The organism is Rhizobium sp. Leaf384, from assembly GCF_001424065.1.
In the GTDB taxonomy this organism is placed as follows: Bacteria; Pseudomonadota; Alphaproteobacteria; order Rhizobiales; family Rhizobiaceae; genus Ferranicluibacter.
In genome coordinates, this window is record NZ_LMQE01000011.1 from 1 (window position 1) to 57,363 (window position 57,363).

General features: G+C 60.1%; 51 protein-coding genes and 2 pseudogenes (1 of these 53 only partly in view). 17 read left to right on the forward strand and 36 right to left on the reverse strand.

The annotated features are described in order from the left end of the window. Window positions 1–281 precede the first annotated feature (281 nt). Window positions 282–1,214 (forward strand): annotated as a pseudogene (locus ASG25_RS22405) (IS30 family transposase). 41 nt (window positions 1,215–1,255) lie between these two features. Here ASG25_RS22405 and ASG25_RS21385 read toward each other — a convergent pair. After that, on the reverse strand, window positions 1,256–1,705 hold the full coding sequence (locus tag ASG25_RS21385; RefSeq protein WP_156379698.1) for a hypothetical protein: 450 nt from the start codon (window positions 1,703–1,705) through the stop codon (window positions 1,256–1,258). An 802-nt stretch (window positions 1,706–2,507) separates the two neighbouring features. On the opposite strand from ASG25_RS21385, the gene ASG25_RS22410 reads away from it, so the two are divergent. Further along, entirely contained in the window at window positions 2,508–3,527 is a 1,020-nt protein-coding gene (locus tag ASG25_RS22410; protein ID WP_082480490.1) for a DNA cytosine methyltransferase, read from the forward strand. 913 nt (window positions 3,528–4,440) lie between these two features. On the opposite strand, the gene dcm is transcribed toward ASG25_RS22410, so the two are convergent. The 11 genes from dcm to ASG25_RS21435 form a co-directional block, all read right to left on the reverse strand. After that, window positions 4,441–6,480, reverse strand: a complete 2,040-nt coding sequence (dcm, locus tag ASG25_RS21390) for a DNA (cytosine-5-)-methyltransferase (RefSeq protein WP_062479297.1) — start codon at window positions 6,478–6,480, stop codon at window positions 4,441–4,443. Window positions 6,481–6,765: 285 nt separating this feature from the next. Further along, complete coding sequence (locus ASG25_RS22935; protein ID WP_156379699.1) at window positions 6,766–7,203, reverse strand: hypothetical protein; 438 nt, start codon at window positions 7,201–7,203, stop codon at window positions 6,766–6,768. A 747-nt stretch (window positions 7,204–7,950) separates the two neighbouring features. After that, window positions 7,951–8,412, reverse strand: a complete 462-nt coding sequence (locus tag ASG25_RS21395) for a hypothetical protein (protein WP_062479300.1) — start codon at window positions 8,410–8,412, stop codon at window positions 7,951–7,953. After that, window positions 8,409–8,885, reverse strand: coding sequence for a hypothetical protein (locus ASG25_RS21400; protein WP_062479303.1), 477 nt, complete (start codon window positions 8,883–8,885; stop codon window positions 8,409–8,411). Before ASG25_RS21400 ends, ASG25_RS21395 begins: the two co-directional genes overlap by 4 nt. Continuing rightward, window positions 8,872–9,327, reverse strand: a complete 456-nt coding sequence (locus tag ASG25_RS21405) for a hypothetical protein (protein ID WP_156379700.1) — start codon at window positions 9,325–9,327, stop codon at window positions 8,872–8,874. Before ASG25_RS21405 ends, ASG25_RS21400 begins: the two co-directional genes overlap by 14 nt. Next, a complete protein-coding gene (locus tag ASG25_RS21410; protein WP_062479309.1) occupies window positions 9,324–9,773 on the reverse strand; it encodes a hypothetical protein in 450 nt (149 codons plus the stop codon). Before ASG25_RS21410 ends, ASG25_RS21405 begins: the two co-directional genes overlap by 4 nt. Then, the gene (locus ASG25_RS21415; protein WP_062479312.1) at window positions 9,770–10,336 is read right to left on the reverse strand and encodes a hypothetical protein; all 567 of its coding nucleotides are present in this window, start codon (window positions 10,334–10,336) and stop codon (window positions 9,770–9,772) included. The genes ASG25_RS21410 and ASG25_RS21415 overlap by 4 nt, the downstream gene beginning before the upstream one ends. 372 nt (window positions 10,337–10,708) lie before the next feature. Beyond that, entirely contained in the window at window positions 10,709–12,070 is a 1,362-nt protein-coding gene (locus tag ASG25_RS21420) for a hypothetical protein (protein ID WP_156379701.1), read from the reverse strand. An 828-nt stretch (window positions 12,071–12,898) separates the two neighbouring features. Continuing rightward, entirely contained in the window at window positions 12,899–13,768 is an 870-nt protein-coding gene (locus ASG25_RS21430) for a hypothetical protein (protein WP_062479320.1), read from the reverse strand. Between the two features lie 45 nt (window positions 13,769–13,813). After that, a complete protein-coding gene (locus tag ASG25_RS22940; RefSeq protein ID WP_156379702.1) occupies window positions 13,814–14,056 on the reverse strand; it encodes a hypothetical protein in 243 nt (80 codons plus the stop codon). Window positions 14,057–14,073: 17 nt separating this feature from the next. Beyond that, window positions 14,074–14,574 (reverse strand): hypothetical protein, encoded by a 501-nt coding sequence (locus ASG25_RS21435; RefSeq protein WP_156379703.1) that lies wholly within the window; start codon window positions 14,572–14,574, stop codon window positions 14,074–14,076. 765 nt (window positions 14,575–15,339) lie between these two features. On the opposite strand from ASG25_RS21435, the gene ASG25_RS21445 reads away from it, so the two are divergent. The 4 genes from ASG25_RS21445 (at window position 15,340) to ASG25_RS21460 (ending at window position 17,322) form a co-directional block, all read left to right on the forward strand. After that, window positions 15,340–15,609 (forward strand): hypothetical protein, encoded by a 270-nt coding sequence (locus ASG25_RS21445; RefSeq protein ID WP_062479329.1) that lies wholly within the window; start codon window positions 15,340–15,342, stop codon window positions 15,607–15,609. A gap of 296 nt (window positions 15,610–15,905) precedes the next feature. Beyond that, entirely contained in the window at window positions 15,906–16,238 is a 333-nt protein-coding gene (locus tag ASG25_RS21450) for a hypothetical protein (RefSeq protein ID WP_062479332.1), read from the forward strand. Between the two features lie 218 nt (window positions 16,239–16,456). Beyond that, window positions 16,457–16,816, forward strand: coding sequence for a hypothetical protein (locus ASG25_RS21455; RefSeq protein WP_062479335.1), 360 nt, complete (start codon window positions 16,457–16,459; stop codon window positions 16,814–16,816). Further along, a complete protein-coding gene (locus ASG25_RS21460; protein WP_156379704.1) occupies window positions 16,813–17,322 on the forward strand; it encodes a hypothetical protein in 510 nt (169 codons plus the stop codon). Before ASG25_RS21455 ends, ASG25_RS21460 begins: the two co-directional genes overlap by 4 nt. A gap of 292 nt (window positions 17,323–17,614) precedes the next feature. Here ASG25_RS21460 and ASG25_RS21465 read toward each other — a convergent pair whose 3' ends face one another. Then, window positions 17,615–17,854, reverse strand: coding sequence for a hypothetical protein (locus tag ASG25_RS21465; protein ID WP_156466919.1), 240 nt, complete (start codon window positions 17,852–17,854; stop codon window positions 17,615–17,617). 137 nt (window positions 17,855–17,991) lie between these two features. On the opposite strand from ASG25_RS21465, the gene ASG25_RS21470 reads away from it, so the two are divergent. Then, window positions 17,992–18,303 (forward strand): hypothetical protein, encoded by a 312-nt coding sequence (locus ASG25_RS21470; RefSeq protein ID WP_062479343.1) that lies wholly within the window; start codon window positions 17,992–17,994, stop codon window positions 18,301–18,303. 459 nt (window positions 18,304–18,762) lie between these two features. Here ASG25_RS21470 and ASG25_RS22945 read toward each other — a convergent pair whose 3' ends face one another. Together ASG25_RS22945 and ASG25_RS21485 are read right to left on the reverse strand one after the other, a co-directional pair. Continuing rightward, window positions 18,763–19,029, reverse strand: coding sequence for a hypothetical protein (locus ASG25_RS22945; RefSeq protein WP_062601013.1), 267 nt, complete (start codon window positions 19,027–19,029; stop codon window positions 18,763–18,765). A gap of 324 nt (window positions 19,030–19,353) precedes the next feature. Beyond that, window positions 19,354–19,566, reverse strand: coding sequence for a hypothetical protein (locus tag ASG25_RS21485; protein WP_062479352.1), 213 nt, complete (start codon window positions 19,564–19,566; stop codon window positions 19,354–19,356). Window positions 19,567–20,229: 663 nt separating this feature from the next. Between ASG25_RS21485 and ASG25_RS21490 the strand changes: the two genes are divergently transcribed. Further along, the gene (locus ASG25_RS21490; RefSeq protein ID WP_062479355.1) at window positions 20,230–20,784 is read left to right on the forward strand and encodes a hypothetical protein; all 555 of its coding nucleotides are present in this window, start codon (window positions 20,230–20,232) and stop codon (window positions 20,782–20,784) included. A gap of 155 nt (window positions 20,785–20,939) precedes the next feature. Here ASG25_RS21490 and ASG25_RS21495 read toward each other — a convergent pair whose 3' ends face one another. Both ASG25_RS21495 and ASG25_RS22415 read right to left on the reverse strand, forming a co-directional pair. Beyond that, a complete protein-coding gene (locus ASG25_RS21495) occupies window positions 20,940–21,263 on the reverse strand; it encodes a hypothetical protein (protein WP_062479358.1) in 324 nt (107 codons plus the stop codon). Window positions 21,264–22,062: 799 nt separating this feature from the next. Further along, window positions 22,063–22,350: a hypothetical protein gene (locus ASG25_RS22415; RefSeq protein ID WP_082480493.1), complete on the reverse strand. Its 288-nt coding sequence runs from the start codon at window positions 22,348–22,350 to the stop codon at window positions 22,063–22,065. A gap of 159 nt (window positions 22,351–22,509) precedes the next feature. On the opposite strand from ASG25_RS22415, the gene ASG25_RS22420 reads away from it, so the two are divergent. Continuing rightward, complete coding sequence (locus ASG25_RS22420) at window positions 22,510–22,866, forward strand: HNH endonuclease signature motif containing protein (RefSeq protein ID WP_082480496.1); 357 nt, start codon at window positions 22,510–22,512, stop codon at window positions 22,864–22,866. A gap of 95 nt (window positions 22,867–22,961) precedes the next feature. Here ASG25_RS22420 and ASG25_RS21500 read toward each other — a convergent pair whose 3' ends face one another. Genes ASG25_RS21500 through ASG25_RS21510 form a run of 3 tightly spaced genes read right to left on the reverse strand, consistent with a single transcriptional unit; the run spans window position 22,962 to window position 28,420 of the window. Next, window positions 22,962–26,225 (reverse strand): error-prone DNA polymerase, encoded by a 3,264-nt coding sequence (locus tag ASG25_RS21500; RefSeq protein WP_062479361.1) that lies wholly within the window; start codon window positions 26,223–26,225, stop codon window positions 22,962–22,964. A 10-nt stretch (window positions 26,226–26,235) separates the two neighbouring features. Then, a complete protein-coding gene (locus ASG25_RS21505; protein ID WP_062479363.1) occupies window positions 26,236–27,747 on the reverse strand; it encodes a DNA polymerase Y family protein in 1,512 nt (503 codons plus the stop codon). Then, window positions 27,668–28,420 carry an ImuA family protein gene (locus ASG25_RS21510; protein WP_062479366.1) on the reverse strand — a complete coding sequence of 251 codons (753 nt, stop codon included), beginning with the start codon at window positions 28,418–28,420 and terminating at the stop codon, window positions 27,668–27,670. The genes ASG25_RS21505 and ASG25_RS21510 overlap by 80 nt, the downstream gene beginning before the upstream one ends. A 330-nt stretch (window positions 28,421–28,750) precedes the next feature. Between ASG25_RS21510 and ASG25_RS21515 the strand changes: the two genes are divergently transcribed. Both ASG25_RS21515 and ASG25_RS22425 read left to right on the forward strand, forming a co-directional pair. Further along, entirely contained in the window at window positions 28,751–29,482 is a 732-nt protein-coding gene (locus ASG25_RS21515; protein WP_062479369.1) for an SOS response-associated peptidase, read from the forward strand. Between the two features lie 199 nt (window positions 29,483–29,681). Further along, entirely contained in the window at window positions 29,682–30,056 is a 375-nt protein-coding gene (locus tag ASG25_RS22425) for a GFA family protein (RefSeq protein WP_082480499.1), read from the forward strand. An 825-nt stretch (window positions 30,057–30,881) separates the two neighbouring features. On the opposite strand, the gene dhaL (ASG25_RS21520) is transcribed toward ASG25_RS22425, so the two are convergent. The 9 genes and pseudogenes from dhaL (ASG25_RS21520) to ASG25_RS23560 all read right to left on the reverse strand — a co-directional run. Continuing rightward, complete coding sequence (gene dhaL, locus ASG25_RS21520; protein WP_062479372.1) at window positions 30,882–31,532, reverse strand: dihydroxyacetone kinase subunit DhaL; 651 nt, start codon at window positions 31,530–31,532, stop codon at window positions 30,882–30,884. Window positions 31,533–31,542: 10 nt separating this feature from the next. Further along, window positions 31,543–32,535 carry a dihydroxyacetone kinase subunit DhaK gene (locus tag ASG25_RS21525; RefSeq protein WP_062479374.1) on the reverse strand — a complete coding sequence of 331 codons (993 nt, stop codon included), beginning with the start codon at window positions 32,533–32,535 and terminating at the stop codon, window positions 31,543–31,545. 88 nt (window positions 32,536–32,623) lie between these two features. Then, on the reverse strand, window positions 32,624–33,658 hold the full coding sequence (locus tag ASG25_RS21530) for an ABC transporter permease (RefSeq protein WP_062479377.1): 1,035 nt from the start codon (window positions 33,656–33,658) through the stop codon (window positions 32,624–32,626). A 1-nt stretch (window position 33,659) separates the two neighbouring features. Next, the gene (locus ASG25_RS21535; RefSeq protein WP_062479379.1) at window positions 33,660–35,249 is read right to left on the reverse strand and encodes a sugar ABC transporter ATP-binding protein; all 1,590 of its coding nucleotides are present in this window, start codon (window positions 35,247–35,249) and stop codon (window positions 33,660–33,662) included. Between the two features lie 77 nt (window positions 35,250–35,326). Continuing rightward, window positions 35,327–36,328 (reverse strand): autoinducer 2 ABC transporter substrate-binding protein, encoded by a 1,002-nt coding sequence (locus ASG25_RS21540; RefSeq protein ID WP_062479383.1) that lies wholly within the window; start codon window positions 36,326–36,328, stop codon window positions 35,327–35,329. Between the two features lie 78 nt (window positions 36,329–36,406). Beyond that, on the reverse strand, window positions 36,407–37,393 hold the full coding sequence (locus ASG25_RS21545) for an ABC transporter permease (RefSeq protein ID WP_062479385.1): 987 nt from the start codon (window positions 37,391–37,393) through the stop codon (window positions 36,407–36,409). Window positions 37,394–37,723: 330 nt separating this feature from the next. Continuing rightward, on the reverse strand, window positions 37,724–38,368 hold the full coding sequence (gene dhaL, locus ASG25_RS21550; protein WP_062479388.1) for a dihydroxyacetone kinase subunit DhaL: 645 nt from the start codon (window positions 38,366–38,368) through the stop codon (window positions 37,724–37,726). A 36-nt stretch (window positions 38,369–38,404) separates the two neighbouring features. Then, a complete protein-coding gene (locus ASG25_RS22430) occupies window positions 38,405–40,429 on the reverse strand; it encodes a bifunctional sugar-binding transcriptional regulator/dihydroxyacetone kinase subunit DhaK (RefSeq protein ID WP_244479481.1) in 2,025 nt (674 codons plus the stop codon). 261 nt (window positions 40,430–40,690) lie between these two features. Further along, a pseudogene (locus tag ASG25_RS23560) lies at window positions 40,691–40,828 on the reverse strand (ISNCY family transposase); the annotation flags it as partial. A 419-nt stretch (window positions 40,829–41,247) separates the two neighbouring features. Here ASG25_RS23560 and ASG25_RS21565 point away from each other — a divergent pair. From ASG25_RS21565 to ASG25_RS21575, 3 genes are read left to right on the forward strand one after another with little or no spacing between them, the layout of a single operon-like run. Next, on the forward strand, window positions 41,248–43,059 hold the full coding sequence (locus ASG25_RS21565; protein ID WP_200942858.1) for a YbhB/YbcL family Raf kinase inhibitor-like protein: 1,812 nt from the start codon (window positions 41,248–41,250) through the stop codon (window positions 43,057–43,059). Between the two features lie 37 nt (window positions 43,060–43,096). After that, window positions 43,097–44,212, forward strand: a complete 1,116-nt coding sequence (locus tag ASG25_RS21570; protein ID WP_200942861.1) for an alpha/beta hydrolase — start codon at window positions 43,097–43,099, stop codon at window positions 44,210–44,212. 19 nt (window positions 44,213–44,231) lie between these two features. Then, window positions 44,232–44,789: a DUF4142 domain-containing protein gene (locus tag ASG25_RS21575; protein WP_062479394.1), complete on the forward strand. Its 558-nt coding sequence runs from the start codon at window positions 44,232–44,234 to the stop codon at window positions 44,787–44,789. A 166-nt stretch (window positions 44,790–44,955) separates the two neighbouring features. Here ASG25_RS21575 and ASG25_RS21580 read toward each other — a convergent pair whose 3' ends face one another. Both ASG25_RS21580 and ASG25_RS21585 read right to left on the reverse strand, forming a co-directional pair. Further along, complete coding sequence (locus ASG25_RS21580) at window positions 44,956–46,821, reverse strand: ABC transporter ATP-binding protein (protein WP_062479442.1); 1,866 nt, start codon at window positions 46,819–46,821, stop codon at window positions 44,956–44,958. A 47-nt stretch (window positions 46,822–46,868) separates the two neighbouring features. After that, window positions 46,869–48,065, reverse strand: a complete 1,197-nt coding sequence (locus tag ASG25_RS21585) for an aminotransferase class V-fold PLP-dependent enzyme (protein ID WP_062479397.1) — start codon at window positions 48,063–48,065, stop codon at window positions 46,869–46,871. 130 nt (window positions 48,066–48,195) lie between these two features. On the opposite strand from ASG25_RS21585, the gene ASG25_RS21590 reads away from it, so the two are divergent. Continuing rightward, entirely contained in the window at window positions 48,196–49,026 is an 831-nt protein-coding gene (locus tag ASG25_RS21590; protein WP_062479447.1) for an IclR family transcriptional regulator, read from the forward strand. Here the strand turns inward: ASG25_RS21590 and ASG25_RS21595 are convergent. The 5 genes from ASG25_RS21595 to ASG25_RS21615 form a co-directional block, all read right to left on the reverse strand. Beyond that, window positions 49,016–49,513: a RidA family protein gene (locus tag ASG25_RS21595; RefSeq protein ID WP_062479400.1), complete on the reverse strand. Its 498-nt coding sequence runs from the start codon at window positions 49,511–49,513 to the stop codon at window positions 49,016–49,018. The genes ASG25_RS21590 and ASG25_RS21595 overlap by 11 nt on opposite strands. A 28-nt stretch (window positions 49,514–49,541) precedes the next feature. Continuing rightward, entirely contained in the window at window positions 49,542–50,774 is a 1,233-nt protein-coding gene (locus tag ASG25_RS21600; RefSeq protein ID WP_062479403.1) for an amidohydrolase/deacetylase family metallohydrolase, read from the reverse strand. Between the two features lies 1 nt (window position 50,775). Continuing rightward, on the reverse strand, window positions 50,776–51,648 hold the full coding sequence (locus ASG25_RS21605; RefSeq protein ID WP_062479406.1) for an ABC transporter permease: 873 nt from the start codon (window positions 51,646–51,648) through the stop codon (window positions 50,776–50,778). Next, the gene (locus tag ASG25_RS21610) at window positions 51,648–52,589 is read right to left on the reverse strand and encodes an ABC transporter permease (protein WP_062479409.1); all 942 of its coding nucleotides are present in this window, start codon (window positions 52,587–52,589) and stop codon (window positions 51,648–51,650) included. Before ASG25_RS21610 ends, ASG25_RS21605 begins: the two co-directional genes overlap by 1 nt. 149 nt (window positions 52,590–52,738) lie before the next feature. Then, complete coding sequence (locus ASG25_RS21615; protein ID WP_062479414.1) at window positions 52,739–54,265, reverse strand: ABC transporter substrate-binding protein; 1,527 nt, start codon at window positions 54,263–54,265, stop codon at window positions 52,739–52,741. Window positions 54,266–54,716: 451 nt separating this feature from the next. Between ASG25_RS21615 and ASG25_RS21620 the strand changes: the two genes are divergently transcribed. Together ASG25_RS21620 and ASG25_RS21625 are read left to right on the forward strand one after the other, a co-directional pair. Then, window positions 54,717–57,122, forward strand: a complete 2,406-nt coding sequence (locus tag ASG25_RS21620) for an FdhF/YdeP family oxidoreductase (protein ID WP_062479417.1) — start codon at window positions 54,717–54,719, stop codon at window positions 57,120–57,122. A gap of 67 nt (window positions 57,123–57,189) precedes the next feature. Then, a protein-coding gene (locus ASG25_RS21625) for a c-type cytochrome (protein WP_062479452.1) crosses the window boundary here: on the forward strand, window positions 57,190–57,363 show its beginning. 399 nt of this gene lie beyond the right edge of the window; only the first 174 of its 573 coding nucleotides appear in the window; it begins with the start codon at window positions 57,190–57,192; its stop codon lies beyond the right edge, outside the window.

A 57,363-nucleotide genomic window follows, 5' to 3' on the forward strand; every position in this document is an offset into this window, starting at 1 on the left:
CGTTCATCCAAACTCAAGTGCACAAAAGAGCGGGCCATTCCATCCTCCTGAAACCATGGCCATTATTGTCCTCGTTGCATTTGAAAATGGAATCTGCCCGGCCACATAAGTCGGGTCGGGTAATCTGAATTATGGAACTCCATAGTGTGGTCGGGTCGGTTCGAGAATGAACTGCGCCTTGCCATAGATAGCTGTAGCTTATTAGTTGCAAGGAACGATCCAGGAAGCGCACCTCCTCCCGGGTTGATACGGATGAATGGCGCAGGATTGCGCGACGGCGAATGGCCGGCATATGTGTCGAGGTCATTGCCGAGAAACTCGGACGGCATCGGTCGGCAATATTCCGCGAGCTCAGACTTAATTCGTTCGAGGATCAGCAAATGCCGGACCTCAACGGCTACGACTGCGTGACAGCGAATTCGATGACACGTGAGCAACGTGCTAACGACGTAAGCTCGCGCGGTTCTCGCATCTGCGTCAATCGGTTATCGACCACATCCTACATGGCTGGTCGCCGCAGCAGATTGCTGCCCGGATGCGACTGGAGCGGCACCCGATCTCGGTCAGACGTGAGACGATCTACAAGTTTGCATGCTCGGCCGACGGACATGCGATCAAACCGTGGCGACATCTGCCGGAGCATGGTGCCAGACGCCGGCTACGGCATGCCAGCAGCCGTCACGGCAGGCGTTTCAGCTCAGACGTCATCATTCTCAACCGGCCGGATGTCGTCGCTGGTACAAACAGTTCGGCATTGGGAATGCACCCCCATTCAGTTCCGTAAGAAGGACGGAAAGGCGAATGTGCCTCGGCTGGTCGAACGGGTCAGCCGATTTGCAGTCTTTCAGCGTAACAATGATCGGCAATCCAGCCCGGTGATGGACGGCCTGATTTGCGTGCCCCACCTAGCCCATCGTTCGATCACCTTCGACTGAGGCACCAAATTCACCGACCGGCCCTACCTGCAAGCCGCATCGGAATACAGACATGGTTCTGCGATCCGCAATAGCCCTGGCAGAAAGGCACTTTTCAAAACACAAACAGACGGGCGAGGAGATGGCTTTTGAGAGAGGTCAACCGCACTCGCTCAGCGAAGTGATCTCACCGTGATATGCCATCACTTGAACGCAACGCCACGCAATTGCCGCGGCTATAAAACTTCAGCAGAAGTCGTCCGCCAGAAACTCCTCGCCCAAATCAGGCGCGCCAGTTAGCTCCTGCGAGACCGCAAGTCGCCATGAACGCACGCGCCATGTTAGCGTAGTGCATCTTCCACCATCGTCTTCACTATAGCAGCATCCTCCTCGATCTCACTCAAAACATACTTCATCTTCCAGCTATTTAGCGCATAGCCGACGCCGTGCATTTGAATGACGACGCTAACCAACATCTGGATCGATGCGAGATATTTCAGAGCGCCGTTATCGCAAGCAGTCGCTAAATGGACATGACTGACATTTGCAGGAAACGAAAGAGCGAATTTGTACTCTCGCGTAGGACTCAGAGCTTTGGTCTTTGTCGTAGTCGTAATGCGGTGCTGCTCAACCGAGACTGCAAGCTCGCCCGCTTCGGTAGCCAGGGTTTCTGCCAATGGCTTCAACTCTGCAACAAAGCGCTTGAAACGAGACTGATTGTTTCGAAGGTAAGCATTGGCCAACGCTTCCCCGGCTTTCGGAGGGTGCATAGTAGATATAGTTGTTTTCATAACGATCCTGATCTTCGTTTCTGCTGTTGCTAAAGTTGGCCCGCTTTCGATATCGATATCGATATCGAAATCTGTTTAGGCACGTTCCGGCAAGGAGTGAGCTTAGAGCCGCCCATTAGGCTGTTGATTCAAACCGTGCCTCTATAGTCGCCTTGTGGCCCCAGTCGTCGATTTACACGGCAATAAATTTCGCTCCTGTGAGTTTGAGCCCTGCAAGCCTCGGCTCATGTGTTCGGCCCTTCCTCTTTAATTCGCGGCTAACGCAACGACCGTCGACAACTTATGCCGGCCGGCCGTTTGTCTTACGTAGTGCAACCCTGAGGCGCCTCACCTCACAATGGTGGCGTCTGCGCTGCAACAGCGCAAGACGTTTTCTCAGCTGGCAGAACTTTTTTTGAAAGGTCTAACAGACTGATGCTGCTTCGTAATTGTTGACAATGGCAATCGGCGTTCGGTCTGCGCTGCTGGATGCTGGTTAAGCATGTCGCGCTCTCTTGCGTCCTCACTGTCCTGTCTTGTTTCTGAGAGCACCCGCTTGACGGGTAGTCCGTTTGCTGACCCCATAGACGGATCGGCATGCGCTGGCTGTCAGAAATTTTGAGGATGACATGAGCTTGAAGGTCTTATCAACGTTTAGCGGAATCTCAGCAGCATCTGCCGCTTGGGGCGCGAAGGGGTACGATTTTGTAGGGTACTGCGAGCAGGCGGTGTTCCCTGCGCACCTGCTCAACTAGCGTCTTGGCGCAACACCGCCTCTGTATCTGCCACAAGGCGCGAGTTTGACCGCAGCAGATATTCAGCGATGAGCGATGGCAATGTCATCAACTTTGGCGACGTGACGCAGATTACTGATGCCGACCTTCTAAAACTCGGAATAGTCGACGTGCTTGAAGGCGGCTCTCCGTGCCAGAGTTTTTCCGTCGCGGGCTTGCGCGGGGGATTGATGGACGACCGCGGTAATCTCGCGCTCGCATTTGCTGACCTGGCGCTACGAATGAAACAGATCAACAGGCTACGTTTCGTGGTCTGGGAGAACGTAACCGGAGTATTATCTCATGAAGACAACCCATTTGGCTGCTTGCTGGCAGCGCTCACCCGTTCCGAACATGTACTGGTCCCACCAGGGAAACGATGGCCGGATTCAGGTCATGTGTTGGTCGCGGGAGAGGAGCCGGCCAATCCCAGGATATCAATCGCATGGCGCGTGCTCGACGCTCAATATTTCGGCGTTCCCCAGCAACGAAAACGAGTCTTCCTTATTGCAAGTTTTGATGACCGGACCGATGCCGGACAAATACTGTTTGAGCAGGCAGGCGCGGGACGGAATATTGCGCCGAGCTGCAAGTCGGGGCAAACAGATACCCGACATCATAAGGCAGGTTTTGGAGGAATAACCGCACTCGTTGGGATGGACTCCGACACCACGATGAAACTTAGCCCAACGGCAGCATTTGCTCTTAAAGCGTCAAATAACAAAAATGTTCAGGTAGTCATTTATCCTGTCTTAGGCGATCGTCATGCCGAAGAAGGATCAACCCTGCGTCAAGTTAGCGGCGGAATCGCACTGGATCTCCAAACGACGCTAGAAGGCAACGGTGAACCCAACGGCGGCCAGACCCATATTTGCCGACGTCTGACTCCGACGGAGTGTGAGAGGCTACAGGGATTCGAAGATGGATGGACACAGATAACGATTAAAGGAAAGCCAGTGTCAGATGGTCACCGATACACGGCTCTGGTACGTTGGAGCCCGACTTGCACTTGCGGTTCAACGGGCATCGCCTATCCTGAAATATGCGTCTTAGCGGCACCTTACGGATAGTCAGGGTTTTCGCGATTTGCCGATGACGGCTCGACAATCTGGCCTACTAGGCAGCTTCTCTAATGCTGAGATGATACATCCTATCGCGCACCGGCCGCGCGTACATTGCGAATGCCCAGACCTCTAGCATCGATAATACGTAACCAGGATGAAGGCGGTGCACGTCCTGGTGACTAGTTCATTTAAGGGAACACGTGCATCTGGTGTCGGACATACCACGCCTTCCATAGGCAACCGGCGTCAGCTCCAAACATTCCTATCGCCACTGACGACCCTGATCGCTACGAGCGACATCACTACCGGTTCCTCAATTTAAATGATTCAGAACTAGGAAGTAATGGGGGGAACGCCGTTATCCGTCGACAGGGTCCGCTCCTGCTATGGCGGAGATTTTGTTCAGGTCGCTTCGCCGTGCGAGGCGACGCATCAGCTCGTTGTTAGAAGCGAGCTTGTCGAACCCTTGCTCTATTAGAAGACGTTGCGCGCCTAACAGAATAGCGTGATAGTCGCCTTGACGCACGTCCACACTGAGATCACGTGTAAAAAAAGCTGCAAAAGATGCGGCAACTGCGCGATCCACAATAGACACTTCTGGCCGGCCCAACTTGTGTCGTTTTTCCCGCCAAATCTGAGTTCGTATTCTTCCGACTTCGTTCACAACGCTTGCAGGTCTCGGCATAGCAGTCTCCGCTTCTTATTGCCGAATTTGTCGCCGTTAGTGACGCAACCAACCAACAAAAACCTGTCACTACGCGACCGTCACTACCGAAAATAATTTGAAATATATTGCACGCAAATGCATATACGGTGCGATTCTCAACAGCATCGACCGATCTGCGCAGGGCGGTCGCCTTGCGCAGATAAAGCGTTTGCCAAGTCATGCCTCAGGCTCTACCGACGACCGGAACAAAGTTCAACCGTCGTCCGGATCTGCGCTGAATTCGCCAAAGAAGCGCATCTCTTCCTCAAGCCGTGTCGCACGATCAGGCGCGTTGAGGTTGGCAATGTCGCGCTTTGGATAAAGGTTCTCCATCGTCGGCGTGTGGAAGGGTTGCTTCAGTGCTGCCTCATAGTCAAACTCGACACCTTCGAGCGCACTGTAAATTGCTAGTCCGATTGCTTTTGCCATGACCGGCGGAAACGCATTGCCAATCTGGCACTTCACCTGCATGGGCGTGCCTTGGAATTTCCAGTCATCTGGGAACCCTTGCAAACGCTGGCCCATTTTCAGAGTCAACTTAAACAGACCCTCGTGGTCAGGACCTGGCGCATCTTTTTGCAGCGACGACACGTCGATCCCCAAGGGCTCCCAAGCCTTGCTCTGTCGCTTATCGCCGAACGCAAGCTTCCCTGAGGTTTCGCTGCCACCGATAATTGTCGGACCAACGCGCTTCGCACCGGCAGCCCAAGCTTCATAGCCCCGCCAGCCGTTGGCCGCGACCAGATCGCCAATTGCGCTTGCAACGGTAGGACTCCATTGTGCAAATGTTGGTGGCATGCGGAAACGGCTCATCTCGCCATCTCGAAAGCCGATGAAAGCAACACGGGGTCGATGCTGCCCAAGCCCGTAATCGGATCCGCGAAGCATGAAGACGCGGTTTGAGTATCCTAGAGCCTCAAATTTATCATGTAGTTCGGCCCGATAATCAATGTTCGGGCTTTCGGCAAAGCCTTCAACATTCTCGAAGAGAAATGCGCGGGGCCGCACTTCGTCCACGATCCTGACAGCTTCAAGGAAGAGATCTCGTTCGTCGTTCTTACCCTTTCTTTTGCCTGACGACGAATGGCCCTGACACGGCACGCCTCCGGCGACCAAGTCGATTTTGCCCCGGTAGCGCGTAAAATCAATCGTGCGGATGTCTGCCTCGTAAATCCGGTCCTTTAAGCTGAACGGGTGCTGTCGCAGGGTCGCAACGGCGCGAGGATTTTTTTCATAGATGGCCTTTGCGCGGAAACCGGCAGCATGTAGCCCCAGTGCCTCGCCACCCGCGCCGGCGCAGATTTCAAGAGATACGAGCGAATGGGGAGCGTCACTATGAATGGTGGATTTGAGACTTTTGGGGGCGACGTTGACGGTGGTGTCTACCGGCTCCACGACATTTCCCGAAAGCCATGCGATTGAATTGAAAAAGAAGGGGTCAATTGGATATTCGGTGTCGAACGGCGTGCCGTCCGTATCGTAGTCGAACAGTTGACCATTTGCGAGAGCTTTCAAAGCGAGATGTGCCCGCGTCAGCTTAACAGCACCGTCGCTTTCGCTATGCAGACCGATCTCCCATTCAGGAAGCAGTTTGGCGATGTCATGTCTTGCTTCAAACTGCAGAAGACAGACTGCGGCCGTGGACTTGATCCCGGAACGCTTTTCCTGGAGCGCGCCGCTGTCACTTGTTTCATCGAAAAAGTAGTCGCTCATCAAGCGGGCGAGTGCGCTAATGCTGTCTTCGAACTCAGCCTCAACCGTTCTAGCACGAGCACGCGCGAGCTTACCGAGAGCTGCCTTGCGCTGGCGTTTATTCGCAGTGGCTGTATCTTCTCGCTCAAGTACATGACGACGTTTTGCAGCTTGAACATCGGCACTGTCGATTGAAGTGCCGGCTGCGATGGCTGAAACGATTTCCGCTCTGACGTCTGCGTCAGCAGCAACAATAGCCTTAAGTGCGGGAAAACCAACGGCGCGCTCAGTAATCACATCTCGGAAAGGCCCCAGCTTCGTCGCTAGTTTGATGAAAGTAGCGGCTTCGGCTCGCGGTATCTTGCAGTCGTTCTGGATGAACGATTTCAATTGCTCTGCAGGGATGTCTGCACGGATAAGGTCTACATAATCCCCTATCCGCATCAATGTCTTGCTCAGGGTAATTCGTGCTCTGATGACCTTACCTGAGAGATCCTTCAACCGATTGGTACGCGCTTGTTCAATCTTAAGCGGATCCGGAATGTAACTCATATGGTCCATCTGCAAGCGTCCTCAATCGCAAAAACGATGAGTCTCGTTTAGGGCAAACTGACCTAGGAACCACTAACTAGCATCCCTAAGGAAGGGTAAAGTCATTACGAATGACCCAAACGACTACCGCACCGTAGCGATCGTTGTTCGATGGTATTGCCGATGCAGCGGGCATTAACGCCGAAGGCGCCGCATGCGGCCTTCGCAATGTTGAAAGCGCTGGTGCATTTACAGGGCCTTGGCTTCCTGTTGTCGCAGAGACCAAACGCCACCTGACCTGCATTGGAAGGCGCGTTAGAGCGATCCTGGAAATAGCATTTGTTTGGTTTCCAAACGCAGATAAAAAGGCGGCGTACGAGATGCATATTCACATTCGTAATGATGTTCAGCCGGTGTGCGTTTGCTCAATCTGCTTTGGGCAGCTAGTGTCTCCGGCAGGGTCGTAACAACGAGCGGAGCAGGGTCGCAAGCCCAGCCGGGCAGCTTATTTGTCCGACGAAGCCCAGTCTCCTCCCAGTCCAGGCATTGCTTATCTAATTCCCCGAGAACATTATGTTCGACGTCTTCCTGCAGATCTGCTAACACAAATCCGTGAAGGGGCGACCATCCGTTTTCCATGATGGAACCTGCGACAAGTTGCCTAGTCACGCAATCCAGCACCCATCGTGTCTCCCTCATGTCGTTGCCCCAAAAAATGTGGCCCCATCCGTCCGCAACGATATACCGTTTCATTTCATCTATTCCTATCAAAGCCAATTGTGTTGGGTGTTACCGCTGGATAGTGATGTTCTATGGCGATGGGTAATGGTCACCCGTCGGCGAGATGGCGTCTACAAAAAAATCGTACTGTACCGACTATCGTGAAGACGCGACTTAGACTGCACACTGTCGCCATCCGCGTTTTTTTCTGGATCGACAAGTTGTAAAGATACCCAGAGGGCCAGACAGCGAACGCATCGGTGAGTCTAAAGACAGCACGCCGCTGCGGCCATTGCTCGGCGGCTTCAAGCATCCAGCCACACTTTGCGCTGACGAAGAAAGCGTGGTGCGAGCTGACGTTGCGCAACGGATTGGGAGAGCGGATCACAGTCGAGGCAGCGGGCCTTGAGCTGCCTTATAGACATTGCAACATCCCAGTGCACCGCCAATGTTGACTGGCGGCACTGCCTGGCTTCAATGATAGATAAACAGGGTGACAACGCTTGCACATTTTGTCACGCATTACGGTGGCTGCCTAATACATCGCAGCAACGCTTCGTACGATCAATCGCACATTCTAACTGGGTCTCTGTCCCCGATCGTCTCAAGATTTATGCGGAACCATCTCAATGTCCGATTTATCGAAGACATCGAGTTCTTAATTCAGCATATAGCCGGCGACGCTCTACCGCAGTCTGTCGCCAAAGTCATTGAGCGCCGTACTGATCGTGGTCTCGCTGGACGGCGATCAGGTCAGAGACATCTGCCCAGGACCCGGCGTCAAGAGTGCATCCTCGTCCCGAGCCGCAGCCAACCCTCGTCCGTGCGCGCCCTTGTCCTATCCTCAGTGAGGTGCAGCAGCCGCCACCATCCGCGTCCGACGCTACCGTCGGGCCAGATGACAGTGCCACCAATTTCCCAGCGTGCCGGCACATGCCCGCTCTGCCAAAGGGTGACACTCCATGGGGTGACAAGCGGTAGCAGATCGTCCCGGCGGCAACTGACATCCTGCCGAAAGAAGCGTAATTCCAGCGGTGGAAGAAGATAGCCATCCGGCGCAACGAGCGTGAGGATGTGCCGGCCGATGCGAAACGGGTTGCCAACCTCGCGGATGAGCGCACGTCCGATCCGGTCGCCGACTTCGCGCGGGTCTCCGACAATTGATGTGAGGCCGTGTCGATGCAAGATGTCAGCATATTGCCAGAGAACGTCTTCAATTGCCGTGTCAAGTTCCCTGCTCATTTCCACCTCTCCGGAAGTTCGACTTCGACGAGCAGATCGGCAACAGGGTCATACTGATACCAACGACCCGCAATTTGTCTCACCGGATGCACGTCGACGGACGGGTGGCGAGGCCATGCGAGCTGATCTGAAGACGCATGCTCGTCACACCGGCACTGCCACCATGACCAGAGCGGCGGTGGCGGGCGGCGGATGAAGCCTGGATTGCCGCAGACCTCGCACCGATGTGCCGACCGCTCTTCTGCGAGGACATGGGCAAGCCATACGGCATCAGTGTCACCTGAACAGGAGATGCGTAGGCGACCGTACTTTTGCTTCAGCTCGTCGACGCTCGTTGGGCTGCTGACAAGGAAGTCTTCGACCAGCGGGACCCAGCCGACACCAACATCGACGTAGCGTGCGTTGTCGAATGCGTCTGGGTGTCGAGTCCGCAAGTCGACGAGCTGGATGCGCAGGAAGTCAGGAGTGATCATGTACGAATTCCTGACGGCGGCGCTCGCGGTCAGCATAGACGAACTTCTCGAAAACGCGGACGCAGTCAGCGCAGAGTGTACGATTCATGGCTGTCCCGCAGCCGTAGGCAGTGGCATCGACGTAATCGGCGTGGGTACTGCCGCACTCTTCGCAGGTAACAAGCGACTGGGTGACAAACCCCTGGATCATCCGCCGGAATCGCATGTGAGCATTTGCATCAAGCGGCGCGCCCGAGTGCTCAAGACGCAGCCAGCCACTGAGCGCGCCGATGCGTTGGAAACGCACAGACGGATAGTCCTTTGCGATGCGGTCAAGCATCTCATTGACGAGCGGATACCAGCCAACGCGGATCGTGAAGCCCCAGCTCACCTCAGGCAGCCGGCTGCCGTGCTTGATGCGAAGGGCGTTGTAAGGAGTGCCGTAGTCGAACAGCATTTTCATCGCGCGCACTCCTTCTGGAAAGCGTCGGCACACGGAGAGCACAAGCAGCGATCGCCGATGTCGATGCTTGGATTCGCAAGCAGCGCTTCCATTCCGATTTTCACTACGATCTCGGCTGTCGTGCCGCAGTGTTCGCAGGCTTCTCGGAGAGCTTTGGCGTGACGCTCAAAACAGAAGTCGAGTGCGATCCGATCGTCTTCGTAAATGCCAGATTGATACTTCGCATAGATGACGACGTAGCCCGCGCCGCGGCTCGTGATGCTCAAAATGTCGACGTGTGGCAGCAGTCCGAGATCTTTGAGCTGCGCGTCCATCGCGTCGACGTGTGACTGCAAGCCGCGGCGGAAACGCATGCGCGCAATAGCCGGCACCTCCTCGCCGTAGGCCGCGACGAGCGCATCGTACCAGTCGGAGTCGGGACGAAGGGGATAGCGATCAGAGGTCATCGTGTTCCCTTCACGTAGACGTCCAGCTTCATGGACCGCGTCAACTCCGCGAACGTTCTTGGCGTGTAAGCAACGTCCGACATGTCCACACCGACATCGCGTGACAGGCCATACGGAGCCAGGTGGCCGTGAGCGTGGCCGTAGAAGTGGACAGCGCCTCTGAGGTGACCTTGCCACGCACGCTGCGCGTAGTGACTCATGACTACGCGGAGGCCTCCATCGTCCGTGAATCGAAATCCTGTCGGAGGCCGCTCCCAGTCCAAGGAAAGCAGCGTCTCGTGAACGTCGCCGCGGCTGTCCACGTCATGATTGCCAACGATCAAATGCTTGCGCCCGCGGAGGCGCGAGAAGACGTATCGCACGTAGTCGGCGCGCTCATGCAGCGCCATAGCGAAATCGCCGAGGTGGTAGACGATGTCGTCGTCACCAACGACGGAGTTCCAGGACTGGACGAGCAGCTCGTCGTGCTGCTCGATGCTCGCGAAATGCCGCGGCTGCATCGCGAGGATATTTGTGTGACCGAAATGCGTGTCCGAGATGTAGAATTTCTTCGTGAACGACATGTATGAGACTCCTGAAATAGACATACGAAAGCAGCACCCCGGCGGGGGTCATGCGGCTATTCGGGCTATTCGCAGTGTGGTCATATCGGTCGGTCTCACGTTTCTTGTCGTTTGTAGCCGGTCTTGCGTGGCTTGCGCCCGTGGATTTCGGTGAATGGGAACAGATCTAATGAAGTGCGATCGCGCTTAAGAGGTCGTCAGGATGAGAACAGTTCCCCGGACCGACGAAATTATTCGCAAAAGCCGAAATGGAAAAGGGAGGAGCGCCGGATGCTCCTCCCTTCAGTGAGAAGGCGTCAGGTAAGGACCGCCGCTCAATGAATTAAGTATCCGCGCATTCCGTGCAGGGTACAATACGCCGACAGAAAAAGATCAGACATCGGCAAGGACGGCAGCTAGGTGCTTGTAGACGGTCGCACGGCTGACCCCAGTGCGAACAGAGATCAGCTCCTTCGACAGGCCTTCGAACTGGCCAGCCGCCTTCAGCCGGATCACCGCTTCCTTCAACTTCTCGATCGTCTTATCCGAGCGGACCTTGGAAGCGTACTCTGCGCCTATCCTCTGCCGCTCCTCCGTCGTACAGACATCGTGCACTAGGTGTGACAGGCGCTGTCTGACCTTTGCTTTTCCGAGCTTGGAAGGGTTGAACGATGTCGCAAGATACTCTGCGACCTTCCCTACAACGTATGACGACCGCTCCTGCTGCAAGCCTGTGTCGGCGGCATATTCTTCCAGGGCTACGAACAGGGACTCTGAGAGTTCCTCCGCAGTATGGCCCATCCGGTCGTCGGCATCGAAATGCCATGTCGCCAGGAGTCTCGATCCGAAGTCCCAGAGCTTGTTATATAGCTCGTTCGATGCGGTTTTGCCCAAGCGGCTCTGCAGCTCGGCTGCTCGGCGCGTGCGCTCTATCCTTGTCGACTTCGTGTTGAGGACGCCCACATACTGGCTCAGCGACATGAAATGTGTGGCGTTGGGCGTGAGGGTCGTCCAGATGGGCGACACCGGGTTTTTACAGCGCGCCGTCTTCGAGGGCGCGCAAGGGTCTACACCAATATCTATCAGTGCATTGACGAACCCGCCGTAGACAGCCTCGAAGAGTTTGACGGGAGATGACCTGCATCGCTCATCCAGCTTGTCGTTCCAGACGCTGTCTTGAAGCATGAAGATGAAGTGGGGCGTTGCGAAACAGCCATCGTCCAGCGTATCTCCTACGATTATATGCGGAAGATGCGGGATTTCACCAGCATCGACCTTCGACTGTAGGACGGCAACGCAGGCTGCTGTAGACGTGAATACTGTATCGCAGTCGAGACGCACGAAGCTGAGCGATGTCTTCCGGCCCTCAATGTAGGCGCAGTCGAGCGTCAGGAGCTTCGAGAAGTACGGAAGAACAAGGTCAGCCTTGTTGTCCGAAGCTCTGATCTGCCCCTTGCGCGGCAGACGGCTGACGAAGAGCTTCAGGACTGGGTTGTCGACGCTCTTCAGCCCTTCCTCAGTGAAGGGCTCACGGACACGCCCGGCAATCTCACGGCGGAATGTTAACCGGTATCCGACCTCTACCCGTTCCCGGATCATCCGGGCCTCGTCGGCAGCGCGCAAGTGGAAGGGATTCGTGATGTCGAATTCGGTGGACGACCTGGTTCTGACCTTCTCGTCACGCACTCTCCGTGCGGAGTCGTAGCGATGGGTGAAGTCCACGAGCCACTGATGGCTTGGTGATGTTGATGTCATGCTTACCTACCTGAACGGGAACGCTTCCGGCTATCCCATACAGGCATCGTGCTTGTCGGCGGAGACTAGATCAATCCCTTGCCGTGTGGAAATATCTCTTTTTAACTTAACACCGTGAGAGACAAATATATTGACATTGAAAATTCCATTATAGACGGATCTAACTCTGCAAGAAATCTGTCAACAGATTTGTCCGCCACGGTGTTAAGTTAAAAAGAGATATCCACACGCGGTCTAACCTTTACCGTAGCCTCACTTGCCTCGCCGAATACCGCGGTTGCTTTGTCACATGCATGGCACGCTCGCATACTCCCGTAGTGATTACGGGTGGAGGACGACATGCCGAGGATTGCGGAGAGAAACAGGCACAGCCGTGCGGCTACGGAGCGGTGGCGAGAGCGGCTGCGGGAGCAGCGGGAGCCCGAGTCCTGCCATGCCGACGTAGCCGTTGCTACCGCGGTCGCCGTCATCCTTGACCGTCTCCGCGAGACCGGGCGCAGGTCTGCAGACATCGAGGAGGTCCTGTCCGTCTCAAAGCAGCTTATGAAATCCCGAGGATACGGCGGCAGGTCGTCTGCAAGACGGCTGATGACGCGTCTCCTCTTCCGCAAGGATCTACCTGGTCTCCGCAACGGGCCGAGTCAACCTCGCCTGAAGACCGCCCCTGAACCTTCGGAACCGCGTCCAAAGTCCGAACCGTCGGCATCGGAGCTTGAGGCCCTTGCTTATAAGGGACTGCCGCTGACTGATGTTAACCTACGCAATCGGCAGGCCGCGCTATCGGTGGTCTCCAAAGCGAGATAGTGGGTGGATCAGCTACATGTCTGCTTACCGGGATCGGTAGTCGAAGGCCATCTTGACTAACATACGGATTGTGTCCTTCTTCTGACCGACGTCCCCTTTCGCCAGCCGGAGCCGGTAGCTCTTCCACCTGTTGTCGTAGTCGAGGGTCTCGATGCCAGCCTGTTCGATGATCTGATCCGTCTCCTGGACACGGGGCAACTTAACTTCAAACACGAGATGGGCCTTCTTCGGCCTGAAGGTCGCGAAATTGTTCACGATGCCGTCGAGAGCCAGGCCGATATAGATCTTGTTGTATTTAGGCTGATATGGCCCGGCGACCTCTTTGATGATCTCCATCATCTCATCGACCATCTTGACGGTGTCCTGGCTGCCGGTCTTGATCCAGTAGCTCCGGTCTGTGGGCGTCGCGGCAGCATCTTCGTCTTCATCGACAAGGCCGCGGACTAGCTCATCCATCACCTTCGTGAACACCAGTGTAAGGTCGCTGCCAACCTTCACTGCTTGCACCTGGATTGCAATCAGAGGGATAGTGCCGTTGAAGAGCGAGATGACGTTCAGAAAGCGGCTCGTGATGTCCTCAGCAACGATAACAGCGCAGTGATCGTACTGCGGATAGCGTTTGCGCTCGATATCCCAATACTCGATCGTCCTGATGATGTGGGATTCATCCGTCGGCCCGAGCTGAAGCTCGACCTCATACCTGCGGTTGGTGTCTGGATCTTGGAGAAGCAGATCAAGACGCCCTGCTTTCGGGTGAATCCGTTCCTGCGCACGTAGCACCAGATCACCGAGACCAAGGATGGAAGGATCCTCGGCAATGAGCTGCTGGATCCATTTCTCGGACATCTCGGGATGACTACGCATCATGATCCGCTCGGCTTTTGTGTATTTCATATCTCATCCCCGTCCTGCGTACTCGCACTAATCAGGCAAGCCGACTTAAGCAACAGGCCTATCCTTAGAAACACCATACCGATTTCCAACCATGCCGCCGACGATGGCAAAGATCGCGGCTGCCGGCACACCCGCAGCTCCGCCCATCGCCGCAATCCCTACACCGCCGATCATCAGACCTACGACTGCGCCTGCGACCGCCCCGATGATTGACCATTTCGATTCAGCAGGTCGAGCCTTTGCCGCATCCCCGACTTTTCGTGCGCTGTCTTGTAGCCTCTGCTTCATTTCGCGTCCTTCTCCCATTAGCCTGCGCACACGAACGCCGTAGCTCTACTGATCATCCAGTATGCGGCTGACAGGATGAGGAACAGAGCAAGCGGAGCGATAACGAGGGCGATCCGACGAAACACAGAATCCCGCTCAGTCGCCGTCACCTGCTCGGCCACCGCATTCCGCAGGAGGATAAGCCGTTGTTCAGCCTCTGGATCCGGCGTGAATGAAAGCTTGCCGCTCCAGGTTTCGGCGACACACGTCGCAGTATAAGGGCCTAGCTGGGGCATCCACGATGATGCCTCTAAATCGAAATCGAGGGTGTGGCAGAACAGGTAGACATCGTTTCCGGTATCAACCGATCTCTGACCGTCTTCGATCCCCATTCGCAATATCGCCGATCGCCCTTCGAGGGCTTGCATCTCCGCTGCGTGTTCAGGTTTAACTATTGGAGCATCGTAAGCTGCTACTGAGCCTACGGTAACACGGCCGACCGCGCGAGCTGTCGCCAGAACCGCATGTGTTTCGCGCATCGTACAAATCCGGGTTGTTGACTTGGAACCATGCCTTCGACTGTCGCTTAAGCGATTCGTACAACGCTTGTCCTGGCTCGCCGACATCCCGGCAGTTCTCGTAACCTGATCCGGCTTGACACAGTCGGTCGACCATCGGCTGCCTTGGCAAGACCGTAATCGAGGCCAAATAGCCCACTAACAGCAACGGTAACAAGACTACTACCAGCAGCCTTTTGTATCTACCAAAGCTCATACTCGCCCATCAGATCGCCCCATCGCTCACTACCGCAAATTGCACTTGTTGGCGAGACAGCTAGGTGCAGATTTCCGCCGGCGTTTGCATCCTGCTCCGCTGGCACACATCATTCTCGTCGGACACCCGATCGAGGAAGATGAGATATCGGACTAGTACGAAGTCGAAGAGGTCACTGAAAAAGAAGCCAAGCGTCGCACCGCAGTGGCCAAGATGCTCATCGCGGAGGCCGAGCTTGGCTTGCTTTTCAGCAGTAATAAATGCTGTGCAGCAGCGCCGTCTGGTCCACGCGAGGGCCCGCGCCCTGTGTGGCTTTATCCGTATGGTCGCCAAGATCCAGGACATGCTCGATCTCGTCCGTCGAAACTATGCCGAACTCCGCCTCCGCCTTGTCGCGATCCCGGATACGCTCGCGAGGTCGATGCCAAGATGTCGGTCAGGATTCGCGACGTAGCCGAAGAGCAGATCAAGGGTCCGCTCAAGGCGCTGGTCGCTGACACCCAGGCCAACACGCTTCGGAAGGGGTGACCATGACCCTAAACCTGCAGGACAAGCATGGCTTCATTAGCCGCAAGCGCGTTTCGGCTGCCTTCGGTGAGGACGTCGAAGATATCGACGAGGAGAAAGCCGTAGACCAAGCTCGTGCCCAGCGCCTCGGACTGCAGTACCCGGTCTACCCGGCGCTCGCGAGCTTGGATTTCACGGCGATCTTGGCCGCGTCTCTGACTGCAGATGAGATCGAAGACATCACAAGCGAAGGTGAATCTTCGGATGCGGGTAGCATCATGTCCGCGAGCTGATACTTCAATTGTTGACAATCCCCTATTGTCAACAATGTATAGTCTGCGGACATTTGTGGAGCATTTTAACATATCTGCGATCATACCATTAACTAGGCCGAAAATTGTCAACAATTTGATGGTACAAACCATGAAAAAACGGGGGGGGGTTACAGTGTGGATTTTGTGATTTACTGTTGCGAATCAGCAACTTGATCTGTGATCCTCAACATTTTATTCGATTTATAGCCGGGAGAGCTTGCTTACTCCGAAATCCGCCGGCATCCTGCTGTAGTCACAACAGCAAGGAGCAGGTCTTGAAGACAATCGACCTCTGGTACTACCCCGACAATGGCCGCCGTGCTCGGCGCACACGCGTAGCGATCCCGCTACAAGGATACTGGTATCTCTGGCCGACGTTCGATTGGTATGCTGCTATCCGCACGGCCTGCGCCGCCGCCGGACTGCAGACGAACAATTTCTCGATCAAGCTCGGGGACACGCGAGCGCGGTCAGAACGGCCGGTCACTATCATGCGTGTGCTGGAGCGCCGGATCCAGGACAGTATCGACTACGATATTGCATCAGATGCGATGCTCGCCCGTATACACGGCATGCTCGAGCGTAAGCGCAAGCAGGTCGCAGCGTGAAGCTCCCGGTCTACTTTTTCACAGCAAACGGCGAGCTTTTTCCTCGTGACGTGGCCCGACGGCCGCCGCGGAGTTGGACTGATGTCTGATCCGCGAGCCCGAGACTTCCTTGCAGACCACATCATCATGCATTCTGAGGGGCCAATCGCCCGTCTACGCCGCGCCGCGATCTACTGGCTCGGTAGCCATCTTTTCAAAAACACAGCAAAGGACCCAGTATGACCCGATTCCGAACACAGACCTGCATCGTCGCCGCCGAGCCTACAATTGATCGTCTGCTCAAGCAAACAGCAGACCTTATCCGCTTGATCGACACGATGACGCACGAGGACGCGCAGCGTGAGATTCCCGGCCTGCAGATCGCGATCATCTTTCCGAGGGGCGATGAGCTGTCGTACTTGACGACTTGTCTTGCGGACGACTCCCGCCGGCGATGGGCCAACTCGGTGGACGAACACTATAAGTACCCGACAATGGCGGCCGTGCGTTCGCTCATCTCGACACCCGGTTGGTCGGAGTGGATCAAAAAGGGCCTCTTCGACTTCATCGAGCCCACAGCCGAGGAGAATGCGGCGTGACCCAGCCAGCCCCAACCATGCGCCATGCACAGACGACAGAGCGTCAGCACTTCGGCGCGCTCAGCATCCGCGGTCAGCTACTGGCCGCCGAGCATCGGCATCAGGTGCTGCAGGACATGGTCAAAGACGCCGGCTGTGTCGTCGCAGAGCTTCGTGAGCGCATCACCTCTTTTCTGAAGACCCGTGAAGAAATCATGGCGATCATCGAAGAAGAGACATCGCGCATGATGTCTGGCATCCTCAAGCTGCCGCAAGCAGATGCGATCGCCCCTTTTGAAGATTTCTGCCAACTTCAGATCTGGTATTTCGCACCGAGCGGTGACTGGCCTGCCATCTCCGTGGAAATCTCGAATGATGTCGCGCACGACATCACGTTCGTCGCTGCGTCCCCTATGCTCGGATGCTGGATGGCTCTCGTGCACTGGTTGCAGAGCGACGAATCGATAGACGTGCTGAATGCGGCTGCGGATGAAATCTACCGTCGACAGACGATCGGCTTCTGCTGACTACATGACAGCCCCCCAATCAGGGGGCTTCATTTTTCCTCGCCAGAGATATCGAATCTTGCAGGCGCCCTGGCCACCATCCTGGACACAGCACGCCAAGAGTCAGCAGACCGTGGCTGAAACGAACGAAGTCACCACGTTCACTTACGAAGACTTCATCTCTGGTTTCCCGAAGCCCGGCCAGAGCATTGGAAGCGCCTCCAGCTGGACACTCGCTAAGGCTGAGATCGTGTCTGTCGCAGACGCATCGCCGAGTTGGGTGTCGATCTCTGGGACCAAGTTCGGCTCCGCCTCAGGCGGCCTGATACAGATAACGCCAGAACGGATTCAGTTTCTCCTGAGCGCGGCGTACGACTTTAGTCAGCAGCGCGAAGAGCTGCTTGACATCTCCATGCCGGTCGGCCTTCAGGAGGTTCCCGAAGACGACGATGAGAGGGAGCCCGTCCAGGGCATCCAGCTCGCCGCGCTCAATCTCGACGCATCGACGCGGGAGTGGGAATACGAGGACCCAGATACCCTTGAGCGCAATCATTTCGTAGTCGGCGACGAGCGTCTTGCGAACGGCAAGGCTTGGACTGCAGCGAAAGCACATAATGCGACCAAGGACTTCACCGTGCGCGATGCAGTTACCGGGAATGTGTTTGAACGCGTCGCCAGAAACGCGCGCCGATGCTTAATAGCGCCAGCCCCCGCTGGTTCGACACCGTTCGCGGCATTCGCTCCCATCGTCACGGCATCCGCCGTCTGCAGCGCATCGTGCTCGAGCGTAGCCAGTGTGCAGAGACCGCATTCGAGATGCCGTGGGAGGCCGGGCGGTCGATCACGTGCGTAGACTCCTGCCGCAGGCTGCCGAGCGAGCCAAACATATCGCAAAAAACCGCTGCTGCCAGCAAGGATCGGGAGAATATTGATGAGCACGTTCGGAAAATGGATGACGCTGCTGTGCGTGACGAGCTTGCTAATTGGGTGCGCCACAACTGAGTGGTGTGCCGGCAATCGCGCGATCAGGCCGGCGGCCGAGGATGTTGCGACGATGTCGACAGCTTCAAAGGCATTTGCGTGGAGTACAACGTTCCTAAGCTTTTGAAAGGGCTACCGGAGGACAATGAACTGGTCCGTATGACGTATAGAGAGGACGCGCCGATGCTCCTCAGGAACAAACAGTCAACCGAAGATCGAGCCAAGATGATCCTATCGTGCAAATCCTTGCGATGGGCAGGCGAGCGAGAATGGAGCCTCTTTAGGCCCGAGCGAGGTCGAGCCGATTACCGCGAAACCGGAACGGTCACAGGCGTCTACATCGGATCTCGCATCTCAGATTTCCACGAGAAAATTATCCGGACAGAGATGTTCAAAGCCAAGATAAAAGTCTTGAAGATGAAGGTAGACGTGTATGCGTTGGGCTTCGATGGACCACGCCTTCGGAAGAAGATTGGACCTTCATAGCAACTTGAGCTGCCCGGCATTCTCACGCGCCTCCAGGTCGTCGATCGACCCCTCGCGGTGATACTCCGCGCTCGGCCGCGAGACGACCACGCCTCTTTCAGCATCCCACATGCGCTTCATCCACCGCGGCTGCGACGGTTTTACTCCAGATCGTGGTGCGATCGCTCCATTTTTTGGAGCGGCATCGTATTCTGCAGCTTTTGCGGCTGCCTTGAGCGACGTCTTCGATAGCGGCTTCTGTCGTGTGAATGCTCTGGTCATGCCGCTCTCCTTTCCAAACTGCTTACTGCCGTCTCCAGGCGCTCGACCATCGCCTTTGTCGGCTGGATACCCCACAAACTGAATTCGCTCCCTACCTGCGGAAGGCTGTAGACACAGCAGTCGGCTGCCGCGCAGAGGATTTCCCGCGCATCCATTTCGTCATGCGCCGAGCGGCACTGGTAGGCTGCCTTGCGCCACCGGCTCCGCAACGCGGCCGCCTCGTCGAGTTCAACGTTGACGGGTTCGCCTGCTGTGTCGACGACGCGGCCTCCATGATTTTCCGCGCATTCGAGGACTCGGAGCGGATGGATGTGACGCTCGCACTCAGCCCCCTGCACTCAGAGCTACGAGTGTCGGCACGACGTGCTCGGGATCGCCTAACTGATACCTGATTATGGTACGGTACGGTGTCTCAGCGATCACCCAGTACGCTGAGATGGCCACGTTGCGCAGCCGATCGAGCGCATCGGCCGGGATCCTGCGATGGGCTTTTGTGCCGAGCAGTGCGCCGTAATGCTTCATCGTCTGCTCGGCCATGCCTGCGATCCTCGCACGCGCAAACGGATCGATACCTAGTCGCGTCGACAGGCTGCAGACGCCTTGTAATGCCCCGTGATGTCGACTGGGCGCATGAGATGTCTTGGAGTTTTCTCCATTTTTGTGTCCCTCCTCTATTAGGTAGATTGGCTACCGAGACCCCTACGCGGGGGTCTCTGGGGCTGCCAACGACCCCCATCATCAGGCGGCTGTTTCAACAGCTTCCCTGTCAGTCAGCCATTCTTCGAAAAGTCCAGCGATGCGTTGGCGCGCAAGCAGTGTGAAATCGTTCCAGGCCCACATATTGCCGTCCTCCCAAGCCAAGCAGCCGTCCTCTTCGAGATACTCGCCCGTCGAGAAAAGACCCTACGAAGTCTTGACATCGAAATACACAAATGGCCTGTCGAATTCCTCGCCGAGCACGAAGTTCGTCACTGTGATTTCCATTTTATTCTCCGTTCCTGCGGCGGCTTGATCGCTTCCGATAGATAAATGATCACCGCATACCATGAGGTATACAAGCTATTGTTTCGGCCTTTTTCGAAGCAATCGCAATTACTTATGGTGTCAACAATTGTTGCGCCGAAAGCCGCCGGCGCATCGGCGACTTGTCGCTTTCGGCCGCCGGCAGGATGCTACCCTTCTCAAAGAGGAGGAGAGGACATGAAGAAAGATTGGTGGAATCCGATGGCATGGATGCAGACCGCGCTCGAAGCGGTCTGGGGCATCATCAGCGGGATCTGGACTGCATTCCTAGGGATATTCGGAATCCGTCCCCGCGCGCCGAGCGGCCGGCACGAAGACATCAAGCTCGAAGATATCGACCAGGCCGCGACAGCGGAAGCGGCCAAACAAGATCTGGCCGACATCCTCGACCGCCAGCGGACACCGGCTGAGATCGTGCATGCGTATGCCGCGGCGGGAGCGATGGACCGGCCGACTGTCGATCTGTCAGCGCTGTCCGAAGAACAGCAGGACTGGCTCGTGTCTCTATCGGATAGCGACTACATCTTGCTCTCAGCATCCGGTGTGCCCGCATGTGAGCGCAGCCTGCGCGCAGGTATTGTAATTCCAACCGTCTCACGTCTACACGCAGAAAAGCCCGCGAAGGAAGCCCCGCAGGCTGTTATTGAGCAAACAAAAGAGGAGATGATCCGCGACCGCTACCTAGCGAGCATTCGCGGGGTGCAGCCGCGACATCAAATCCTCCGCTGCTGACGACACTGTCACCCAGTCAGAGTGGAATTCGAAAGCGCCCGCTATTGCAGCCGATCGCTTTCCTAGTTCAAAGCGACGCAGTGACATAGCTAGCTCTGGAATCTCGTGGATGATGTCCCCGAAGCGATCGAAAAGTTCCTCATCGTTCAGGCCGATCATGCTGCGCGTGCCTTGTGGGACATGCGCTCGATGATGCTCTGGCGCTGCTGCAAAGCTGCACGCAGGTTGCGAACCTTTGCTTCGAGCTGAGCAACGCGTTTCGCCGAGGCGATCGCCTCGCGACCCAGGTCATCAGCATGGATGCGAGCAGCATAGAGAGCACAGTCGTATTCGTACTCAGCACGACGAGCGCGACCTGCGCGGACATTGGCTTTGCCCTGTTCGTGGGCGCTGGAGATCAGGTTGCCCAGGCCAGCAGTCATCAGGCCAAGCTCCAAGGCTGCGCTGCCGGCAGGATTCTTTGAGGTGTAAATGGACATTACGTGTCTCCCGTTTTCGATGCAGACATGGATACAGTGATCTGGAGTCGCTGTGAGCCCGTCATGCGATCGAGCGGTTAACAGGTCACGATCGAGCTCGCGGTCAGAACCCATCAACAGGCTCGGACGCGATAATGCTGTGCATACGCAAGCGCACCGAAGAAGATAGGGCCTCAGATATGAAGCCCCCTCCTCCGCAATGGCCGGCCTCGCCGTCGCGTTGCAACCTAGTCATCGCGCCATAATGGAGTGTAGTTTGGAGGCGGGCTGTCAGTCAAATCGGATGAGCTTCGAGTAGATGAGCAAGGGCAGCAATGAAACCAGCCTCGCAACCTAACAGGGAGGTCCGGTAGGTCGACTGGCATATTATCTCCCAAAGCCCTTTCTCGGCTGATACGTCGCGCAACCGACAAACAGCAGTTCAAAGGGTCGACAAATACGGATAAATTTATCTTGGTGATTGCGGCTAGAAGATCAGACCAGCATGCCTTGGATACCGTCTTCGCTGCTTATTTTGGAGGTAAAAGACCTTCCTCGCCTTTCCGCCGCAACACGATCTCCATTACCCAATTGCGTTGCACGAAGAGACGAAGGAGAGCCCCCTTCTATTGCGATGATGCCGTACCCATTCTCTTGGCTTCATGCTCGTGCCTCCCGATGTTTGCAAGTTGTGTTGTCTCCCTCGTGAAGGGAGGCGTGCCGCCGTTAGAAGTCTCAATCTTTGTTACCTGACGCTCGCATGGCTGCATATGAAAGCACTAATTGAGCAGCAGAAACAAACTGAGGTCGCAGATACAGTCTACTTTTCGCTTTGTGTTCCTCGAAGAGTTCTCACGCTGCCCCTGATAGGAAACATGTCCTCACCATAATGATGCAGGCGCGTATGATGACGGCGGCAGAGCCAGCGGACTTTCAGCGGCTCGTCGTATTGGTCATGATGCGCATCGACCGCGCCTAGACCGCAGACTTCGCAGACTTGCTTTGCAAGGTCGCCAGCCTTGACGGCTCTCTGCACGGCGAGATGCGCGTCGTACTTCGCTGGATTGGCTCGACGCCAGTGCGCTTGTCGCGTGTCGGTCTTCAGCATCGCAGGTTCTCGTCTCCCCAGATTAACCAAGCGATTACTAGGATTCACACAGCCTATACCCTAAACCGGCTTCTAAGAATCCTCCTTTTCCTGGAATTGTAGACCAGCGGCGCTTCTCGCGGTATCAGCGCGCAGTATGTCGCTTCCGAAAGAGCACCAATGGCCCGCAAGAACAGAGTTGAAGCCGCTTCCTGGGACGAAGTCGTGTCAGAGCCCGTATTCTGCCCGATCTGCGAGCGTATCATTCCCGATGATCAGCAAGAAGCGCATCATCTTGTTCCAAAGAGCAAGGGAGGCAAGACGACGGTTTGCCTGCATCGTATCTGTCACGGTCAAATCCACTCAATGTTTACAGATGCGCAGCTTGCCAAAACGTACTCGACGGTCGACGCCATCCTTGAACATCCCGCTATGCAAACCTTCGTTGCGTGGGTGAAAAGCAAACCTCCAGGTTTCTCGGATACGCCAGAGCGTTCACGTCAGTTGCCGAGTCGTGGCCGAGCGCCAAAATTTTGAGAGGCAATGCCAGCGACGCAGGCGAACTCTGCAGGATCTTGTCGCCGCGATGATTAAACAATGTCCGTGCCTTCGTGTCGTAATGCGCTTCGCCCCTACTGGAAGTTCCGGGCCTTCACCTTGAGCGTATCGATATGCAGGTCGGGCACGAAGATGTCCCGCGGCTGCGGCACTCTCTTCGGCCGGTCACGTGCATCGCCACCACCCGCCGACCCGTGCGCGAACTCGTCGCCGCGCCCTGATGTCACCCTGAACGCCGCATCCATGTCGGCCAAACCGGACAAGTCGCCCGAGAGATCGAAGAGCTGCTGCGCCACGAGGTGCACGACCTCCCCTTCCCGCTGGATGCGCCCGTTGATTGCCATCATCGATGCCCCGAGCACCACGCGCCGGCGCTTCTCGAACAGGCTCGGCCAGACCACGATGTTGGCCGCCCCCGTCTCGTCCTCGATGGTGATGAACATGACGCCCTTGGCTGATCCCGGCTTCTGCCGGACGAGCACAAGACCGGCGGTATAGACCCAGCGCCCGTCGCGGCCCGTCATTGCCTCCTCGCAGGTGACCATGCTGCGCTTGGCGAGTTCCTTCCGCAGAAACGCGACCGGATGCTCGCGCAGTGTCAGCCCGACTTGACCATAGTCCTCGACCACATTGTGCGCCTCCGTCATCTGGCGCAGCGCCACCTCCGGCTCCTGTTGTTCGGCAATCGCCTTCATCTCGCGCTCGGCGGCGGCAGCAAACAGCGGGAGCGGCTCATCGCGCAACGCTTTGATGGCCCAGAGCGCGTCACGGCGCTCAAGCTTGAGACTGGGCAAGAACGCATCAGCCTGCGCCAGCTCGACCAGAGATGCCGCCGGCACGCCAGAGCGCCGCCACATGTCGTCGACGCTTTCGAAGGGATCGTCCATGCGGGCGGCGACGATCCGGGCGGCATCGGCAGCGGCGAGCCCCCGCACCATCCGCATGCCGAGACGCACGGCCCGCATTTTCGTCCCCGGCACCTTCTCCAGCGTGCAGTCCCAGCGGGACCGGTTGACGCAGACCGGCCGGATCTCGACCCCATGGGCACGCGCGTCCCCGACGATCTGCGCCGGTGCATAGAAGCCCATGGGTTGGGAATTGAGGAGGGCTGCGCAGAAGGCATCGGGATGATGGCATTTCACGAAGTTGGAGGCATAGGCGATCAGCGCGAAAGAGGCGGCATGGCTTTCCGGAAAGCCGTAGGAACCGAACCCCTCGAGCTGGCTGAAGGTCTTCTCGGCGAACTCTGCCGTGTAGCCGTTCCGGACCATGCCAGAGACGAGCTTGTCCTTGAACCGGCTCACACCGCCTGTGAACTTGAAGGTGGCCATGCTCTTGCGCAACTGGTCAGCCTCACCGCCGGTAAAGCCCGCGCAAACCATCGCCACCCGCATGGCGCTTTCCTGGAAGAGCGGAACGCCGAGCGTCTTGCCAAGCACGGACTCAAGTTCGGGCGTGGGATATTCGACCTTCTCCTTGCCTTCCCGGCGACGGAGATAGGGATGCACCATGTCGCCCTGGATGGGGCCGGGCCGCACGATCGCCACCTGGACGACCAGATCGTAGAAGGTCCGGGGCTTGAGCCGGGGCAGCATGGCCATCTGCGCCCGGCTTTCGATCTGGAAGGTGCCGAGCGTATCGGCCTTGCGGATCATCGCATAGGTCGCGGCATCCTCCTGGCGTATACTGCCGAGATCAAGATCTTCGTGCTTGTGCTCGCGGATGAGGTCGAAGGCCTTGGACATACAGGTGAGCATGCCGAGCGCGAGAACGTCGACCTTCATCATTTTGAGCGCCTCGACATCATCCTTGTCCCACTCGATGATCTGCCGGTCCGCCATGCTCGCCGGCTCGATGGGCACGAGATCATCCAGGCGATCATGGGTCAGCACGAAGCCGCCCGGATGCTGGCCCAAGTGGCGCGGCGCGCCCATGAGTTGCTGGGCGAGCGACAGCGTCAGCACCAGCCGCCTGTCATCCGGGTTGAGGTTCAGCTCCTTGACGTTCCTCTCGCTCACCGCCTCCGACCATGACCACATGCCCGACGACAGCGCCTTGATCAGATCCTCCGGCAGGCCCAGTGCCTTGCCGACATCGCGGATCGCGCCCTTGGCGCGGTAGCGCGTGACGGTGGAACAGAGCGCTGCCTTCTGATGCGTATAGGTCCTGTAGATCCACTGGATGACCTCCTCGCGCCGCTCATGCTCAAAGTCGACATCGATATCCGGCGGCTCGTCGCGCTCCTGGCTGACGAAGCGCTCGAACAGGAGATCGTTGGTCTCCGGATCGATCGAGGTGATGCCAAGGATGTAGCAGACGGCGGAGTTTGCAGCCGATCCCCGCCCCTGGCAGAGAATGCCCTGCGAGCGGGCAAAGCGGACGATCGAGAAGACAGTGAGGAAGTAGGGCGCGTAGCGCATGGTGCGGATGAGATCGAGCTCATGGCGCACGGTCTTGAGCACGCTCGGGGGCAGACCTTCGGGATAACGGTTGGGGATGCACTCCCAGACATAGTGCTCGAGCGAGGCCTGCGGTGTCTTGCCCGGAATGATCGCCTCTTCCGGATACTGGTAGGTTAGTTCCTCAAGCGAGAACGTGCAGCGGGACACGATCTCCATCGTGCGGGCGAGTGCCTCGCGGTGGCGTGGGAACAGACGCTCCATCTCCTCCGGCGGCTTCAGGTAGCGGTCGGCATGGCGTTCTCGCTCGAAGCCGACCTCGTTGATGGTCGTGTTGTTGCGGATGCAGGTGACGATGTCCTGGAGCTGCCGACGGCCGGGCTCGTGGAACAGCACGTCGTTGGTGACGACGGTGCGCACCCGGTAGCGGTGGCCGAGGATCTCCAGCTCATGCAGCCGCATCTGATCGTTCGGCCGGCGGCGCAGCGACAGCGCGAGATAGGCACGATCACCGAAAGCTCCGGCCAGCTTGCGGAGTTGCACCGCGCAGGTCGCGTCGGGCAGATTCGGCACGAGCACGGCAATGAGGCCCTCGGCATAGAGTTCGAGGTCCTCGAACAACAGGATGCAGTTGCCCTTGCCGCCACGCCCCTTGCCCAGCGTCAGAAGACGGGTCAGCCGGGAATAGGCGGCGCGGTCGGTCGGATAGACTAGGACGGACATGCCGTCGGCCAGATCAAGGCGGCAGCCGACCACCAGACGAATGCCGGTCGTGCGCGAGGCCTCGAGCGCCCGCACGATGCCGGCAAGCGAATTGCGATCAACGATGCCGAGCGCCTCGATGCCAAGCGCATGGGCGGTCGCAAACAACTCTTCTGCGGAGGACGCGCCGCGCAGGAACGAGAAGTGGGTGGTGACCTGGAGCTCGGCATATCTCATAGCGCCCACCTCACGCGAAGATCCCGTGGAGGAACCAGCGATGCGAGCCGGTGACCAGGTTCTCGCCGTCGCCGCTGCGGAACACCCAGAAGCGTTCGCCGGCCTCGTCCTCCAGGGTGAAGTAGTCGCGCACCGCCGCACTCTCGCTGTCGCGCTTCCACCACTCGCCAAAGACACGTTCCGGCCCATCCGCCCGTTTGACCTTCCGCCTCTTGCCCCGCCAGGTAAACGACACGGGCGGCTGGTCGGGCAGGAGCGCGATGACGTCGATCGGGTCAGGGTGGGCCAGAAGGCGGGTCGGGCGCGGCCAGTGCAGCATCCAGGTTTCCAGCACATCGGCGGCCGCCGCCGCGATCCGGCGCACGCTGCGTTCCGGAACGTCGCTTGCAACAGCGGCATAGCGATAGACCCTGTGGCCGCGATTTCCGAAGATGTCGATCAGCGGCGTGATGTCGCGGTCGGTGTCATCGACGAGGGTTGATACGCCCTGCATCTCCTCCAGCGGCTCCGCCATGACGGCCGCCAGCGACAACTTCTCGATACCGAAGCCCGGCTCGATCTTCTCGGTGCGGTCGCGGAAAAGTTTTGTGAGCCAGGCGATGTCGCGCGCAGGCTTTGCGGTGCCGGCCCGGATCGCCTGACGCGTGCCATCGACTTTCTCGACCAGGAGATCGGCGCGCCGGATGCCGAGGCCCCTCTCCTGCAGCTTCTCCACGAGTTCCACGACCAGACGACCGACATATTTGTCGATGGTCTCGGCGGCTCCGATGGGTTCGGCAAAGGAGCGCGAGACGACGATGAGGTCGGGGTCACGCACAGGATCGATCGGTTCGGACACCCGGCCGAACATCTGGTCGAGCCGGCGACCGATCTCCGGGCCGAAGCGAAGCGCCAGCGGTGCACGCGGTGTAGCCGAGAGCTCGCCGATCGTGCGGAAGCCCAGCGTGCGCAGATCGGACACGGTCTTCTCAGGCAGCCGCAGCCGCGAGATCGGCAGCCGCTCGACGGCCTTTACTGTCTGGCCCGCAGGCACGATCACCGTCTCACGCGAGATGGTGCGGGCACAGGCGTGGGCTGCCCCCCATGTGTCAGCGATGGCGACGCGTGCGGTGAGGCCCCTGGGGCGGAAGCGGTTGGCGATGCCGGAGATCATCATCGCCTCCCCGCCCTGGAGATGATCGGCACCTTCCGTGTCCATGACGATGCCATCCGCGCCATCCACGGCAACGACGGGCGAGTAGATCTTCAACGCCCAGAGCGACAGACGCTCGAGCGCCGTTGCATCGGCAACCGGATCGGCATCCACCATCATCAGCCCGGAGAACAAAGCCTGTGCCTTCGCCGCCGCCATGCCGACCCGCACGCCGGCGGTCACGGCTGCCGCATCCGCCGATGATACCCAGCGTTTGGCACCGCTTCGCGCGATCACCACCACCGGCTGCTCAGGCGGAATATCCGGATCGTCGCGACGGATGCGATCGGTCGGCAGCGTCGGCAGATAGATGGATACGACCCTGGGCATCACAGGCTCCGACAGTGAATTCCGCGCATTCTCCCGACTTGACCCGCATCAGCTCCAGGAACCATTGCGGTCGGCCGACACCTGGAACCGGCAGCGCCACCGACGGCAGCACGCTGACCCGCCACCTTGTGGTGGATGCCGTCGGCTGGCCGAAGTCGTTGGCCTCCGTCTGCCGTCGCCATCGCCGCACGACCAGACCGAGCGTACCGGACTTCTCGGCGGCAAGCTGAAGCCGACGCGAGGCCGTCATCGGCAGGCGCACGAGTTCGCCGACCACCGCGCCCAGACCGCCATGTGACAGGCCTTCTTCCATGGAAGCGAGCACCTCCTCCTCCCGATCGACCTCGACGAACACCACACGATTGGCATCAAGGCCGACCTGGGCGAGTGCCGGAAAGAACAGGTCCGGCCGTGTGAGGCACCAGACGACCTTTCCTTTTGTGCGTGCAGCAATCCCGGCGGCAAACAGGGCTGCTGCCGCGCCGTCGACCGTGCCGGATCCGCCGCCCGCGATCTCGTGCAGGGCGCCACGGGCAAGACCGCCGCCCGGCAGCACGGTGTCGATCGCCAGCACCCCGAACGGCAGCCAGCCCGCTTGTCGCGGAACGCTGCGCTCCAACGTTGCGATCCGGTCGCGTAGCTCGGTGAGAACCTGTGCGCGGGCAGCCGTCATTTATCACGCACTCCTATCGGTTCTGCGGGTTACAGGCGCGGCATCATGCCGCCGATCATGTTGATGTTCATGACTTGTTCTTTTCGGGATAGGAGTCAAGTCCGCCGCGAATAGGAAAATAGTCGAGCTAGAAGCACGGTTGAGGATTCGGCTTTCGATTCAGAACGGTAAGCAGAAAAGCACTTCCCGGATCATCAACAGGAAATGCAGCGGCCTGTGGAGGACGCGTCGTCGCAGCCTTCCACAGCGGTGGTTGCTCGCAAAATCGCGTCCGCATGCTAGGATCGTCCGCCCGGCCTCTCGACCGGCCACTCCCATGGAAAGCGACAGATGTGTAACCTCTACAACATCACCACGAACCAGGAAGCGATCCGCGCCTTTGCCAATGCTGCCCGTGACATCATCGGCAACATGGAGCCGTCGCTCGACGTCTATCCCGACCGGATGGCGCCGATCGTGCGCAATGCGTCTGACGGGGTGCGCGAGCTTGCCTCCGTGCGCTGGGGCATGCCGAGTTCAAGCCAGGCGCTGTACGAGGCTGCAACCAAGCGGGCCGACAAGCTGCGCACCAACGGCAAGGATGTGGACTTCGACGCGCTGCTCAAGCACGAGCCGGATGGCGGCACGACGAATGTGCGCAACACCGCAAGTCGACACTGGACGCGCTGGTTGGGGGTCGAGAACCGATGCGTCGTGCCGCTGACTCGCTTCGCCGAGCCGAACCCGGCCGGGAAAGTCGAAGGCGGTCGTACGCCCAATGCCTGGTTTGCGGGTTATGCAACTGAGCCGCTCATGTTCTTTGCTGGGATCTGGGTCAAGGACTGGACGAGCGTGCGCAAGGTGAAGGAGGGCCTGATCACCGCGGACTACTACGCCTTCCTCACCTGCCCGCCGAACAGGGTCGTCGGGCCGATTCACCCTAAGGCGATGCCGGTGATCCTGACGACACCCGACGAGGTCGAGGCGTGGCTGACGCTGCCCTGGGCCGAGGCGAAGGCGCTGCAGCGTCCATTGCCGGAGGAAAGACTGGTTCTCCTGAACGGAGCAGTCGCGGGCGGGTAACGTCCTTGCGTTACCGATGCTAAATAATGGTGCTGCGGCGTATCTATTGCGTTCGTTTGTCAACGCGAACTCGAGCAACGTGCTCTAGAAAACGGATTACGAGTTAAGCGTACATCTGACCCATCTTGGTAAGCGTGTCCGGGAACCACGAGCACCTGCCTGGGTTCAGTTTTATCGAGCTAACTTATGGGAGTCAGAGATGGTCGTTCGAAACGGTTCATGCCTGTGCGGCAATGTTGTATTCAGCGTAGAAGGCGAGCCAACACGTATCGGCATCTGCCATTGTACTGACTGTCGCCAGGAGAGCGGATCTGCTTTTACATACTTTGGGGTTTGGCCCGCTTCTGCTTTTAAAACCGCAAGCGAAACGAGTGAATATTCAGGGCGCAGGTTTTGCCCATCATGTGGTTCGAGAGTGTTCGCCCTGGATGAGGAAGAGGCGGAGATTAAGCTCGGCAGCATCAACGATGCCCCAACTGCTCTGAATCCAAGTTACGAATTGTGGGTCAAACGGCGCGAGGCGTGGCTTCTTCCAATCAAATATGCAGAGCAATTTGAAGAAGACCGAACCTGATCGGAGATCGAGGAAATTTCGAACGCTACGAAGGCTGCACCTTCGAGAAGGCTTCTTTAGAGTAGCCGGGAGGAGCAAAGCAAGGTCGACGACTGGAATGCCCTGCGAGCTTAGGTTTGACGACCAGAGCAAGGGCCAGTCAGCCAATACCGTGTCTTGGCTGACGATGATCAAACAACAAACGAGGTGGAGCAAGGATGGCACCACCCACCTCCGTCCGTCCATCACCGAACTAGATTGCCGGCCATTGCTGTGCTGAAAACTGCAGATCGCCGACCCGTTCGGCCAGCGATGTCACAATGGCCGCCCGTACTTCTCGCGGAAGTGCAGGAGTCGCGTTGCCGTGCCCGACTGTTTACCCCCAGCGACAAGATTCGCCAGTTGAGAATGTAGACGTCCGGGCCGAAATGCATGAAAGGACGACGCCTCGGTCAACGTGCTTGGTCCGGCGCGATGCAGCACTAGATGTCGCCATAGCGTGATTGCGTGGCCGTCCGGTGGACAGTCGCACGTGAAGGCATCTCATGGCTGACGGGGGAGATTGGGCGCTGCATTCGATTTTGTTTTTCGGCAGGTCGCTCACGTGCCGTCGCGTTCGCCGTCACGTGGTTCTAGCCGTCAAGGTCCCGCCCTTAGGATTCGCAACATACCGCGTCTGCGTTCGCGGAGAATTGTCAAGCGATGCTGCCCCAGTCTCCCGGCGTGACTCGACACCGACAGCCAGTTTGAGAGATCAGACTGCTTTCCGTACCCTTTTGGGTGGTGCAACGGCCACCACGCCAGGTCGATCACATTCCTTGGGCAAGGCGCGCGGGGCTGAGGCCTTCAGCCGGTAGCCTTGAGATGTCCGCTTGCACCAACGGAAAGTTCCTTCAGAATGATGGCGCAAGAGGTCGCGCCCGCGTCGAGAACACCGAGCGAGCGGTCGCCAAGGCGGCTGGCGCGACCGATCTTGGCCACGAGGTTGATCGTCGAGTCGCGTCCGGCTTCGGCTGCAGCGACCAGAAGGCCGAGTGCGTCGGAGAAGGATTTACCCTGCGCCAGCGCTGCATCGAAGGCATCGATGGCTGGAACCAATGTATCGAGAAGCGTCTTGTCACCGACCTTTGCCGAGCCGATCGCCTGGATACCGGCAAGCCCCGCATGCAGCATCTTACTATAGCGCGCCGCATCGATTGTCTCGGCGCCCTCCAGCACCTCCGCAAACTCGGTGAACATCACGCCATAGAGCGGTCCCATTGACCCGCCGATCTCGGACATCAGCAAGGTTCCGAGCGTGTCCATCGACTGTGCGAGGGAGACGTTGGCGTCGCGTAGCCGATCGGCCGCCATGCCGAAACCCTTGGCCATGTTGACGCCATGATCGCCATCGCCGATCTTGCCGTCGATCTCGCTCAGATAGGCGCGGTTCTCGATGATCCGCTCGGCCATCGCGAGCACGATAGCGCCGGAGGCGGCATTGTCGAATGTCTGCATGTTCATCTCCTTAGAGAACCATGGTGCAACGCGTCTCGACATCGAGCAGCGTCTTGAGGTCGTCGTCGAGCGCCATGACAGTTAGCGTCGCGCCGACCATTTCCAGCGAGGTGAAGTAGTTGCCGATCCAGGTCTTGGCAATTTTCAGCCCGCGGGCCGCAATCTCGCTCTCGATCGTGTCGTGCAGGATGTAGAGTTCATTGAGCGGTGTGGCGCCGAGGCCGGAGACAAGTACGGCGACTTCGGTGCCTTCGGGCAGGTTGTGGTCGTCGAGGACGATCTTGACCATGTCCTTTGCGACCGCATCCGCCGTCTTCAGCGGCTCGACACGGACCCCGGGTTCGCCATGATGGCCGATGCCGACCTCCATGGTCCCGGCCTCGATCTGGAAATTGGGGTGGCCGACGGCCGGCAGTGTGCAGGGGCCAAGGCCGACGCCGATCGAGCGGCAGTTGTCGATCGCCTTCTGCGCCGTAGCCCTCACCTCTTCCAGGCTGGCGCCAGTTGCAGCCTTCGCGCCGCCGACTTTCCACATGAAGATCTCGCCGGCGACGCCTCGTCGCTTCTCGCGCTCTTCGGGTGGGGCCGAGCAGACATCGTCGTTTGCGACGACAGTAAGCACGTCGATCCCGTCCTTGGCGGCCAGCTTCGTCGCCATTTTCACGTTCATGTTGTCGCCGGCGTAATTGCCGTAGAGGACAACGACGCCTTTCCCCGCATGCGATGCCTTGATCGCGTCGTAGAAACTCTTCGCCGTCGGCGACGAGAACAGCTCGCCGACCGCGACCGCGTCCAGCATGTTTTTCCCGGCATAGCCGATAAAGGCGGGCTCATGGCCCGAACCGCCGCCGGTCACGACGCCGACCTTGCCCGCAATCGGTGTGTCTCTCGCAATGATGACCCGCGGATTGTCGCCCAAGCGGACGATATCGGCATGCGCCTTGACGAAGCCCTTGACCGTGTCTTCGACCACCAGGTCCGGATCGTTGATGAAACGCTGCATGATAACTCCTTCAGAAAACAGGTATCGGGACCTTGGCACGCGAACGATGGCCGGGCCTCGCTCCCTCGCCGTGTTCCCGTGATGCCGCTCAGCCGCGCGGCTTGATGGAAAACAAGGCGCCGGCACCGACGATGAAGAGACCGAGGATGGCCAATTGCGACGTGCTGGGAATGCCGACGAGAATGAGGACGTTGCTGACAAGCGTGATGAGCACGACGCCGAGCATGGTGCCGAGCACCGTTCCAGAGCCACCGGTGATCCGCGCGCCACCTAGGATGACGGCCGCGATCACCTCCAGTTCCGAGCCGGCGAGATCGAACGGATTGGCCAGCCGGTTGCTGGAGACGTGCATGATGCCGGCAATGCCGGCAAGTAGCCCGGCATAGGCAAAGACGAAGATGTGGACCCGGCGCAGGCTGTAGCCGAGGCGTTCGGCGATGCCGGCATTGCCGCCGACAGCGTAGATCGCCCGGCCCATCAGCGTGCGGTTGAGCATGAACCAAGTGACGATGATGGCGAGAGCGAGAACGAGAACATAGACCGGCATCGTGGAGACGGCGCCGTTAGCGCCCGTATGCTGGAACAGCGCCCATTTGCCGAAAGCATCCATGGCGTTCGGAATGTTCATGAACAGCGCGGTGCCGATGAAGGTCAGAAGAAAGCCGCGAATGACATACTGCGTGCCGATCGTAACGATCAGGGACGGTGCTTTCAGCGTGCTGACGAGCAGCCCGTTCATGGCGCCGAGCAGGGCACCCCCGAGCGCTGCGACGAGCAGGATGACGAGGATCGGCAGGTCCGGCACATAGTTTGTTACCAGCATGGTCATGACGTACATGACAAAGGCGGCGATGGCGGTAAAGGACACGTCGAGACCGCCCGACGCCAGCACGACGAGGACGCCGAGTGCAAACAGGCCGCGCACCACGGTCGAGCGAGCCATGTCGAACAGGTTGGACATCTGCCAGAAGTCCGGATTGATGGTGCCGACGACAAGGCAGACAAGGGCGATCAGGGCTGCGGTAACGACAGGCGGGTGGCGCACGAGCCAGCGCGCGAAGCGATTGATCCCACTCTCGGTCGGCATCGAGTTTGCAGCCTGATCAGCGGCGATATCGGTCATCTCAAGCAACTCCACGGCGTTGGTCGGCGACAGGGGAAACGGCTGTCATGGCGCGGTAGAGGACGTCTTCCTCCAGACCTTCGGCGGCAAACACCTGGTCGATGCGCCCCTTGCGCATGACCATGATCCGGTCGCAGTTCTGCAGCAACTCGGGCAGGTCGTCGCTGATGACGATGACGCTCATGCCCTCGTTGGCGAGCTTCTGGATGATGCGGAAGATCGTATCCTTCGAGCCGACATCGACACCGACCGTTGGCCCGTGCAGCACGAGGAGCCGGGGCGAGATGGTCAGCCAGCGGCCGATGAGGACGCGCTGGGCATTGCCGCCCGAGAGTGAGGTGATCGGCAGGTTGATGTCGGGGGTGGCCACCTGCAAATCGTCGACAGTCTTCTGCGCAAGCGCACTGGCGCGGCGGCCGTCGAGCAGCCCGAAGGGCCCGCGTAAACGGTCGAGAACCGCCATGATGATGTTTTCGCGAATCGACTTCTCCAGAAAGAGTCCTTCGGAAAGGCGATCCTCCGGAACGTAACCGATGCCCGCCTGAATGGCCTTGGCCGGAGAGGTAAGCGCGACCGGCGTGCCGTCGAGGCTCACATGGCCGCGTCGGGCCGGGCCGATACCGACCAGCGCTAGCGCCAGCTCGTTTCGCCCGGAATCGAGCAGGCCGGTGATGCCGAACACCTCGCCACGGGCGACCTCGAACGACACATCTTCAAAGCCGCGGGCGCTCAAGCCGTCGACCGCGAGGCGCCGTTCGCCGGTATGGGGCGTCTCGCGATAGCGCTTGTCGTCCAGCTGCCGGCCGGTCATCCAGAAGCCGAGCTGTGCCTTCGATTGTTCGGCGACGTCGCATTCGGTGATCTTCTGCCCGTCGCGCAGGATGATGGCCGTTCCGCCGATGGCCTTGCACTCGTCGAGCTTGTGGGTCACGAACAGTACCGAGACGCCATTGTCGTGCAGACCGCGCACGACGCGCACGAGATTGTCCACCTCACGCCGTGTCAGGGCGGTCGTCGGCTCGTCCATGATGACAAGCCCCGCATCCGAGGCGATCGCGCGGGCGATCGCGACCAGCTGTCGCGTGGCGATCGGCAGCTCTTCGACCGGGGTTGCAAGGAAGTAAGCGTCCGTCGGCAGGCCTGCGGCGCTGAGCGCCTTCACAGCCGTTCTGTGCAACGCCTTGCGATCAAGCCGGCGTGCAAGGCGACCCTTGGCTGCGACCAGCTGACCAGACAGGGCCACGTTTTCCGCCACGCTCAGGTTGGGCAGCAGCGAGAGGTCCTGGTAGACGGTTTCGATTCCCGCCGAGAGCGCACCGATCGGATCGAGGCTTTCCACCCGCTGGCCTTCAATGATGAGTTCGCCGCCATCCGCCTGCTGCGCGCCGGAGATGATCTTGATCAGCGTGCTCTTGCCGCAGCCGTTCTCACCCATCAGGTGATAGGTGCGGCCGCGTTCGATGACGAAGCTGACGCCTTTGAGCGCTTGGACCCCGCCGAAGCGTTTGTGCAGGTTACGGACCTCCAGGAAGGGGCTCGCGCTTGCCGCGGCCGGGCTCTGTCGGCCTTTGATGGTGACGCTGTCTGGCATGGACTGATTCCGTTGATGCTGCGTGCCGGCGGTCTCCCGCCGGCACGTCGTTGACGATGTCAAAAGGTCAGGCAGCCTCAGAACGGGTATTTGGTGTAGTTCGACTTGTCGACGTCGACCCAGGCTTCGCCGGTCACGATGATACCCTTGCCGGGTCCCTTCTTGACCGTGACCTTGTTGTAGCCGGGAACGCCGAGGTCCATGCCGTCGGTGATCTCCTTGCCCTGGAGCAGCAGGTCGGAGATCTTGTTCATGACGTAGCCGGCATCCTTCGGATCCCAGAAGGAAATGCTCTGCACCGCGCCAGATTCGAGATATTTCGAGGTATCCTTCGGCAGGCCGAGGCCGACGACGCAGACCTTGCCGACGAGTCCGGCTTCCTCGACCGCGCGGCCGATGCCGATCACATCGATGGCCGAGCCGCCCTGGAAGCCTTTGATATCCGGGTATTTTCGCAGAATCTCGCGAGCCTTCTCATAGGCCTTGTTGGCATCGTTGAAGGATTCGTTCTTTTCCGAGACCAGCTGCATGTCCGGATGCTTCTTGGCGTTTTCGGCACCGCCATCGGCCCACTGAACATGTGTGAGGCTGCCGAGCGAGCCGACGAACGATGTCCACTTGCCGGAATTGTTCATGCACTGGGCGAGACGCTCATTAAAGCGGGCGCCAAAAACCTCGTTGTCGAAGGCTTCGATGTCGACCTCGGTGTTCTTCAGGCTGTCGCCTTCATGCGTGATGATCTTGATGCCGCGACCCATCGCGCGCTTGAAGACGCCCTCGAGCGCCGAGGGGTCCATCGGCACGACCGCGATGGCGCTGACGTTCTTGGCAACAAGGTCCTCGATCAGGCGGAGCTGCTGGGCAGAGTCTGCCTTGGCCGGCCCGACCTGGCTCGTCTTGACGCCGGCATTGTCCTTGCCATAGGCGACGACGCCCTGCTCCATGCGGGTAAACCAGTTCTCCCCGGTCACCTTGACGACGGTGACGATCGAAGGTGTGTCCTGCGCGACCACGGCGCCACCTGCGCAGAGTGCGCCAAGGGCAACGGTGCAGGCTGCGATCTTCCTGGAAAATGACATAAGCGTTTCCTCATTTTTTGGTTGTTGCCCCGATGAAGGTGCTGGCCGCGAGGGCGTGCCGCCAGCATTGCCACGGCCTCAGCTTCGGGAAGGAAGGAAGGCCCGCAGGTCGATCCGCGAGATGGCGAGGAAGAGCAAAAGCAGAAGCCCCCAGGCGCAATCGCGGAAGAAGTTGGAAATATCCATGAAGTTGAAGAGGCTCGACAGCATCTGCAGCGCCGTCGCCGAGAGAACGACGCACAAGACCCGGCCATAACCGCCCTCCGGGCGAACCCCGGCCATGACGACGATGAGGATGGCGATCAGCACGTAGGACGTCCCGTAGTCCCACTTCACGCTCGAGGTGCGGGCCGCGATGATGATGCCGGCAATGGAGGCGAGCAGGCCGCAGGCCGTGTAGGTGAGAAACAGCATGCGACGGTGCGGAATGCCGGCATAGCGCGCGGCCTTCGGGTTGCTGCCCATAAGGTAGAGCTTGAGACCGAACGGAGTGTAGCGCAGGACGACGCCCAGCACGACCGCAATGGCGATGAACAGCGCGAAACACAGCGAGACCCCGAGCACCGGCGTGTTGCCGAAGTCGTCCAGCGGCTCGATGTAGCCGAGGCTCACGGCGGAGCCGTTGGTGATAAGCACGGCAATCCCCGTAAAGAACAGCTGCGTTCCGAGCGTTGCGATGATCGGCGTCAGTCCTGCGAAGGCGATAAGGACCCCGTTGATCATCCCGCCGAGGATGCCGACCACCAGCGCAACGCCGGCGAAGAGCCAGACGAAGGTTAGAGGCTGATCATCAGGCGAAACCCAGTCGCGGATGAGGACATAGGCGACGATACCGGACAGGTTGGCGAGCGCGATGCCCGACAAGTCGATGCCGCCTCGGCCTGCGATCATGGCCAGCATGACACCCAGGGCCAAAAGCGCTAGCTCGGGAACCTGCGCTGACATGGACTGAAAATTATAAAGGCTGAGGAAGGTTTCGCCCGCAAACACGACGGCGACGGCGATCACCAGCACATTCGCCAGAACGAGAAAGTTCAGCTGGCGGTCCGAAAACCTGTCACCCATGAGGGCTCCTCCCATCAGTCACGTTACGTCCGCGGCGGCGCGTAAACGCTGCCGTCAACCGGCAATGGGTCAAGACGGCGTCGATGGCGACGCACGATCCTCCTCAGACCCACAACCCAAAGCTAAGTCAGTTTTTGACATCTGTCGAGCACAAAGTGAATTTTGTACATTCTGGTTTCTCAAGCGCGTTTCGAGCTGAAACCAGCCGTATTTAAGACCGAGCGACAGCATGCGTGGTTGGAATTCAAAGTGACGCCGCGCGCAAAGGCCGGCCGGGCGCGCCGGTGCGGCGCACGGTCCTTACCCGTTCAGAGCAGACGAGCCTTCGACTCAGGCCGCGGTGAAGGTCTCGCGCATGGCTTCGAGAATGATGACGGCAGACGCGGCGCCGGGATCGAGATGACCCAGCGAGCGCTCGCCAAGCCGCAAGGCCCGGCCGCGGGCAGCGATCATCGAACGCGTGGCGTCCGCCCCGGCCGTGGCTGCGGCCAAAATATCGCTCCACATGTCGCCGGCCTGCGCACCGCGCGCTTGCGCGCGTGCGGCTGCTTCCGCCGCAGGAATCCAGGCATCCAGCATGGTCTTTTCGCCGCGGTCTCCCTTGCCTCGGCGCATGATCCCGCTGGCCATCGCCGTCACCAGTTCCGCCTGCGCTGTCGTATCGAGATCGCGGTGTCCGGAGACGGCCTGCGCTGCATCGCTAAGGGCCGTGGCATAGAGCGGACCCGTGGACGCGCCGACCGCATCAAGAAACGTCGTGGCAGCCATGCGGAACACGTCCGATGGAAAGAGTGCCTGTAGATCGGCGGCCGACAGGGCTTTGGTGACAGCGGCAAACCCCCGCGCCATGGTGATGCCGTGGTCCGCATCGCCGATAGCCCCGTCCAGTTCGGACAGACGCCCCTTTTCGGCAGACACGGCCAGGGAAATTCGCTGGAACATGTCAACGACCTGTTGCGTGCCGCGTGTCGTCATCTTGTGTCCTCTCAGACGTCTTCCGTCTTGATCGTCTCAAACCACATGCAGGGCGACGCCGTCGCAGGCGTGGTGCAGAAGGTCCGTCAACTGCGCATCCAGATGCAGGATCGAGATGGATGCGCCCACCATGTCCAGCGAGGTGCAGTAGTGCCCGATCCAGTTCGCCTCGATCCCGATCCCGCGCGCCGACAGACGCTGCTCGACCCGCCGGAACAGGATGTAGAGTTCCATCAGCGGCGTACCGCCAAAGGAGTTGACGAGAACCGCCACCCGATCGCCGGGTTCCGGCCGCATCTCCCGAAAGATCTGATCGATAATGCGATCAACGATCTCGTCGGCCGGTGCGATGCTCTCCCGTGTGACGCCGCGTTCGCCGTGGATGCCCACGCCGATCTCCATGTCGTCGGGTCCGATCTCAAAATTGTGCCGACGCGTCTGGGGCATGGCGCTTGGTTCCAGCGCGATGCCCATGGTGAAGGTGCGCTCATTGGCACGACGCGTCACCGCCTCACAGGCCGCAAGGCTCAGCCCGCGATCACAGGCTGCACCGGCGATCTTAAAGACGAAGACGTTGCCGGCGACGCCTCGGCGCCCCTCTCGGTCCTCCAGGGACGAAGAGGCGATGTCGTCGGTCGTCAGCACCGTACACACCTCGATGCCTTCCATCTGTGCCATTTCCGCGGCCATCTCGAAGTTCATGACGTCGCCGGCGTAATTGCCGTAGACGTACAGAACCCCCTCACCACCCGACGCAGCGCGGGTGCATTCGAGGATGGGCCCGGGTGGCGGCGATGAAAAGACATTGCCGATGGCAACGGCGTCGACGAGCCCTTTGCCGACATAGCCGAAAAAACAGGGCTCGTGCCCGGCTCCGCCACCGATGACGAGGCCAACCTTGCCTGTGCGCGGCCCATCCTTGGCGACGAGCGCACGATTGGACGACCCGATCGGCACGATGTGGGACGCGTGTGCGGCCAGCAGACCCTCGAGCATTTCCTCGACAACTTCGTCGGCATCGTTGAGGAACTTCTTCACCTGGCTTCTCAGAGGTATCGGCGCCGGTGCGACATCCTGCGAGCGCTGTCGTACCAGTGGCTTGGCGCTTGCGGGGGGAACGCCATCGGCGCTGAGTATAGCCGAAGCCGTCGCTGCGTCGGTGACGAGCACGCTGATGTAGCCTCCGCGCAAACCGGCCAGAATGGCCGGGACCTTGTCGAAGCCGCCGGCGACGGCAATGCGCATCGAAACTGCCTTCAGGGCATCGAGTGAAATGCCGATTGTCCGCTCGTCGAGGGGACCTTCGATCGGTAGGCCCTGTCCGTCCAGAAAGCGCCCGGCGACGACCCCTACGGCGTTCTTCGACAGGTAATCCTGTATCGACACCGACTCGAAGAAACCACTGGAATGGATGGTCGAATGCGGACGGAGCGATGAGATTCCGAACAAAGCCTTATTCGCCCTGGAAAGAGCCTTGAACTGATCCTCGACCAGCGGCTCCTGCAGGATGATCTCCCGCGCTTCGCGGCTCCGCACCAGCGCGGGCGCGGTCAAGTTGACGAGACGGGCACCCGTAGCGTCCGCGAGGGCCGCCGCGCAGAGTTCCGGCGTGTAAGCAAAATCTGCCCGGGTTCCACCGGTTGCCTGCACGATGGTCACGTCCTGAAGCGGGGAAACCGCGACGTGATCTGCCACTGCCAGCACCGTCCGCCCCCAGGCGACGGCCAGCGTATCGCCGGATTTCAGAAGCTTCGACAGCGCTTGTCCTCCGGCCGCACCCAGCCGGTCGATCAGCGAGCGCGCGCCGTCGTCGCTTGGCACGACCAGACAGTCATCCAGACCGAAATGATGCTTGACATGCTGCGCCAGCGCCAGGGAACTCAGCCGTTTTGGCTCTAGCGAAATGTTGACGATGCCACGGCTGCGAGCATCCGCGAGGTAACTGTTTACCGTCGCCCGCGAGATCCCCATAATGTCCGCAACTTCGCCTTGTGTGCGGCCATCCTCGTAGTAGAGCCAGCACGCCCAGACGTAAGGATCGTCGCCGAACCGTAGTGGCATGCTGCCCGAAATTTCGGAGATGGGAGCCTTGTTGCCAGGCACCCTTTTAGTAGGAAGGATCTTGTTTACCATTCAGCCCCGCCCGTTCTACAAGCTAAGTGATCGTGGCCAAGCCCCAGCTCTGCTGTCGTTGGGTGGCATCAAGTGAAGCTTTGTCAACCTCTTTCATATCATTCGGCGGCACAAAGCTGCTGGGGCGTTCATTCTCCGCTCGATATCACGTAATGCTTCCCCATGGACTTCCCGTTGCAGCCGTGGCTAAGGAAATATGCGGCAAGGCTTGCGCGACAGCCAAAGACCAGCCTGCGACATACAGCGACGCACCATCTCCCGCAAAACCCGCACGCCGTGGTGCTCGAAGAGCGTCTCGGCCGCCAAGGTTGGGACGAAGTCCGCATAGCGTTTGCTACCGCGCGCGTCACGGTTACGTGCCCGTTGAGCATTGTCGAGAAAGAAGCTCGCCACCCCGGCGCCGACAATTGTCTCCTTCAGTGGAAGTGCCGGGCGCGACGTCCGTATCGTTCCCGAGGTCAAAGGGCCTTTTAGTGTGCGGTGTTCACGGGGTTGTCGAGCCACGAGATGTTTCAGCGGAACATTCTTTTGAGCTAGGTCAAAGACCCATCACGAACTGCTGAGCGGTGGCGAGACTGTCCTTCGAGCCAAGAATGACGCCGAGCCGTCGCCGCACCGACGTTCAATATAGGCAATCTTCCCCAGGGCGCCTGGTTTCTAGGACAGGAAGACATGCCCGACGTCTCTTGCTTCCATGGAACCTCATGAGCCTCCCGTAATTCCTTTGGTCAACGGAGGTGGATTTCATGACATATGGACGTTTCGGCGCTATGGCGCTGTGTGCTCTCATCGCGCCGCTGGGAGCTGCTGTGGCGCAGCAGGGCGACGGTACCGAGGTTCAGATCACGACAAACGTCTTTAAGCCCAACAAAGTGGCGCCCACCAGCGAGCGGATCGGGCAGATCAAGCTGCCGGACGGATTTGCGGTCGCTCCCTTTGCGCAGGGGCTCGGGAACGCCCGCATCGTCGCCGTGTCGGAGGAGGGCTTCATCTATGTCAGTCGCCGCGAGGAAGGCGACGTGCTGCTTCTCAAGGACGAGGATGGCGACGGGAGGGCGGACGGCGCACCGGTACAGGTTGCCGCTCGGGCACAGGCACACGGCTTGGCCATCCGGGACGGCAAGTTTTACCTTGCGACCGTCAAGGAAGTCTTCGTTGCGGACATCCACAAGGACGGCACGCTCGGGCCGCTGCAGATGATCATCGACGATCTGCCGGACGCCGGTCAACATCCCAACAGGGTCATGGCATTCGGCCCGGATGGCATGCTTTACATCAGCGTTGGATCGACGTGCAACGCCTGCAACGAGAGCAATCCCGAGAATGCGACCATGCTGCGCGCGACACCGGACGGCAAGAGCCGCACGATTTTCGCATCTGGATTGCGCAACACGATCGGTTTCGACTGGAATCCGAAAACCGGGGACCTCTGGGGCCTTGATCATGGCATCGATCTTCTCGGTGACGAGGTCCAGCCGGAAGAATTGAACAAGCTGGAGCAGGGCAAGCAGTATGGCTGGCCCCACGTCTACGGCAAAGGCGACATCTACCCGCAATCGACACCAGTGGGCGGGGTCACCAAGCAGCAGTGGCGCGACCAGAGCATGCCGATGGTCCTCGGGTACACGGCGCATGCCGCACCGATGCAGATGGTGTTCTACAAGGGCAGCGCTTTCCCAGCGGAGTTTGCCGGAGATGCCTTCGCTACGATGCGCGGGTCCTGGAACCGCAACCCGGCCTCGGGCTATGAGATCGTCCGCATCCACTTCGAGGATGGGGAGCCGAAAACCATCGAGCCGTTCCTGACCGGTTTCCTGAGCGACGGCGGCAAGGCGCATTTCGCACGACCGGTCGGGCTGGCTCTCGCCAAGGACGGATCGCTGCTGATGGCCGACGACGCCAACGGTGTTCTGTATCGCATTGCCTACTCTGGAACGGCATCGAAGGCGGCGGCCCCCGCAGCAACACCAGCAGGACCTATGGAAGCCCAGGCCGGAAAAGGCCTGAATGTCCCGATCGCGCGCGATCGTCCGGAAACTCAGACACGGCGGGGGACGGGAACAAGCCAAGCGATCGCCGTTTCGTCATCCGCATTCAAGTCCGGTGCCGACATGCCGGCAGAACACAGCGAATATGCCGATGGCGTTTCGCCACCGCTTGCCTGGCATGCCGTAAAGAATGCTGTTTCCTTTGCGATCATCATGGAAGACCCGGATGCAAAGCCGGTCAAACCGTTCGTCCACTGGCTCGCCTGGAATATTCCCGCCACGGTTACAAGTCTTCCAGAAGGACTGCAGGAGCAGCTGCGTCTTGTCGAGCCGGAAGGTGTTTTGCAGGGACGCAATACATCGGGCACCCACGGCTATTACGGTCCGAAACCGCCGGTCGGCGATGCCGCGCATGCCTACCATATCCAGGTTCTGGCGCTGGACACGATGCTGGACCTCCCGCCGACGGCCGACCGTGATGCGCTTCTTGCGCGCATCTCAGGCCACGTTATCGCCAAGGGCGAGCTCGTCGGTCACTACGCGCAAACTGTGGCGCCACCGAAAAAGTGACGGTTGGCTGCCTGCAATTCCTCAAGAAGGATAGATCATGATCGTCAGACTTTCCGCACTCCGCGCCGCAGGCTTCGTCGTGACCCTCGCGGCCGCGCCCGTCGCCCTGGCTCAGCAGCCCACAACCCCCGAGCAGACCGATCCGCAACCGGCACCCCAGCAATCCGCCACGCAGCAGGCGGAAGCGAAACAGGCGCAGCCCGATGCCCAGATGCAGACCGTGCTGGATGCCCTGAAGGCATTGCAGGCAGAGCCCTTCCACACGATCGGCGTACCGGAGGCCCGCACGCAGGCCAGCGCGGCTGACGCTGCCAGGACTGTGCAGCGGGACGCCAAGATTTCTCCGTTTCCAGAAGCGAAGGTGGCCACAAAGGACATCGCCATTCCCACCGCAAACGGCGGCTTGCCCGCTCGGGTCTACACGCCGGAAGGCAATGGCCCCTTCCCTGTCGTGCTCTACTTCCATGGCGGCGGCTGGGTCGTTGCCGACATCAACACCTATGACGCAACGCCACGGGCACTGGCGCTCGGCGCCAAGGCGATCGTCGTATCCGCGGACTATCGCCATGCGCCCGAGAGCAGGTTCCCGGCACAGCACGAAGATGCCTGGGCGGCCTATGAGTGGACTGTCGAGAATGTCCATACGCTCAACGGCGACGCAAGGCGTATCGCCGTCGCCGGTGAAAGTGCTGGCGGCAATCTGGCGGCAAACGTCGCGCTGATGGCCAAGGCGAAGAAGACCACGCAGCCAGTGCACCAGCTCCTTGTCTACCCGATCGCCGGCAATGATCTCGACACGCCGTCCTACCGGGAGAACGCGAATGCGCTTCCGCTGGGGAAAGCCGACATGGAGTGGTTCATCTCTCACGTCTTTACCTCCAAGGATCAGGCGGCCGATACGCGCATCAATCTCGTCGGCCGCGACGACCTTGGTGGGCTGCCTCCGGCGACCATAGTGACCGCACAGATCGATCCGCTTCGGTCGGAAGGCCAGGCGCTCGCAGAGAAGATGAAAGCCGCCGGGGTCAGCGTCAATCTGATCAACACCGAGGGGACAACGCATGAGTTCTTCGGCATGGGCAAAGTCGTGGACAAGGCAAAGGCAGCGGTGGATGCGGCCAATGCAGATCTCGTCAAGGCATTCGCGAAATAAGCTCGGGAGACTCACGACAATGGAAAACAATCGTTGGACGACAACGGCCTTCGCGCTGCTGCTCGCCATCCACCCCCTTTCTGCAAGCGTGTCGATGGCCAAAGAGCAGACGGCAAAGCCTGCAGGCGACGCTGCGGCAATGATGACGATCGACCGCGCGACCTTCGTGCCGGTGGTCGCCAGCGCCAACACATTCGAGATCGAGTCGAGCAAGCTCGCGCTCGACCGCGCGAGCGACGCTGGGATCAAGGACGCCGCCAAGATGATTATTGCCGATCATGAAAAAGCCGGCGAGAAGCTGAAGGCGACACTCCAGGGGAAAGACGCGCCGCCGCCAGAGGCAAAGCTCGCGCCAAAGCATCAGAAGATGATCGACCAGCTGCAGGCCGCTCGGGGCAAGGATTTCGACACGCTCTATCTCGACATGCAGGCTCAGGCGCACATGGAGGCCATCGCCCTCTTCCGCACGTATGCCGGCTCGGGTGACGACCAGGCGCTGGTGGGCTTTGCCAAGGAAACACTTCCGAGCCTGGAAACGCATATGGCCCACGTCAAGACGCTCATCGCGGCGGAATGACGGTGTTCAAAGGATGGCGGACAATGGACGCTGACAATCCGCGTCCCTGCGGAGACGGAAGGTCGCGTCTATGATGTCCGGATAGAGTGGGTCTTCTCATTCATGGCTGCATCACGGTGTTGTCAGATCCGGATGTTGTTCGACGCAGGACAGTCCCTCCATCGCGCTAAGCCTGCGCATCGTCCTGCACCGCCACGAGATGGCCCTCGGACACGACGCGGAACGTCCGTTGTTGGGGCACATAAGAGGCGGAGCGGATCTGGCTCTTGAGCTCGTCGGCTGTAGCGATCGGCGTGTCCCGCTTCCGATCAGGATCCGGCACCGGTACGGCAGCCATCAATTTTTTCGTGTAGGCATGCTGTGGATTGCCGAAGACGGCGCTTCGGGGGCCGATTTCCACGATCTCCCCCAGATACATGACGGCAACGCGATGGCTGACGCGCTCGACGACAGCCATGTCGTGGCTGATGAAGAGGAAGGCGAGGTCGAGGCTCTGCTGGAGGTCGAGCATCAGGTTGACGACCTGCGCCTTGATCGACACGTCGAGCGCCGAAACGCTCTCGTCCGCCACGATGATCTTGGGCGACAAAGCGAGCGCCCGTGCGATCGAAATGCGCTGACGCTGGCCGCCGGAAAATTCATGCGGATAGCGCGACGCCATGTCAGGGGTGAGGCCGACCTTGACAAGGAGATCGGCAACAACCGCGCGCGCCTGCTGCCGACTGCCCATCCGGTGTTCAAGATAGGGCTCTTCAATCGCGGCGCCTACGGTCATGCGTGGATTGAGCGAGGCAAAGGGGTCCTGGAAAATCATCTGCACGGACTTGCGCATCTCGCGCAGGTCGCGCTTGGGAAGCGTCAGCACCTCGCGACCCTCGACAAGAACAGAGCCACCGGTCGGCTCGATCAGGCGCATGATCGCCCGACCCGTTGTGGACTTGCCGCACCCGGATTCACCGACGAGAGACAGCGTCTCGCCCGCGCGCAGGTCAAAGGACACGTTCTCGACGGCATGCACGCGTCCTCTGACCCTCCCGAGCAGCCCAGCATGGATATCGAAACGCTTGGTGAGATTGCGAACCTGCAGGATGGGAGCGCCCGACGCAACGACCGTATCGGCGACTTCGACCGGGGCTTCAAGCAGGCCCGTTGCAGGATCAACCGTCGGGAACCGCAACGGTCTGCCATAAGCCTGCATGGTGCCGAGCACGGGCACGGCGGAGAGAAGAGCGCGCGTGTAAGGATGCTGCCCCCGATGAAAGATGTCGCTGGTCCGCCCGGTTTCCACCTGCTCGCCGCGATACATGACGACGGTGCGATCGGCGACTTCCGCGACCACGCCCATGTCGTGCGTGATGAACAGGACCGAGGTCCCCTCTTCCTCCTGCAGCATACGGATCAGGTCGAGGATCTGCCCCTGGATCGTCACGTCGAGGGCCGTGGTGGGTTCGTCGGCGATCAAAAGCTTCGGCTTGGTCGCGAGCGCCATCGCGATCATGACACGCTGACGCATGCCGCCGGAAAAGCGGTGCGGATATTCGTCGAAGCGCGAGGCTGCCGAGGGGATACGCACCTTTTCAAGAATGCGCACGGTCTCTGCGCGCGCCTCGGCCTTGCTCATAGGTGTATGGCAGAGGATCGCTTCGGAAATCTGGTCGCCAATCGTGAACAGCGGGTTGAGGCTGGTCATCGGCTCCTGAAAGATCATCGCGATCTCGTTGCCGCGCACCTTCCGCATCTCGGGTTCCGGCAGCGAGAGGAGTTCGCGACCGCCCAACATCACGCGGCCCTCGATCCGGCTCGTGTCCGGCTGCAGCAACCGCATGATCGACAGCGACGTGACGCTCTTGCCGGAGCCGGACTCGCCCACGATTGCGACGGTTTCGGCCGGCGCGACGGTAAAGGAGATGTCTCGGACCACCGGCTTCCACGCGCCGTCGACGCGGAACGACGTGCGCAGCGCCTCGACCGACAGCACCGGCTCTACCGTCGTCGGCGTCGTTTCAAGCGAGCGGTCCTGTGGTCTCGTCATGATCATTCCCTTCGTTTCACTCTCGCGATCAAAGCATCCTGACGCGGTCAGTCCGGCCAGCGCAGCATGCCGTCGAAGCGGTGGCGGCTGAGGTCCTCGATCGGGGTTGCGATGATCTCGTTGGAGGCACGGGCCCTGTCGAGCTCCTGCGCAAGGCGGGCGGCGACGATCTCAGCCTCACCAGGATGCAGGTTGCACGGATCGAGGTAGAAGTAGCGGTGCTCGACCTCGTGGTCGCGGACAATGATAGGCCGCTCGCCCGACCGGAGCGCTGCAGTCAGATCCCAGGCGGTGATATGCGCCTCCTGCGGATCGATGATCACCCGCATGCGGTCGAGAGGATTGCCCGTCGGATCGGGCTCGATGAGCGCCGTGACGCCGGGGCGGCCATCGAGCGTTTCCTTCCAGAGCGCGAGGGCGCCGGTCTCCCGCGCGCGGATGCTGGCATGGTCCCGCGTCTCCCAGGCTTCGAGCGCAGCCATCGCGCCGTAGATGCTTTCCTTGCCGACCTTCATGCCTCGACCGATGCCCATGTTCTGGAGAAAGGCGTTGCGGACAAGGTCTTTGCGGCCGGCGACGATGCCCGAGGTAGGGCCACCAAGGAACTTGTGCCCCGAATAGAGCGCAATATCGGCGCCCTGCGCGAGGAAGATCCTCAGATCATATTCGGATGCGGCATCCACGATGACCGGCACGCCACGAGCATGGGCGATCTCAACAAACTCCCTGAGGTTGAGCAGGCCGTAATCGACGACGTGGTGCGACACGACGTAGACGGCGGCAGCCGTCCGTTCTGTGATGGCGTTTTCCATGTGGTAGCGATGCGTGGAGGTCGCCTGCCCGATCATGACGACCCTGCCGCCGGCGAGACGAATGGCCTGATCCACCGGGGCGCCGTAACTGACGACATGCCCCATCTGCAGCAGCACCTCGTTCTTGTCGGTGCTCGTCTCGGGCAGCCGCTCGATCGCCAGGAGGTCCGGCCCGGTGATGGTTCCGGCCACCGCAAGGCTTACGCCGGCCGAGCAGGACGCCGTGATGAAGCCCGCCTCACCGCCCGTGAGCCGAGCAATGACGGCGCTCGCCTGACGTTGCAGCGCGTTGACCTCCACGAAATGCGGCAGGATGGCCGTCATGGCGGCAATGGCCTCGGGCACGACGATCGATGCGCCGAGGCTCGTCATCGTGCCGGAAACGTTGATGACGGGGCGAAGGCCAAGGGTGGTGCGGATATCATCGGACATGTGTTTTCTCCAGGCTGCGCGACGCCGAGGCGACGCGGGCATCTCTTGCTCTTTCAGAGCCTATGCCATAATAGTGCAATACGCGGGACGCTATGACGGCGAGCGAATGTGCAGGGTGAGCGGGATGGGCATGGATGCATCGAACGGGATTTCCGACGGGGCTGAAAGAACAGCGCGTCGCTCTCGCGTCAGCGGCATCGACAGGGCGCTTCAGGTCATCGATCATCTCTACGAGACCGGCGCGCCGGCGGGGTCCTATGCGATAGCGAAAGCCGTGGGCGCTCCGCTGTCGACGGTCTACGTCATCATCGACGATCTCGTGGAGAAGAACATGCTGGCGCGGAATGGCGACGGAACGTTGTGGCTGGGCTCTCGACTGTATCATTACGGCCTGGCTTATGCCCGCTCGCTCGACTTCATGAGCGTCGCCACGCAGGAGATGCATGACCTTTGCCGGGAGGCCGGCGAGACGGTGCAGGTCTGCGGCCGCGATGCCGACCACATGCTCGTTCTCGCCATGGCCGATGGCCCAAGTCACTTTCAGGTCGCTTCCCGTGTCGGCACCCGCGTGCCCCTCAACTGGACCGCCTCCGGCCGCCTTCTCGTCGGACATCTGCCGGAGCCGGAGCGGGTTGACCTCTTCCGGCGTGGCGCCCGCATGTCGCCGACAGGGCGGGCCGAGATCGATGCCGAAACCCTGTCGGACGCCGCGCGGGCGGCATTCGAGGAGCGGCTGTCGATCCAGGCCGGTGAGTCCGACTATTCGGTAGCCTGCATCGCCTCGCCGATCGTCGATCGCAGCGGCAATTGCGTTGCGACGATTTCGATCGTTCTTCCCGAACAAAAAGCGTTCGCCGACAAATCCGGCTATGCCGACCGCGTGAAGGCCTCTGCGGCGCGGATCGAGACGGTGATGGGCTGGCGACAGCATGGAAGCTCTTCTCACAGCGTCACTCCCTGAGAGCCACGATGGCTTCGATTTCGACAGTGATGTTGCCGGGTAACGAGCCGAACCCGACCGCCGAGCGCGCATGGCGACCGGCGTCTCCGAAGACCGCATTGATCAGATCCGAACATCCGTTGATGACCTTCGGGTGATCGCGGAATTCCGGTGCGGCGTTGACCATGCCGAGCAGCTTCACCACCTGTTTGACCCGAGAGAGGTCGCCGAGCGCCTCGTGCATCACGGCAATGAGGTTGATGCCGACAAGCCGCGCATCGTCATAAGCGGCTTCCGCGCTGATCTCGGCACCGACTTTGCCGGTACGCATCTGGCCGTCTGCCTCCCGGGTGCCCTGTCCCGAGAGATAGAGCATGTTGCCCTCGATGACGTGGGTGACGAAATTGGCGATCGGCTCGGGCGCTGGCGGAAGCTCGATACCGAGATCGGCCAGCCGCTCATAGGGCGTGGCCGTCTTCGGACCGGCGAAGGGATGGGGATGTGTCACGAAAACTCCTGTGTCGTGCAATGTCGCCTCAGCGATAGGCGTAGCCATGGCTGTGCCGCACGAGCCGGCGGGCTCGGGGAATGTAGCGGCTGGCGGCGATCGCCTCGGCGCCGATGACCGCGAAGCGCGGCTCGAACAGGCGGGTAAGACGCGAAACGTCGCCATTGCTGTCCGTCGCCTCCAGATCGGCATCGACGAGGTCGAAAATGGTGAAATCCGCCCGCGCACCGACGGACAGCCGATCCTCCATCGATAGCTTGATCACCTCGGCCGGAGCATGGGTGACCGCATTGACCACCTTGTCGAACGGCATGCCGACGGACAGCAGCTTCGACATGGTGGTGGCCAGATCCCAGACAGGAAAGTTCAGCGAATGTCCGTGCAGGTCGGTCGAGATCGAATGCGGCAGGAGCCCGCGGGCGATCGCTGCTTCAGCCACCTTAAACGAGAAGGACGCACCGCCATGGCCGATGTCGAGCCGCACGCCTTCGGCGGCGCAGCGCTCGGCAAGGTCAAAGAGGTCCTCGTCCTCCATGATGCTCGATCCCGCCTTGCCGTTAAAGCAGTGCGTGACCACATCGCCAGGCCCGAGAATTTCCAGCACCTCGTCGTAGAGGGCCGGCGGCTCACCGACATGCACCATCATCGGGATCTTCAGGATCTTCGCAATCTTCTTGCCGAGCTTGACAGGCGTCACGCCCCAGGATCCGGTAATGACATGGCTCGCCCGCACCTTGATGCCGACGATGTGCTCGCTGTTTTCGGCATAACACTCGATGATCCGGTCAAGGTCGATGTCGCGGATATCGCGCAGTTCGGCGACGCGGTTGCAGGCCACGAGCCCGATCGAGCCGAGATTGAGGAACGCCTTGATGCGCTCCCTCGACGGCTCGATGATGTATTCCCGGAATCCGTGGAAGTTCGCCTCTCCGGCCGAGCCCGCGTCGACCAGCGTCGTCACGCCGCGCTCCGCGCCGCATTCCGATGGGCGCAGCGAGATATCGGTTCCGCCATGCCAGATATGGACGTGAAGATCGACCCAGCCCGGCGAAATCCATGCGCCTTTGCCATCGATGCGCGCGGCACCCGAAGGAGCGGCAATCTCCGCACCGATCGCCGCAATCCGTCCGTCCGCTTCAACGAGAATATTGGTTGAAGCTTCAGGCTGCGCACCGGCGGTCTGGACAGCTTGTCCAGCCTGGCCGAAGGCCATTGGCCTCACATTCGCGAGAAGAAGCGGCTTTTGCGTTTCGCCGGTCATGTCATACGTCCTTTTGAAGTCTTGGGTCGAGCATGTCCCGCAATCCGTCGCCGACCATCTGCAGCGACAGGACAGAGAGAATGATTGCAAAGCCGGGGAAGTAGGTCATCCACCCGGCCTGGCCGATATATTGCCGTCCGGCGGCGATCATCGTGCCCCACGTCGCCACATCCGGGCTGACGCCCAGCCCAAGGAACGACAAACCGGCTTCGGCCAGCATGGCGCTCGCAAACAGGAAGGTCCCCTGCACCAGGATCGGCGACAGGAGATTGCGCAGCACATGGCGCGTCATGATGTGGAACGTCGAAATGCCCAATGCCTGTGCCGCCTCTACATAGGGCAGCTCGCGAATGACGAGGGTCGAGGCGCGGACGATGCGGGCAAGCCGCGGCGCGTAGACGATCGACAGCGCGACGATGACGGTGGTCAGCGACGGTCCGAGCGCGGCCACCAGAGCGATGGCCAGGAGAATGTCCGGAAACGCCATCATTGCGTCGATCAGGCGGGCGATCGGCGTGTCCAGCCGCTGGAAGAATCCGGCGAGGAGCCCCAGCGTGACCCCGATGACGGCGGATAGGACGACCACAGCGGCACCGACGAGCAGGGACAGCCGGGCAGCATAAAGTGTGCGCGAGAAGACATCGCGGCCGAATTCGTCCGTGCCGAACCAGAAGACGTCACTCGGCGGCTTCAGCCGGTTGACGATCGACAGCTTCGAGGGCGAATAGGGCGCGATGACAGGTGCGAGCACTGCGAGCAGGACAAAGAGAACAAGGATGGCAAGACCGACGGCGACCGTCTTGCGTCGAAGGAAGCTGCGGATGAACCGTGCGGTGTCACTGGAAGGCTTCGCTGCAATCGAGATGTCTGTCATCAGTAACGCACCCTCGGGTCGATCAGCAGGTAGAGCATGTCGATCGCAAAATTGATGAGGACATAGAGGGCGGCGATGACCAGCAACGCACCCTGGATGACCGGATAGTCTCGGCGAAGCACGGCGGACACGACGAGACTGCCGATGCCCGGCAGGCCGAACACCGTCTCGGTAACGACGGCACCGGAGATGAGGACAGCGGCCGTCAGTCCGATCACCGTCAGGATCGGGATCAGCGCATTTTTGAGCGCGTGTTTGAGAATGACCTGCCGTTCCACCAGGCCCTTCGCGCGGGCGGTGCGGATATAGTCGTCGCCGAGCACGTCGAGCATGGAAGCGCGGGTGAAGCGCAGGATGAGCGCGGAAGAAACGAGCCCGAGCGCAAAGGCCGGCAACGTCAGATGATACATGCGCTCCAGAAACGTCGAGCCGGGCCCGCCATATCCCGACACCGGGAAGATGTTGAGATTGACGGCGAAGACCTGCATCAGGATCAGGCCCAGCCAGAAGCTCGGAATGCTGGCGGCGAGCATTGCGACGGTCGTCGCAGCCTGGTCGACGAAGGAGCCCCGGCGATAGGCAGCGTAGATCCCGATCGGCAACGCAATTACCGAAGCGATCGCCAGCGAGAAGAGGGTGAGAAAGAAGGTCGGTTCGGCACGATCCAGAAGGGCCGAGGTGACGGGCATATTCAGGAAGATGGACTGGCCGAGATCCCCCTTTGCCATCTGCCCGAGATAAAAGACGTACTGCACGAGAAGCGATTGATCGAGCCCGAGCCGCGTGCGCAGGTCCGCAATATCCTGCGCCGAGGCATCGGGCCCGAGCATGACCGCTGCCGGGTCTCCCGGCGTGACGCGGACGATGACGAACACGATGGTCACGACCAGGAACATGACGACGATCATGCCGGCAAGTCGCTGGAGGATGTAACGGATCATGTCTTCGACTTTCCGGTCCCGCTGGGGGACGCGAGGGTGACAGCAGAAAGGGACGTATGCTGCGGCAGCGGATACCGCCGCAAGCGGCGCCCAGATACAAGATCGACGGTTTGACGCCGGCGGTTACGGCCAGCGGCTCTTTTGCGGGATCACTTCTTGATCGACGCGTTCCAGAAATATGGCCACGGTGCCGGCTCGATGCCCTCGACTTTCGTGCTCTTGGCCGCCAGCGCGTTGAAGTCGCCGATCTTCATGTAGGGAAGCTCCGCATACATGGCTTTCTGCACCTCGGCCCACAGAGCAAGACGCTTGGTTTCGTCGGCTTCGGCTGAAAAGGCCTCGACGGTCTGTTTGCGCAGCGGCGTGTCCCACCAGCCGGGGGATGTCGGCGCCAGGGATCCGATGAGCGCCGGTTCCGGCAGGAAGGGGCTATGGGTGATGTAGATGTCCCAAAGGCCCTTGTCGGCCCGGCGCTGGGTGAGCGTGGCCCAGTCCACGACCTGGAGATCGACCGTGAAGCCGGCAAGCTTGAGATATTCGGCGGCGACCTGCGCCATCTTGTAGTGGAACTCGTACTGGCGGCTCGTGAGGATGCGGATCGGCTTTCCGTCATAGCCGGCAGCCTTGGCCGCCGCGGCTGCCCCTTCCGGATCCGCGAGATTGTAGTTGCCCTCAACGCCGGCATTCGTGTTCCAGACGAAGGTCTTCGGGTAGATATCGCCGTCGAGCGCGTAGAAGTCTGTGCTGCCGAAGGCGGCGGCCATCATGTCTTCCATGCTCAGCGCCTGGCGGATCGCCTTGCGAATTGCCACGTCTTCCGCAACGCCTTCGGCCGTGTTGAACACGAAGACGGGATAGCCGAACGGTTTGAGCACAAGCGGCTCCGACGCCGACGAGCCCTTCAGCCTGTCGAAGGATTCGACCGGAAGGCTGTCAATGTAATCATACTGGCCCGAGATCGCGGCTTCCACACGGGTGTTCGCATCGGGAACGGGCACGAAGCGGATCTCGTCGAGATATTGGTGGCGCGCGCCGCCGTACCCGTCTGCCTCGCCGTCGCGCGGCTTGTAGCCGTCGAAACGGGCGAGTTGAATGTACTGGTCGGCCTTGCGCTCCTTCAACATGTAGGGCCCGGTGCCGATGACATCGGTCATGGGTTCGCCTTGCTTCTCGCTCGGCAGGATGATGGCTGCGGAATTGTTGAAGGCGAGAAGCGAGACGAGCGGCGCGTAGGGCTGCTTCAGCGTGATCGTTACGGTCTGCGGGTCCGTCGCCACGATGGTGTCGAGGAAGGCCGCCGCTTGTTTGCCGCGCGAGGCAACCTTCACCCAGCGCTCGAGCGAGGCAACGACGTCGTCGGAAGCCATGGCGGAACCATCATGGAACGTGATGCCGCTGCGCAGGCGGATCGTATAGGTTTTGCCATCCGCGCTGATCTCGGGAAGGGCTTCGGCCAGAAGCGGCGTCGGCTTCCAGGCCTTGTCGAAGGTGTAGAGCGTCTCGAAGATGTGCTGTGTAACGATGCCCACGAGATCGGCGGTGGAGGCCATGGGGTCGAGTGTCGGAGGCTCGCCGATCGTCGCAACGTTAAGGACACCGCCCTTTTCCTGGGCTGCAGCCAATGAAGGAACGGCAATCAGGGCCGTTGCGAGAAGGAATGCTAGTTTCAGACGCATCACATAGTCCTCCAGTTTGTTCCATTATTATGTTATTAGAGCTTTTATAACAGAATAACGGACAGCGAGTGTCTGTCAATGGGTGTACTGGATGTTGGAGGCCGGAGTTCTGGAACGCGGAGAGACACCTCTTAGTGCTAGAGTGCCGCGGAGGACGGCAGCGGCCGGTTTCGCGGTGCAAGCAGCGGGTTCGTTTCCCGTCTTAAACGAAATGATCTCCGACAAACCGGGCGCGGTTTAGTGTCTACCGTCTGCGCAACCTTCCGTCCTCGGCCGGTCTGCCAGACAGTCTGTCGAACTGACGTACTCATTTTGACAGGTCGTTGATCGCCTCGTTCGTTTTTGTCGGCCGAGCGCGTCGGGAGAATGCGGTAGACGGTTGCGGGAACTCTCGCGACGGATCCCAGTTTGAAGCTTCGACTTGGCCTTGCCATAGGGGGAGAACAGCCGGATGACGACAGCGGGGCCAGCCAAGCGGCCGGTGATCAAGATCTATACCGGCCCTGCCGGTGGTTGGGGATCGGCGAAATCGGTCACTGACATTCTCCTGCGCGAGCGCGTCACCGCGACGGGCTCGGCGCTCCTGCGCAAGCAGAACAAGGCCGCTGGCTATATGTGCGTCAGCTGCGCCTGGGCAAAACCTGCAAAGCCGCACCCGTTGGAGTTCTGCGAGAACGGTGCCAAGGCAACGGCCTGGGAAATCACCCGTCGGCGCGCCGGCCCGGATTTCTTCCACGCGCACACCCTGACCGCGTTGGAGGGCTGGCGCGATCACGATCTGGAGCAGCAAGGCCGACTGACGGAGCCGATGCGCTGGAACGCGGAAACAGACCGCTACGAGACGGTGACGTGGGAGGTGGCCTTCGAGGAGATCGGCCGCGAGCTGCAGGCGCTGGAGCCGGACGCGGTGGACTTCTACACGTCGGGACGCGCTTCGCTCGAGACCTCCTATATGTTCCAGCTGCTCGCGCGGATCTACGGCACCAACAACCTGCCCGACAGCTCCAACATGTGCCATGAGAGCACCTCCGTCGGCCTGCCCGAAAGCATCGGCGCGACGGTCGGCACCGCCATCCTGTCCGACTTCGAAAACACCGACTGCATCTTCTACATCGCCCAGAATGTCGGGACCTCCTCGCCGCGCCTGCTGCACGATCTGCAGGATGCGGTGCACAGGGGCGTGCCCATCGTCACCATCAACCTGTTGAAGGAGCGGGGGCTGGAGCGGTTCAAGAACCCGCAAGCGCCGACCGAGATGATGTCGCCGACGGCGACGCCGATCTCCTCGGACTATTTTCAGGTGAAGAACGGCGGCGATACCGCCGCTCTCTTCGGCATCTGCAAGGCGCTGATCGAGGCGGACGATCTCCTGAAACTGTCGGGAACGAGCCTCGTCGTCGGCAAGGACGACGTGCCGGATGATCCGTCGGAAGCCGCATCCGTCGCCTTCGCGGCATCGGTGGCGAGCGCCGACAAGAAGCATGTGCTCGACCATGATTTCATCGCCACGCACACCGCAGGCTTCGAGACTTTTGCGAACGCTGCCCGCGCGCATGCATGGAGCGAGCTGGAGCGCGTGTCGGGTCTGACGCGCGCGCAGATGGTGCGCGCCGCCGCCATCTATGCTGCGGCCGATAGCGTGTTGATCGCCTATGGCATGGGCCTGACGCAGCATGTGATGGGCGTCGAGAACATCCATATGATCGCAAATCTCGCGCTTCTGCGCGGCAATATCGGGAAGCCCGGCGGCAATATCTGCGCGGTGCGCGGGCACTCCAACGTCCAGGGCCAGCGCACGGTGGGCATCACCGAAAAGCCCGACCTCGTGCCGCTCGACAAGCTAAAAGACCTCTACAGGTTCGAGCCGCCGCGCGAGATGGGGCGCACCACAGTCGACACCTGCGAGGCGATCCTCAGCGGAAGGGCGCGCGCCTTCGTCAGCCTCGGCGGCAACTTCCTGCGGGCCGTGCCCGAAACCGCGGCCGTCGAGGCGGCATGGCGCAAGCTGCGCCTGACGGTGCAGATCGCGACGAAGCTCAACCGCAGCCACGTGCTGCATGGCGAGATCGCCTACCTGCTGCCGTGTCTGGGGCGGATCGAGATCGACCAGCAGGCGAGCGGTCCGCAGGCGGTCTCGATCGAGAGTTCAGTGGCGCAGTTTCACGGCTCGCGCGGCTCCACCCGCCCCGCCGGCCCGAACCTTCGGTCGGAGCCTGCCATTATCGCCGGCATTGCCAAGGCGACGCTGACGCGGGGCCAAGTGCCCTGGGACGAATGGGTTGCCGACTATGGCGAGGTACGCAATGCCATAGAGACCACCTATCCGGAAACCTTCAAGGATTTCAACGCCCGCCTCTTCCAGCCCGGCGGCATCACGCGGCCCCTACCCGCGCGCGAGCGCAAATGGGTCACCCGCAACGCAAAGGCCAATTTCCTCACCCCGGAGCGGCTTTTCCCGGATTTCCACATCAAGGAAGGCGGCGAGCCTGCACTCAATCTCGCCACGCTGCGCTCGAACGACCAGTTCAATACCACGATCTACGGCTATAGCGACCGGTTTCGCGGCGTGGAGGGAACGCGCAAGGTCGTGTTCATGAATGTCGTCGATATCGCCCGACGCGGTCTGGCGCCGGGTGGCAGCGTCGAACTGGTGACCGCGCTGGAGCCGGAAACCAAGCGCAAGATCGAAGGCTTCCGGGTGGTCGAGTACGACATCCCCGAAGGCTGCTGCGCCGCCTATTTCCCGGAGAGCAATCCGCTGTTCCCGCTTTCCCACCATGACCCCAAAGCAAAGACGCCGTCCTACAAGCTCTTGCCGGTCTATGTCCGTCCGTCGCGCGTCCAGCCGGTCGATTGAGGGAGCCGACGTGGGATCGTCCAGGGGGACACACGCGCAGACATCCGGCGGATCCTCGGGCGCCCGCATTCTGGCGGCGCTCGGGCTGACGTTCCTGTGCGTCATCTCGGCGGCGGCCGTCGGCTGGCTGCGCGCGCCGCGCCAGTATCGCGCAGACCCACCGGTGCAGGATGATCTCGGCCGGCTGCGGCTGATGCCGAACCGGATCGGCGGCACGCCGCCCGAAAGCTATTTCGCGCTC

Bases quoted from the DNA above. Each gene is read 5' to 3' on its own strand.
- ASG25_RS21570 (WP_200942861.1), top strand. From the start codon at position 43,097: ATGATCGTCAGACTTTCCGCACTCCGCGCCGCAGGCTTCGTCGTGACC.
- ASG25_RS21610 (WP_062479409.1), bottom strand. From the start codon at position 52,589: ATGATCCGTTACATCCTCCAGCGACTTGCCGGCATGATCGTCGTCATG.
- ASG25_RS21575 (WP_062479394.1), top strand. From the start codon at position 44,232: ATGGAAAACAATCGTTGGACGACAACGGCCTTCGCGCTGCTGCTCGCC.
- ASG25_RS21395 (WP_062479300.1), bottom strand. From the start codon at position 8,412: ATGAGCAGGGAACTTGACACGGCAATTGAAGACGTTCTCTGGCAATAT.
- ASG25_RS21470 (WP_062479343.1), top strand. From the start codon at position 17,992: ATGCTTAATAGCGCCAGCCCCCGCTGGTTCGACACCGTTCGCGGCATT.
- ASG25_RS21515 (WP_062479369.1), top strand. From the start codon at position 28,751: ATGTGTAACCTCTACAACATCACCACGAACCAGGAAGCGATCCGCGCC.
- ASG25_RS22940 (WP_156379702.1), bottom strand. From the start codon at position 14,056: ATGAAGCAGAGGCTACAAGACAGCGCACGAAAAGTCGGGGATGCGGCA.
- dcm (WP_062479297.1), bottom strand. From the start codon at position 6,480: ATGGACCATATGAGTTACATTCCGGATCCGCTTAAGATTGAACAAGCG.
- ASG25_RS21430 (WP_062479320.1), bottom strand. From the start codon at position 13,768: ATGAAATACACAAAAGCCGAGCGGATCATGATGCGTAGTCATCCCGAG.
- ASG25_RS21565 (WP_200942858.1), top strand. From the start codon at position 41,248: ATGACATATGGACGTTTCGGCGCTATGGCGCTGTGTGCTCTCATCGCG.
- ASG25_RS21410 (WP_062479309.1), bottom strand. From the start codon at position 9,773: ATGACCTCTGATCGCTATCCCCTTCGTCCCGACTCCGACTGGTACGAT.
- ASG25_RS21585 (WP_062479397.1), bottom strand. From the start codon at position 48,065: ATGTCCGATGATATCCGCACCACCCTTGGCCTTCGCCCCGTCATCAAC.
- ASG25_RS21445 (WP_062479329.1), top strand. From the start codon at position 15,340: ATGACCCTAAACCTGCAGGACAAGCATGGCTTCATTAGCCGCAAGCGC.
- ASG25_RS21500 (WP_062479361.1), bottom strand. From the start codon at position 26,225: ATGAGATATGCCGAGCTCCAGGTCACCACCCACTTCTCGTTCCTGCGC.
- dhaL (WP_062479388.1), bottom strand. From the start codon at position 38,368: ATGACGACACGCGGCACGCAACAGGTCGTTGACATGTTCCAGCGAATT.
- ASG25_RS21415 (WP_062479312.1), bottom strand. From the start codon at position 10,336: ATGTCGTTCACGAAGAAATTCTACATCTCGGACACGCATTTCGGTCAC.
- ASG25_RS21530 (WP_062479377.1), bottom strand. From the start codon at position 33,658: ATGACCGATATCGCCGCTGATCAGGCTGCAAACTCGATGCCGACCGAG.
- ASG25_RS21535 (WP_062479379.1), bottom strand. From the start codon at position 35,249: ATGCCAGACAGCGTCACCATCAAAGGCCGACAGAGCCCGGCCGCGGCA.
- ASG25_RS21605 (WP_062479406.1), bottom strand. From the start codon at position 51,648: ATGACAGACATCTCGATTGCAGCGAAGCCTTCCAGTGACACCGCACGG.
- ASG25_RS21485 (WP_062479352.1), bottom strand. From the start codon at position 19,566: ATGGCCGAGCAGACGATGAAGCATTACGGCGCACTGCTCGGCACAAAA.
- ASG25_RS21400 (WP_062479303.1), bottom strand. From the start codon at position 8,885: ATGATCACTCCTGACTTCCTGCGCATCCAGCTCGTCGACTTGCGGACT.
- ASG25_RS21590 (WP_062479447.1), top strand. From the start codon at position 48,196: ATGGATGCATCGAACGGGATTTCCGACGGGGCTGAAAGAACAGCGCGT.
- ASG25_RS21435 (WP_156379703.1), bottom strand. From the start codon at position 14,574: ATGCGCGAAACACATGCGGTTCTGGCGACAGCTCGCGCGGTCGGCCGT.
- ASG25_RS21615 (WP_062479414.1), bottom strand. From the start codon at position 54,265: ATGCGTCTGAAACTAGCATTCCTTCTCGCAACGGCCCTGATTGCCGTT.
- ASG25_RS22945 (WP_062601013.1), bottom strand. From the start codon at position 19,029: ATGACCAGAGCATTCACACGACAGAAGCCGCTATCGAAGACGTCGCTC.
- ASG25_RS21455 (WP_062479335.1), top strand. From the start codon at position 16,457: ATGACCCGATTCCGAACACAGACCTGCATCGTCGCCGCCGAGCCTACA.
- ASG25_RS22420 (WP_082480496.1), top strand. From the start codon at position 22,510: ATGGCCCGCAAGAACAGAGTTGAAGCCGCTTCCTGGGACGAAGTCGTG.
- ASG25_RS21580 (WP_062479442.1), bottom strand. From the start codon at position 46,821: ATGACGAGACCACAGGACCGCTCGCTTGAAACGACGCCGACGACGGTA.
- ASG25_RS21465 (WP_156466919.1), bottom strand. From the start codon at position 17,854: ATGATTGCGCTCAAGGGTATCTGGGTCCTCGTATTCCCACTCCCGCGT.
- ASG25_RS22415 (WP_082480493.1), bottom strand. From the start codon at position 22,350: ATGCTGAAGACCGACACGCGACAAGCGCACTGGCGTCGAGCCAATCCA.
- ASG25_RS21385 (WP_156379698.1), bottom strand. From the start codon at position 1,705: ATGAAAACAACTATATCTACTATGCACCCTCCGAAAGCCGGGGAAGCG.
- ASG25_RS21490 (WP_062479355.1), top strand. From the start codon at position 20,230: ATGAAGAAAGATTGGTGGAATCCGATGGCATGGATGCAGACCGCGCTC.
- ASG25_RS21540 (WP_062479383.1), bottom strand. From the start codon at position 36,328: ATGTCATTTTCCAGGAAGATCGCAGCCTGCACCGTTGCCCTTGGCGCA.
- ASG25_RS21620 (WP_062479417.1), top strand. From the start codon at position 54,717: ATGACGACAGCGGGGCCAGCCAAGCGGCCGGTGATCAAGATCTATACC.
- ASG25_RS21420 (WP_156379701.1), bottom strand. From the start codon at position 12,070: ATGACATCAACATCACCAAGCCATCAGTGGCTCGTGGACTTCACCCAT.
- ASG25_RS21405 (WP_156379700.1), bottom strand. From the start codon at position 9,327: ATGAAAATGCTGTTCGACTACGGCACTCCTTACAACGCCCTTCGCATC.
- ASG25_RS22935 (WP_156379699.1), bottom strand. From the start codon at position 7,203: ATGAAACGGTATATCGTTGCGGACGGATGGGGCCACATTTTTTGGGGC.
- ASG25_RS21525 (WP_062479374.1), bottom strand. From the start codon at position 32,535: ATGCAGCGTTTCATCAACGATCCGGACCTGGTGGTCGAAGACACGGTC.
- ASG25_RS21510 (WP_062479366.1), bottom strand. From the start codon at position 28,420: ATGACGGCTGCCCGCGCACAGGTTCTCACCGAGCTACGCGACCGGATC.
- ASG25_RS21545 (WP_062479385.1), bottom strand. From the start codon at position 37,393: ATGGGTGACAGGTTTTCGGACCGCCAGCTGAACTTTCTCGTTCTGGCG.
- ASG25_RS22430 (WP_244479481.1), bottom strand. From the start codon at position 40,429: ATGCCACTACGGTTCGGCGACGATCCTTACGTCTGGGCGTGCTGGCTC.
- dhaL (WP_062479372.1), bottom strand. From the start codon at position 31,532: ATGCAGACATTCGACAATGCCGCCTCCGGCGCTATCGTGCTCGCGATG.
- ASG25_RS21495 (WP_062479358.1), bottom strand. From the start codon at position 21,263: ATGTCCATTTACACCTCAAAGAATCCTGCCGGCAGCGCAGCCTTGGAG.
- ASG25_RS22425 (WP_082480499.1), top strand. From the start codon at position 29,682: ATGGTCGTTCGAAACGGTTCATGCCTGTGCGGCAATGTTGTATTCAGC.
- ASG25_RS22410 (WP_082480490.1), top strand. From the start codon at position 2,508: ATGAGCGATGGCAATGTCATCAACTTTGGCGACGTGACGCAGATTACT.
- ASG25_RS21600 (WP_062479403.1), bottom strand. From the start codon at position 50,774: ATGACCGGCGAAACGCAAAAGCCGCTTCTTCTCGCGAATGTGAGGCCA.
- ASG25_RS21505 (WP_062479363.1), bottom strand. From the start codon at position 27,747: ATGCCCAGGGTCGTATCCATCTATCTGCCGACGCTGCCGACCGATCGC.